Origin of the sequence: Vreelandella venusta (assembly GCF_007989605.1) — a bacterium.
In the GTDB taxonomy this organism is placed as follows: domain Bacteria; phylum Pseudomonadota; class Gammaproteobacteria; order Pseudomonadales; family Halomonadaceae; genus Vreelandella; species Vreelandella venusta.
Map to the genome: position 1 here is coordinate 1 of NZ_BJUL01000024.1, position 40,723 is coordinate 40,723.

At 51.4% G+C, this 40,723-nt stretch carries 41 protein-coding genes and 2 tRNA genes; 35 read left to right on the top strand and 8 right to left on the bottom strand.

Annotated elements, in window-relative coordinates:
* Position 1: 1 nt before the first annotated feature.
* A tRNA-Leu gene (locus HVE01_RS17755) sits at positions 2-88 on the bottom strand.
* Between the two features lie 103 nt (positions 89-191).
* Positions 192-278, bottom strand: a tRNA-Leu gene (locus tag HVE01_RS17760).
* A gap of 246 nt (positions 279-524) precedes the next feature.
* Between HVE01_RS17760 and rnr the strand changes: the two genes are divergently transcribed.
* The 9 genes from rnr (at position 525) to HVE01_RS17805 (ending at position 8,321) form a co-directional block, all read left to right on the top strand.
* Entirely contained in the window at positions 525-2,930 is a 2,406-nt protein-coding gene (gene rnr, locus HVE01_RS17765) for a ribonuclease R (protein WP_146945248.1), read from the top strand.
* 2 nt (positions 2,931-2,932) lie between these two features.
* Positions 2,933-3,745: a 23S rRNA (guanosine(2251)-2'-O)-methyltransferase RlmB gene (gene rlmB, locus HVE01_RS17770; protein WP_125750183.1), complete on the top strand. Its 813-nt coding sequence runs from the start codon at positions 2,933-2,935 to the stop codon at positions 3,743-3,745.
* A gap of 197 nt (positions 3,746-3,942) precedes the next feature.
* A complete protein-coding gene (gene rpsF, locus HVE01_RS17775; protein WP_009721681.1) occupies positions 3,943-4,326 on the top strand; it encodes a 30S ribosomal protein S6 in 384 nt (127 codons plus the stop codon).
* A 33-nt stretch (positions 4,327-4,359) separates the two neighbouring features.
* Positions 4,360-4,587, top strand: a complete 228-nt coding sequence (rpsR, locus tag HVE01_RS17780; RefSeq protein ID WP_009097135.1) for a 30S ribosomal protein S18 — start codon at positions 4,360-4,362, stop codon at positions 4,585-4,587.
* A 12-nt stretch (positions 4,588-4,599) separates the two neighbouring features.
* On the top strand, positions 4,600-5,451 hold the full coding sequence (locus HVE01_RS17785; RefSeq protein ID WP_125753704.1) for a hypothetical protein: 852 nt from the start codon (positions 4,600-4,602) through the stop codon (positions 5,449-5,451).
* A 15-nt stretch (positions 5,452-5,466) separates the two neighbouring features.
* The gene (gene rplI, locus HVE01_RS17790; RefSeq protein ID WP_038476968.1) at positions 5,467-5,913 is read left to right on the top strand and encodes a 50S ribosomal protein L9; all 447 of its coding nucleotides are present in this window, start codon (positions 5,467-5,469) and stop codon (positions 5,911-5,913) included.
* A gap of 219 nt (positions 5,914-6,132) precedes the next feature.
* A complete protein-coding gene (gene dnaB, locus HVE01_RS17795) occupies positions 6,133-7,521 on the top strand; it encodes a replicative DNA helicase (protein ID WP_009721684.1) in 1,389 nt (462 codons plus the stop codon).
* A gap of 66 nt (positions 7,522-7,587) precedes the next feature.
* Positions 7,588-7,881, top strand: a complete 294-nt coding sequence (locus HVE01_RS17800) for a hypothetical protein (RefSeq protein ID WP_125750180.1) — start codon at positions 7,588-7,590, stop codon at positions 7,879-7,881.
* A gap of 137 nt (positions 7,882-8,018) precedes the next feature.
* Complete coding sequence (locus tag HVE01_RS17805) at positions 8,019-8,321, top strand: DUF6482 family protein (protein WP_038476962.1); 303 nt, start codon at positions 8,019-8,021, stop codon at positions 8,319-8,321.
* Positions 8,322-8,353: 32 nt separating this feature from the next.
* On the opposite strand, the gene HVE01_RS17810 is transcribed toward HVE01_RS17805, so the two are convergent.
* On the bottom strand, positions 8,354-8,752 hold the full coding sequence (locus HVE01_RS17810; RefSeq protein ID WP_146945249.1) for a thiol-disulfide oxidoreductase DCC family protein: 399 nt from the start codon (positions 8,750-8,752) through the stop codon (positions 8,354-8,356).
* Positions 8,749-10,329, bottom strand: coding sequence for a cryptochrome/photolyase family protein (locus tag HVE01_RS17815; protein WP_146945250.1), 1,581 nt, complete (start codon positions 10,327-10,329; stop codon positions 8,749-8,751). The genes HVE01_RS17810 and HVE01_RS17815 overlap by 4 nt, the downstream gene beginning before the upstream one ends.
* Positions 10,330-10,441: 112 nt before the next feature.
* On the opposite strand from HVE01_RS17815, the gene hemH reads away from it, so the two are divergent.
* The 12 genes from hemH to rloA3 all read left to right on the top strand — a co-directional run bounded on the left by hemH (position 10,442) and on the right by rloA3 (position 21,417).
* The gene (hemH, locus tag HVE01_RS17820) at positions 10,442-11,524 is read left to right on the top strand and encodes a ferrochelatase (protein ID WP_146945251.1); all 1,083 of its coding nucleotides are present in this window, start codon (positions 10,442-10,444) and stop codon (positions 11,522-11,524) included.
* Between the two features lie 191 nt (positions 11,525-11,715).
* Entirely contained in the window at positions 11,716-14,073 is a 2,358-nt protein-coding gene (locus HVE01_RS17825) for a putative monovalent cation/H+ antiporter subunit A (protein ID WP_146945252.1), read from the top strand.
* Positions 14,066-14,497: a Na+/H+ antiporter subunit B gene (locus HVE01_RS17830; protein WP_125750166.1), complete on the top strand. Its 432-nt coding sequence runs from the start codon at positions 14,066-14,068 to the stop codon at positions 14,495-14,497. The genes HVE01_RS17825 and HVE01_RS17830 overlap by 8 nt, the downstream gene beginning before the upstream one ends.
* A gap of 18 nt (positions 14,498-14,515) precedes the next feature.
* Positions 14,516-14,863: a Na+/H+ antiporter subunit C gene (locus tag HVE01_RS17835; protein ID WP_009721692.1), complete on the top strand. Its 348-nt coding sequence runs from the start codon at positions 14,516-14,518 to the stop codon at positions 14,861-14,863.
* Complete coding sequence (locus HVE01_RS17840; RefSeq protein ID WP_146945253.1) at positions 14,860-16,428, top strand: Na+/H+ antiporter subunit D; 1,569 nt, start codon at positions 14,860-14,862, stop codon at positions 16,426-16,428. Before HVE01_RS17835 ends, HVE01_RS17840 begins: the two co-directional genes overlap by 4 nt.
* The gene (locus HVE01_RS17845; RefSeq protein ID WP_125750161.1) at positions 16,425-16,898 is read left to right on the top strand and encodes a Na+/H+ antiporter subunit E; all 474 of its coding nucleotides are present in this window, start codon (positions 16,425-16,427) and stop codon (positions 16,896-16,898) included. Before HVE01_RS17840 ends, HVE01_RS17845 begins: the two co-directional genes overlap by 4 nt.
* On the top strand, positions 16,898-17,167 hold the full coding sequence (locus tag HVE01_RS17850) for an MrpF/PhaF family protein (RefSeq protein WP_125750158.1): 270 nt from the start codon (positions 16,898-16,900) through the stop codon (positions 17,165-17,167). The genes HVE01_RS17845 and HVE01_RS17850 overlap by 1 nt, the downstream gene beginning before the upstream one ends.
* Positions 17,160-17,564 carry a monovalent cation/H(+) antiporter subunit G gene (gene mnhG, locus HVE01_RS17855; protein WP_125750155.1) on the top strand — a complete coding sequence of 135 codons (405 nt, stop codon included), beginning with the start codon at positions 17,160-17,162 and terminating at the stop codon, positions 17,562-17,564. The genes HVE01_RS17850 and mnhG overlap by 8 nt, the downstream gene beginning before the upstream one ends.
* A 240-nt stretch (positions 17,565-17,804) precedes the next feature.
* Positions 17,805-17,996, top strand: a complete 192-nt coding sequence (locus HVE01_RS17860; RefSeq protein WP_125750152.1) for a DUF2256 domain-containing protein — start codon at positions 17,805-17,807, stop codon at positions 17,994-17,996.
* Positions 17,980-19,401 carry a DASH family cryptochrome gene (locus HVE01_RS17865; RefSeq protein ID WP_146945254.1) on the top strand — a complete coding sequence of 474 codons (1,422 nt, stop codon included), beginning with the start codon at positions 17,980-17,982 and terminating at the stop codon, positions 19,399-19,401. The genes HVE01_RS17860 and HVE01_RS17865 overlap by 17 nt, the downstream gene beginning before the upstream one ends.
* Before the next feature lie 124 nt (positions 19,402-19,525).
* Positions 19,526-20,782 carry a lytic murein transglycosylase gene (locus tag HVE01_RS17870; protein ID WP_146945255.1) on the top strand — a complete coding sequence of 419 codons (1,257 nt, stop codon included), beginning with the start codon at positions 19,526-19,528 and terminating at the stop codon, positions 20,780-20,782.
* Positions 20,783-20,862: 80 nt separating this feature from the next.
* Positions 20,863-21,417: a retropepsin-like aspartic peptidase RloA3 gene (gene rloA3, locus HVE01_RS17875; RefSeq protein ID WP_125750143.1), complete on the top strand. Its 555-nt coding sequence runs from the start codon at positions 20,863-20,865 to the stop codon at positions 21,415-21,417.
* 56 nt (positions 21,418-21,473) lie between these two features.
* Here rloA3 and HVE01_RS17880 read toward each other — a convergent pair whose 3' ends face one another.
* Complete coding sequence (locus tag HVE01_RS17880; RefSeq protein ID WP_125750140.1) at positions 21,474-22,184, bottom strand: 16S rRNA (uracil(1498)-N(3))-methyltransferase; 711 nt, start codon at positions 22,182-22,184, stop codon at positions 21,474-21,476.
* A gap of 133 nt (positions 22,185-22,317) precedes the next feature.
* Here HVE01_RS17880 and phaR point away from each other — a divergent pair, with 133 nt between their 5' ends.
* The 5 genes from phaR to HVE01_RS17905 all read left to right on the top strand — a co-directional run bounded on the left by phaR (position 22,318) and on the right by HVE01_RS17905 (position 25,937).
* Positions 22,318-22,782, top strand: coding sequence for a polyhydroxyalkanoate synthesis repressor PhaR (phaR, locus tag HVE01_RS17885; protein WP_125750137.1), 465 nt, complete (start codon positions 22,318-22,320; stop codon positions 22,780-22,782).
* Positions 22,783-22,878: 96 nt separating this feature from the next.
* Positions 22,879-24,165, top strand: a complete 1,287-nt coding sequence (gene purD / locus HVE01_RS17890) for a phosphoribosylamine--glycine ligase (protein ID WP_146945256.1) — start codon at positions 22,879-22,881, stop codon at positions 24,163-24,165.
* A 52-nt stretch (positions 24,166-24,217) separates the two neighbouring features.
* On the top strand, positions 24,218-24,670 hold the full coding sequence (locus HVE01_RS17895; protein WP_125750130.1) for an acyl-CoA thioesterase: 453 nt from the start codon (positions 24,218-24,220) through the stop codon (positions 24,668-24,670).
* Entirely contained in the window at positions 24,670-25,542 is an 873-nt protein-coding gene (locus tag HVE01_RS17900) for a phosphoribulokinase (RefSeq protein ID WP_125750127.1), read from the top strand. Before HVE01_RS17895 ends, HVE01_RS17900 begins: the two co-directional genes overlap by 1 nt.
* Positions 25,543-25,595: 53 nt before the next feature.
* Entirely contained in the window at positions 25,596-25,937 is a 342-nt protein-coding gene (locus HVE01_RS17905) for a histidine triad nucleotide-binding protein (protein WP_125750124.1), read from the top strand.
* 102 nt (positions 25,938-26,039) lie between these two features.
* Here the strand turns inward: HVE01_RS17905 and ettA are convergent, their stop codons facing one another.
* From ettA to HVE01_RS17920, 3 genes are all read right to left on the bottom strand, one after another.
* A complete protein-coding gene (gene ettA / locus HVE01_RS17910; protein ID WP_125750121.1) occupies positions 26,040-27,701 on the bottom strand; it encodes an energy-dependent translational throttle protein EttA in 1,662 nt (553 codons plus the stop codon).
* Positions 27,702-27,921: 220 nt separating this feature from the next.
* Positions 27,922-28,134, bottom strand: coding sequence for a PA3496 family putative envelope integrity protein (locus tag HVE01_RS17915; RefSeq protein ID WP_089039365.1), 213 nt, complete (start codon positions 28,132-28,134; stop codon positions 27,922-27,924).
* A 153-nt stretch (positions 28,135-28,287) separates the two neighbouring features.
* A complete protein-coding gene (locus tag HVE01_RS17920; RefSeq protein ID WP_125750118.1) occupies positions 28,288-28,725 on the bottom strand; it encodes a PAS domain S-box protein in 438 nt (145 codons plus the stop codon).
* A gap of 318 nt (positions 28,726-29,043) precedes the next feature.
* Here HVE01_RS17920 and HVE01_RS17925 point away from each other — a divergent pair, with 318 nt between their 5' ends.
* The 9 genes from HVE01_RS17925 to HVE01_RS17965 form a co-directional block, all read left to right on the top strand.
* On the top strand, positions 29,044-29,313 hold the full coding sequence (locus tag HVE01_RS17925) for an Rdx family protein (RefSeq protein ID WP_125750115.1): 270 nt from the start codon (positions 29,044-29,046) through the stop codon (positions 29,311-29,313).
* A complete protein-coding gene (locus tag HVE01_RS17930) occupies positions 29,310-30,185 on the top strand; it encodes a DMT family transporter (RefSeq protein WP_146945257.1) in 876 nt (291 codons plus the stop codon). The genes HVE01_RS17925 and HVE01_RS17930 overlap by 4 nt, the downstream gene beginning before the upstream one ends.
* 291 nt (positions 30,186-30,476) lie before the next feature.
* Positions 30,477-31,943 carry a TolC family outer membrane protein gene (locus HVE01_RS17935; protein WP_125750109.1) on the top strand — a complete coding sequence of 489 codons (1,467 nt, stop codon included), beginning with the start codon at positions 30,477-30,479 and terminating at the stop codon, positions 31,941-31,943.
* A 106-nt stretch (positions 31,944-32,049) separates the two neighbouring features.
* Positions 32,050-34,227: a type I secretion system permease/ATPase gene (locus tag HVE01_RS17940; RefSeq protein ID WP_146945258.1), complete on the top strand. Its 2,178-nt coding sequence runs from the start codon at positions 32,050-32,052 to the stop codon at positions 34,225-34,227.
* Positions 34,227-35,657, top strand: coding sequence for an HlyD family type I secretion periplasmic adaptor subunit (locus HVE01_RS17945; protein WP_125750104.1), 1,431 nt, complete (start codon positions 34,227-34,229; stop codon positions 35,655-35,657). The genes HVE01_RS17940 and HVE01_RS17945 overlap by 1 nt, the downstream gene beginning before the upstream one ends.
* Positions 35,657-36,280 (top strand): helix-turn-helix transcriptional regulator, encoded by a 624-nt coding sequence (locus tag HVE01_RS17950; RefSeq protein WP_146945259.1) that lies wholly within the window; start codon positions 35,657-35,659, stop codon positions 36,278-36,280. The genes HVE01_RS17945 and HVE01_RS17950 overlap by 1 nt, the downstream gene beginning before the upstream one ends.
* 113 nt (positions 36,281-36,393) lie before the next feature.
* Positions 36,394-37,443, top strand: coding sequence for a hypothetical protein (locus tag HVE01_RS17955; RefSeq protein ID WP_244973740.1), 1,050 nt, complete (start codon positions 36,394-36,396; stop codon positions 37,441-37,443).
* A gap of 62 nt (positions 37,444-37,505) precedes the next feature.
* Positions 37,506-39,257, top strand: a complete 1,752-nt coding sequence (locus HVE01_RS17960) for an ABC transporter ATP-binding protein (RefSeq protein WP_244973739.1) — start codon at positions 37,506-37,508, stop codon at positions 39,255-39,257.
* Positions 39,258-39,466: 209 nt separating this feature from the next.
* The coding region (locus tag HVE01_RS17965; protein WP_186808871.1) for a retention module-containing protein at positions 39,467-40,723 on the top strand (1,257 nt) is incomplete at its 3' end.

Below are 40,723 nucleotides of genomic sequence, written 5' to 3' on the forward strand. Positions count from 1 at the left end.
TTGGTGCCCAGGAGAGGACTTGAACCTCCACGACCATACGGTCACTAGCACCTGAAGCTAGCGCGTCTACCAATTCCGCCACCTGGGCGAATACAAACGTTTTGCTAATGCTTTCTCAGTACTATTGCTAAATAGTACTGCTTGCTGCTACACCGTTTTACATCATCAAAAGGGGGTGACATGATATAAAATGGTGCCCAGAAGAGGACTTGAACCTCCACGTCCATACGGACACTAGCACCTGAAGCTAGCGCGTCTACCAATTCCGCCATCTGGGCAAGTGGCGCGTATGATACCGAGGCCACGCTTAAATGCAAGACCCGGTAACTGTTTTTTATCATTAAAATCGTACAATTGCCGTGCTAGATGGTTGGGTGATTGAGCGGGCAGCGCTATAATGCAGTTATGACCAAACCAAACATGATGTTTTTCAGTCGATCAATGACTGAATCCCCCCGCCCGCAGCGCACTGCGCCTGCGCAAATTGTCTGCCTCCCGCAAACGCAATCAAGGATGTTGATCGCATGAAGTACTGGACGTTGAGTGATGATCCGCACGCCGAGCGCGAGGCGCAAAAGTATGATAATCCTGCGCCCAGCCGCGAATATTTATTAGCTGCCCTGGAAGCGTACGGCAAGCCAATAACCCACGAAAATATGAGCCGCATGCTCGGCATTGAAGATGAAGATCATCTTGAAGCTATTCGCCGTCGTATGGCTGCCATGGAACGTGATGGTCAGGTGCTGCGCGATCGTCGTGGCGCTTATGCGCTAATTGACAAGCTTGACCTTATTAAAGGGAAGGTGATGGGCCACCGAGATGGCTTTGGCTTCCTGCTGCGTGATGATGGTAAAAAACCAGACTTAGTCTTGCCGCCACGTCAGATGCGTCGAGTTTTTCACGGCGATCACGTGCTGGCGCGCGTTAGTGGTCGCGACCGCCGCGGCCGTGATGAGGCGACTATTGCCGATGTGATTGCGCGCAATACCCAAACAATTGTGGGTGTATACCGTAGTAACTCACCTGAGTTTGGTGTGCTGATTCCTGAAAATCCACGTATTACCCAGGAAGTTATCATTCCTCATACGGCAAGCGCTGGCGCGAAAGACGGGCAGGTAATATCGGCAAAAATCGTTCAGCAGCCGGCCACGCGTGTTCAGCCGGTCGGCGAGGTTATCGAAGTGCTGGGCGAGCGCATGGATCCTGGCATGGAAATAGATATCGCGATTCGTAGCTACGATATTCCTGCTGAGTTTCCGCCAGAAGTGCTTGATCAAACTAGCGGTATTTCAGCAGAAGTATTAGAGGAAGATAAGCAACACCGCGTTGATTTGCGTGAGATTCCGTTGGTCACTATCGACGATGAGTCCGCCAAAGATTTTGATGACGCGGTGTGCGCCTGGAAAACCAAGTCGGGCAGTTGGAAGCTGCTGGTCGCTATTGCCGATGTGTCGCACTACGTGCGCCCGGGGACCGCGCTTGATGATGAAGCGCGCACGCGGGGCAACTCGGTGTACTTCCCTGGCCAAGTTGTGCCAATGCTGCCTGAGTTACTTTCAAATGGCTTGTGTTCGTTAAATCCCCATGTTGATCGTCTTGTGATGGTTTGTGAGATGAATATCTCCAAGACGGGGGCTATTAGCCGCTACTCGTTCTATGAAGCGGTAATGAACTCCCATGCCCGCCTGACTTACAACAAAGTGGCGGCCATTCTCGATAACGAGAGCGCTGAAGGGGAGGCGCTGCGCAATGAGCATAAGGCGCTAGTGAAGCCGCTGCGAAATTTACACGAGCTTTATGGCCTGCTGCGTAATGCCCGGGAAGAGCGTGGTGCGATTGATTTTGATACCACTGAAACGGCGATTATCTTCAATGATGAGCGCAAGATTGAAAAAATTGTCCCGCGCACCCGCAACGATGCTCATAAGCTAATTGAGGAGTGTATGCTGGCGGCCAATGTGGCTACCGCGCGGTTCCTGGATAAGCATGATTTGCCCGCTCTTTATCGTATTCATGAGCGCCCGACACCGGAACGCCTTGATAAATTACGCCTGTTCTTGAGCGAGCTAGGGCTTTCCGTGGGTGGCGGTGACATGCCGACGCCTCAGGACTACCAAGCGTTGCGTGAGGCGATTGCTGATCGTCCTGATGCTGACATCATCCAAACTGTCATGTTGCGCTCAATGAATCAGGCGGTTTATTCGCCCCAGAATGAGGGGCATTTTGGCTTGGCTTACCAAGCCTATGCGCACTTTACTTCACCGATTCGCCGCTATCCTGATTTGTTGGTACATCGTGCCATTCGCTCGGTTATTCGTGGACCACGACAAACCAATACCGTTGTTCGGGTAGCGGGCGCGCCTGTTGATCCGCCAAGTAAGTGGTGTCCTTATACCTTCGAGCAAATGCTTGAGTTGGGTGAACACTGCTCAATGACCGAGCGGCGGGCTGATGAAGCAACCCGTGATGTTGAAAGTTGGCTCAAGTGTGAGTTTATGTCCGACAAGTTGGGCGAAACGTTCGAAGGCACGATTGCTTCGGTGACTCAGTTTGGCTTGTTTGTGCGTCTGGACGACTTCTATGTCGAAGGGTTGGTGCATGTCACCTCGCTACCCTCTGACTACTATCACTATGAAGCAGAGAAGCACCGTCTTAAAGGTGAGCGCACAGGCACGACCTACCGCTTGGGTGACGGACTGACGGTTCAGGTCGCGCGGGTAGATATGGATGATCGTAAGATCGACTTTGGCTTAGCTGACGAGAAGCCTCGGCCACGCCGCCAGCCGCGTAAGCGCCGCGCTGGAGAAGGTGCTGCTGGGGTAGAAGGGGGAGCTGGCAAAGCAGCGGCATCAGCTGATAAGCAGCCGACGCGCCGTGGGCCAAGACGCACGCGTAATGGTACGCGTAAACCATCACCGAATAAGGGGTGAGCATGAAATCGTCGTCATCTCGACGTAGCCCGCGTCCGACTGTTCGTACTCCGGATGGGCTGGACCAAGTGTATGGCGTTCACGCCCTGGAAAGTCTGCTAGAGCGGGGCGAAACGCCCCTTGAATTGTGGGTCCAGCAGGGGGCGGGTAACCGCTTGAAAGAAGTGGTTGCGAGTGCTCAGGCGCGTGGTGCGCGGATTAAAGAGCAGTCTCGCGACTTGTTGGATCAGCTTACTCAGGGGGCAGCCCACCAAGGAGTCGTAGCGTTTTGTCCGCCGCTGGTTCCCGAGGGGGAAGAGTCGCTGTGGTTGAAGCTACGTGCATGGCAAGCGTCTGCACCGCCGCTATTGTTGGTGCTAGATGGTGTTACCGATGTGCATAACTTTGGTGCGTGCCTGCGTAGTGCGGATGCCGCTGGCGCTCATGGTGTGATTGTGGCTAAGGATAAAGCCGCGCCGCTGAACGCGACAGTGCGCAAAGTTGCTTGCGGCGCAGCCGAGGTAGTGCCTGTTTATCAAGTTACTAATCTATCTCGTACGCTGGCTAAGTTAAAAGATGCCGGTGTATGGATTACCGGTACCGCCGGTGAGGCCGAGGCTAGCCTGTTTGAGATCGATATGACTGGCCCGACCGCGTTAGTAATGGGCGCTGAGGGGAAGGGGATGCGCCGGTTAACCCGGGAGGCCTGCGATAACTTGGCAAAGCTGCCTATGGCAGGGCAGGTGTCCAGCCTGAACGTATCGGTCGCGACAGGTATTTGTTTGTTTGAAGCTGTTCGGCAGAGGCAGCTTGCAAGTTCTGCACTAGCCCACTAGAATGCTTGCGCCCGTTTAACTTTGAGCGGGCGCTCGTATTGGTTAACAGTTAATACGAAAAACAGTTCTGCTTGATGCCCCACATGACACCGCATGCGGTGAACAACGGGCATTTCAGTTAACTCCTTGCTTCCCTGTCGTCATTGATGCAGCTGTGTCAATACACACCGGAAGCTGTCAAACCGCAAGGAGATTCCATGCGTCATTATGAAATCGTGTTTATGGTCCACCCGGATCAGAGCGAGCAAGTGCCGGCTATGGTCGAGCGCTACACCAGCATTGTTACCGAAAACGGTGGCACTGTGCATCGCTTGGAAGATTGGGGCCGTCGTCACCTGGCTTACCCGATCAACAAGATCCACAAAGCCCACTACGTGCTGATGAACGTTGAGTGCACCGGCGAGACTCTCGAAGAAATCGAGAACATCTTCCGTTTCAACGATGCCATCATCCGCAGCTTGGTTGTTCGCTGTAAAGAAGCGATCACCGAAGCTTCTCCGATGATGAAGCCGGCAGAAGAAAAGCGTCCGCGTCGCGAAGACAAACCGCGCGCTGAAGAAGCTGAAGAAGAAACTGCCTAATTTCATCCACCGCACGTTTTAAGGAGCTAGTCCATGGCACGTTTTTTCCGTCGCCGTAAGTTTTGCCGCTTCACTGCTGAAGGCGTCAAGCAGATCGACTACAAAGATCTCGATACGCTGAAGGCTTACATCACCGAAACCGGCAAGATCGTTCCGAGCCGTATTACCGGCACCAAAGCACGCTATCAGCGTCAGTTGGCGACTGCTATCAAGCGTTCGCGTTACTTGGCACTGCTGCCCTACTCCGATAGCCATCAGTAAGCGTTTAACGTGATGCTGGCACTGGCGAGATGGCTTATGCGGAGCACGCCCTATGCCATTGGCGGGGCGGCGTTAGCGACGCTAGTGCCTTGGCTGTTCTGGTTAGGGGCAGCCATCGCCGCGCTAGTTACCTTACGCAAAGGTTTTGCACCTGCGCTTCCGGTAATTATCGCTGCTGCACTACCTGCGGGTTTCTGGTGGTCTCAGGGTGACGTCATTCCACTTGCTAGCGTACTGCTAGTAACGCTGATGGCAGTTATCCTGCGTGAGAGGATACGTTGGAGTGAAGCGTTAATCGTTGGCACATTGGCGGCCGCGGTTATGGTTCAACTCGGTATCTTTATACCGCCAGGTGGAACAGAGTTGATGCTGGAGCAACTGCGAACAAGCTCTACCGAGATTGATCGCATGCTGACAGAGTTTGCTAACCAAGGTATTGATGCGCCCACGCTTGCCGCTATGGTGATCGGTGGTGTAACAGGCTTGGTGGTACTGTTGGCTGCTATTGCGTGTTTAGCGTTGGCGCGAAGCTGGCAGGCTGGGCTTTATAACCCAGGCGGCTTCCGCGAAGAGTTTCACGCACTACGCCTATCGCCCAAAGAGCTGGCTATTTTAGTCGTGCTTGGTGTTGGAGGTATGGTGTTGGGAGCGCACGCTCTGGCAATGCTTGGTTGGATTCCACTGCTGGTAGCTGGCATTGCGCTAGTGCATGGGTTTATTGGAATAAAGGGGATGAACGGGCTGTGGCTGGTGGCATTTTATGTGCTGCTGATCACGACCTGGCCCACGATTCTCATTGTGCTGCTGTTGGGGCTGATTGATACATTCGCGAACGTTCGCGCACGCCTTGCCCGCAGCAACTGACAAGAGGTTTACGAGATGGAAGTCATTCTGCTCGACAACATTGGTAAGCTGGGCGGCCTGGGTGACAAAGTCACTGTAAAGCCCGGTTATGGTCGTAACTATTTGGTTCCTTACGGCTTAGCCGTGCCGGCAACCAAAGACAACGTTGAAGCATTCAAAGCCCAGCGTGCTGAGCTTGAAGCTCAAGCCGCTGAGCGTAAAGCAGAAGCTGAAGCGCGTGCTGAGCAGCTTAACGACATCGAATTGTCGTTGGTTTCTAAAGCAGGCGATGAAGGCAAACTGTTCGGTTCTATCGGTCCTCGTGACCTGGCCGACGCTATTTCCTCTGCTGGCATCGAAGTTGCCAAGAGCGAAGTGCGTATGCCGCAAGGCCCGATTCGCCAAACTGGCGAATACGACATCGCTCTACACCTGCATGCAGAAGTAGATGCTGTTGTTCGCGTGGTTGTTGTCGCAGAGTAAACACTCTCGCCAACGCTGACGCCTCAAAGGGCGCGGGTCTTCCCGCGCCCTTTGTCTTTTTAATCTATGTCGTTCTAAGCGCGGTCAAAAACGTTTGAGATGTGGGTCGAATTTTTTTGAACGTCGCTTGGCGTAGATAAGTCGCTTATGGTGAGTTTGAGATTGTCTCGCTAAGATAGTCATCGTTATTGGCTACGCTTTATGATTAAGGAGCTCACTATGCAGGACCAGCCTTCTGCTGATCAGGAAACGGCAGCGATAAAGCTGCCGCCGCACTCTCTTGAGGCGGAGCAGTCGGTGCTAGGTGGGCTAATGTTGGATAACCAGGCCTGGGACAATGTCTCGGAACGGTTGGTGGCGGATGATTTTTACCGCTACGAGCATCGCTTGGTATTCAATGTGATGATTCATTTGGCCGAATCTGGGCAGCCTTTGGACGTTATAACACTGTCAGAGGCGTTGGAAGCGCGTGATCAATTGGATACTGTGGGTGGTTTGGCATTCTTAGCTGAGCTGGCTCGCAATACGCCTTCGGCCAGTAATATTCGTGCTTATGCGGATATCGTGCGCGAGCGGGCAACGCTGCGTAAATTAATCCGTGCGGCCAATCAAATTGCTGACGGGGCATTTTCTCCCCAGGGGCGACCTGCTGATGAGCTGCTGAATGAAGCTGAGCGATTAGTCTTTCAGATTGCCGAGGAGCGGCCGAAAACGGGCGGTCCTATCGGCATGAGCGAGCTGCTAACCAAAGCCGTTGATCGTATTGATGAGCTGTTCAATCTAAAGGGTGAAATGACAGGGCTCTCCTCGGGGTTTCGTGACCTCGATGAGATGACCTCAGGCTTGCAGCCCTCCGATTTGGTGATTATCGCGGGCCGCCCGTCAATGGGTAAAACCACGTTCGCTATGAACCTGGTGGAGCACGCGGTGATTGCTAGCGATAAGCCGGTGATGGTGTTCTCCATGGAAATGCCTGCTGAATCGCTGATGCTGCGTATGCTCTCTTCGTTGGGTAGGATTGATCAAACCCGCGTGCGTTCGGGGCAGTTGGAAGATGAAGATTGGCCGCGACTGACGTCAGCGGTCAACCTGCTCAAAGACAAGCAGCTATTTATCGATGATACGGCGGCGCTTTCGCCTAATGAGATGCGCTCACGCCTGCGCAGAGTAGTGCGGGAGCACGGCAATATGGCGCTGATCATGATTGACTATCTGCAGTTAATGCAGATTCCGGGGTTTTCTGAAAACCGTACCGGTGAGATATCGGAGATATCCCGCTCTCTGAAAGGGCTAGCAAAAGAGTTTCAATGTCCTGTTGTAGCACTTTCGCAGCTTAACCGTTCGTTGGAGCAGCGCCCCAATAAGCGTCCTGTCATGTCGGATCTGCGGGAATCGGGCGCGATTGAGCAGGATGCTGACGTCATTGCGTTTGTTTACCGAGATGAGGTGTATAACCCTGACAATCCTGACAACCAAGGGATTGCCGAGCTGATTATTGGTAAACAGCGTAACGGGCCTATCGGTACGGTACATATGGCCTTTATTGGTAAATACACGCGCTTCGAAGACCTTGCGCCCGATAGCTATGGCGAAGCGTTCGGCGATTAACTTGAGCGTTAGGGGGGAGAACGTATAATGCTCCTCCCCGACCAAGCAGATAGACAGGAGTAGCAAATGGCAGGTGGTTTTAGACGTGGTAACCGTAAGCGTCTTCCTAAGTTGGAAGGCCGCGGGGAGCTGCAGTCACTAGAGCGAGAAGGGCCATTTAAAGAGTGGTTGGGAATGCCTGACCTCTACCGTTACTTCCTGGTAGTTGAAGGGGAAAAGTATAGCTACCAAACTGAAGATTCAGAGCTGCCGGTAAAGGTAGGCGATAAAGTAGTTTTCCGTTACAAGGAAACTAAAGGCGGTAACTGGATAGATCGCAACTCGTTAGGTAAAGCAATCGACCCTTCTGAGTATCAATAATTCGACGAATAAGTTGACGTTCTGGTCAGGAACTCTTTTGTGATGTTGCCGTCATAGGCAGTTAGTGCCAAGGTAATAAAATTGTCATGGGGTATCGTCATGCTGTGCCCCATGATGAACAATCACAGGAGGGAACCATGGAACTTAAAGAACTGAAGCAATTTGTTGCGGGTCACGATAACTTTGAAATACGCGTTATCACGCATTCGGGCAGCCGCTTTTATCAACTAGAGCTTGAAGATGTAGAGGGCGAGCGACATATGTTGACCCAGCGCGGCAAGCCAATGCTGTTTCGCTCACTAGATGATGTTTATCTTGAGCTAAAGCGCGCAGGGATTCACCGTGCTTACTTAGTGCAGCATGTGCCCCAGGATGAAGTGATTGGACGCGATGCCCATTACAGCTCGCCGTTAACATCACGTATGCCGCTAGTGTTTTAGCATTGCTAGCGCTTTAACACTATTTGGCGTCTTCATTTGTTAGCGTGACGTTTCTCCCACCATCGCCCTAGCCGAACACGACGACGGGCAAAAAAACGATAGCCTGCATCCATTGCTCCTCGCAGGCCTGGTAAGCAAGAAAGCCATACTAGCCACCGGTAGCCCAGTACTGCATAGAGGGCCCGGCTGGCATCCATCCCGATATACCAATTTCCTTGGCTGTCTTTGACATGCAGTAGCCCCATCATGTCGTCAAGCCTGCGTCCTATATCGGCGGCATTGAAATCATGACTCTGAATATCCACTAGTGCGACACGTTCTTGATGGCGATGCTTTGCAAGCCACGCGACTTCCACGCGACAAAAAGGGCAGTGCCCATCATGATATAGCGTGACAGGTGACGTTGCGTGCAGCGTGGAGAAACGACTCATTGGGTATCCTTTGATAGATAGCCTTGTGTGTGGCAAGTCTGGCCGTAACTTGGACTGGTGGGTAGCGAGGCAAGAAACTGTTCAGCCTGCTGACGCATCGCGTCACGCTTGTCGTCTTTCATGCGAGAGAGTGAGCCATAGATCAGCTTCATACGCGGATTGCGGTTCAGCTGTTCAGCGTTGGTTTCCAGAAAGTGCCAGTAAAGGCTATTAAACGGACACGCCTTTGGGCCTGTTACCTGTTTTGGAGAGTAGCGGCAGTGCTGGCAGTGATCAGACATTTTGTCGATATATTTGCCTGAAGCGCAGTAAGGTTTGGAGCCCATTAAACCGCCGTCAGCGTGCAGTACCATGCCTAAGGTGTTGGGCAGCTCTACCCATTCGCAGGCATCGGCATACACCGCTAGATACCAGTCACAAAGCGCTTCAGGCTTAACACCACACAGCAGGGCAAAGTTGCCGGTTACCATCAAGCGCTGAATATGATGAGCGTAGCTGTTGTCGATAGTCATTTGGATAGCGCGCTGTAAGCAGCGCATGTCGGTATTGCCATCCCAGTAAAATGCCGGTAGTTCACGCTTAAAGCCAAGCTGATTATCACGCTTATAAGCTGGCATTTGTGTCCAGTAAAGCCCCCGAACATACTCTCGCCAACCCAGTATTTGACGAATGAACCCTTCGACAGCATTGATAGGCGCATGACCTGTTAGGTAGCGCTGCTCAGCGGCGTCACAGATTTCGTGAGGTGTTAGTAGGCCGATATTGAGTGCCGCCGATAATCTGGAGTGAAAAAGGAACGGCTCTTTATCGCTAATCGCATCTTGGTAGCGCCCAAAGTCGGCCAATCCATGATTAAGGAAGTGGTTTAAATCCACCAGCGCCTGTCGGCGGGTGACGGGGAGGTTGAAGTTATCCAGAGACCCCATGTGTTCGCTAAAATGCTGCTTGGCATCATTGAGCGCTTCCTGGGTCAGCGCATCTTGGCGATGGGTGGGTAGCGATGGAAAGCTGAGCGTTGCTTGAATCGGCTCACGGTTGTCGTGGTCAAAGTTCCATTTTCCTCCAGCAGGTGTATCGCCCTCCATTAGTAGCCCAGTTCGTTTGCGCTGCTCGCGATAGAAATACTCCAGACGCAGCTGTTTACGCCCTTTAGCCCAGTTGGCAAAGTCATCGGGCGAGCTGAAAAAGCGATCATCTTCGATCACTTTCCAGGGGAGGGCGGCTGCTTGGCGCTGTTGCATAGCATTCCAAAGTCGCCATTCACCAGGTCTTGCTACACGCACTTCATGGCAACCGTACTGAGCGGCAATACGTTCAGCTTCCGTGATGAGTGACTGGGTATTGTCAGCATCATCAATGCGACTGTAGTGAACGTTATAGCCTTTATCGCGTAGCGCCTGTGCAAAGTGCCGCATGGCGGCCATGAATAAGCCGATTTTATGTATATGGTGAGGCACATAACGCGCTTCTTCAGCGACCTCGCAAAGAGCGATGACTGCATCGGTTGGCGCATTGCGCAGGGTTGCCAATGAAAGCGAAAGCTGATCACCAAGGACTAATAGTAAAGGCTTCGACATGAGTTGGCCTGTAGTTATACAAATGATGTTGATAGTATAACTTTATGCCGCAACTTTGCCGAAAAGTGTTAAGATTTTGCCAACTATTTAAAGTATCTGAGGAGTTAGCGACATGGTCGATAGCGTTGTGAAAGATCAGCCGGGTGAAGGGCGCTTGGTTCATGCACCCAGTGATCACCCTGCCGTTCCGCCTGCAAAAGTCGGCGTGGTATTGGCTAACTTGGGCACTCCGGACGCAACCGACTATTGGTCTATGCGACGCTACCTTAGCGAGTTTTTGTCCGATAAGCGTGTCGTTGATTACGCCAATTGGAAGTGGCAACCGCTTTTACAACTGATTATTTTGACCAAGCGTCCATTCTCCTCTGGTAACGCGTATAAAAGTATTTGGAACAACGAAAAGAACGAGAGCCCGTTGTTGACCACGACGCGTGCTCAAACTGAAAAAATGGCCGCACGTTTGAAAACACTCTACGGCGATCGCGTCGAAGTAGATTTCTGTATGCGCTACGGCAATCCGTCGACGGAAAGTGTCCTTAAGCGCATGCAAGAGAAGGGCTGTGAGCGGATTGTTTTTTTTCCGCTTTACCCTCAGTACGGCTCGCCTACAACTGCCACGGCAAATGATCAGGCATTTCGCGCATTGATGAAAATGAAGTGGCAGCCTTATATTCGTACGGTGCCCGCGTATTTTGAGCACCCGGCCTATATTCAGGCGCTAGCGAATTCTGTTCAGGAAGCTTATGACGGCTTTGAAACGCGCCCGACGAAACTGGTCGTCAGCTACCACGGTGTCCCCGAACGTTACCTATTAGAAGGTGACCCTTACCACTGCCAATGTCAGAAAACCACTCGCTTAATGCGTGAAAAACTAGGGTTGAGCAAAGAGGAAGTCGACACCGCCTTCCAGTCTCAGTTTGGCCCAGAAAAGTGGGTTGGCCCGCAAACCGTCGATCATGTGGCTGAGCTTGCCAAGCAAGGGCATAAACATATTGCGATTATGTCGCCTGCTTTCTCTGCTGATTGTGTTGAAACGCTGGAAGAAATTAAAGAAGAGATTCACGATAGCTTTATGGAGGCGGGAGGGGAGACGTTTAGTTATATTCCTTGCCTGAATGATCGAGACGACCATATCGATGCTTTGCTAGCGGTAGTTAATAACGAGCTGGCGGGATGGTTGTCCGCTTCTCAATAGTGTTTTTGTCACAAGCCGCCAAGGTACTTAACTAAGGCGGCTTTTTTATGGGTTCTAGATTTCTAGAAATTTTATCAACCCTGGTATAAGGTCTGTACATTAAAAATCACATTTATTCAGCGCTTAGGGCCGTTCGGTCTTGCTACTGCCTTGGGGTTAACTGACACGTTCTTATAGGGAGAAACCACCGGATGCAATTCGCTGTGTTAATGGGCTTTGTGCTGGCAGCGTCGTCGCCTTTGCTCAACCGCTGGTTTGGAGAACGGACGAGCCTGGTATTGGCGCTGTTTCCTGCCTTGATGGCTGCTTGGCTGTTCAGTCAGGCAGCCGCTGTAATGAGTGAAGGGCCACTCCTGCTGGAGTGGTCTTGGGTGCCATCACTAGGCATCAGCTTGAGCTTTCTGCTTGATGGGTTTTCACTATTATTCGGGCTGCTGATTACCGTTATCGGCACTTTGGTATTGATTTATGCCGGTGGTTATCTCAAAGGCCATGCGGATATTGCACGCTTTCATTTAGCGCTTGTTGCGTTTATGGCTTCTATGTTGGGGCTAGTGCTCGCAGATGGATTGCTTACGCTGTTCGTGTTCTGGGAATTAACCAGCATCACTTCTTATTTGCTGATTGGCTTTAACCACACCGATATTGAGGCAAGAAAATCCGCACGCCAGGGGCTGTTTGTAACGGTTGCTGGTGGTTTGGCGCTGATGGCAGGTCTGGTGCTGTTAGGGCAGGCAAGCGGAAGCTGGTCATTTTATGAAATTGGCCAAATGGAAAGCGATCTGCGTGAACATTCGCTTTATACCCCTATGCTTATTTGCTTGCTGTTGGGGGCGTTCACAAAATCAGCCCAGTTTCCTTTTCATTTTTGGCTACCCAATGCCATGGCGGCGCCAACGCCGGTGTCGGCCTACCTCCACTCGGCCACCATGGTGAAAGCGGGTATTTATTTACTGGCGCGCTTACACCCGGAACTGGGTGGCACAGCGCTATGGGTCGGAATACTGTCGGTCGTCGGCGCGATTACCATGCTGACAGGCGCTTTTTTAGCGGTTCATCACACCAATATTAAAAAGCTACTGGCTTATTCCACCATTATGGCGCTGGGCACGCTAACCATGTTGCTAGGCATTGGTTCTGAGTACGCCATGACGGCATTTGTGACGTTCTTGCTAGCCCACTCGATGTACAAAGGGGCGCTGTTTATGGTTGCCGGTATTTTGGATCATGAGACTGGCACCAAAGATGTCACTGCAATGGGCGGCTTGAAGTCAGCCATGCCAATCACTGCGATGATTGCTTTTGTCGCGGCGCTGTCGTTGGCAGGCGTGCCGCCGCTATTTGGCTTCATTGGTAAAGAGCTAATGCTAGAGGCAGCGTTGGGGGCGGAGCGTTTTGATGTGTTGTTAGCATTATTTGCTTTCCTGGCGGCTATTTTGACGATTGCAGTGGCTGCCATTATTGCCTTCCGCCCCTTTTATGGGCGGCAAATTGAAACGCCTAAAACACCCCATGAAGCGCCTTTGAGTATGCTGGTCGGACCTAGTTTACTAGCACTTGGTTCGCTGTTATTAGGACTGGCACCCGCCTTGCTGGGTGCCGATGCGCTGCTTACCTCAGCGGCGACAGCGGTGGTTGGAGAGCCGTTGCAAGTGTCATTATCGCTTTGGTACGGCGTCAATATGGCGTTGATCATGTCGATTGCCAGTCTTGGGCTAGGCTTTTTACTGTTTAAGCGCTGGGATAGCGTGCGGTGTAAGCTTGCGATGTTAGCACCGCTAATGCGGCACGGCCCCGAGGCGGGCTATGAAGGCTTTATGAATGGCATTGTGCGTTTTTCGGAATGGCAAACACGCCTGCTGCAAAACGGTTATATGCGCAATTACATTCTCGTCATGTTAGTAGTGCTGATTGCTTTGATTGGTAACTCAATACTTGTGCGCCATGCGCCTCAACTGGTGCTGGCGCTTGACGTACGCTTCCATGAGGTCATTGTCGCAGGCACTATGGTGATGGGGGCTTTGTTTGCCACTATCTCTCGTTCACGCCTTGGTGCTGTAGTGTCGGTTGGCATTATGGGGTTCTCGATTGCGCTGATTTTTATTCTCTTTAGTGCGCCGGACTTAGGCATTACCCAACTATTGGTTGAGACCATGACCGTTATCTTATTGGTTTTAGTGCTCTTCCGCTTGCCGCGTTTTTCAAACCTTTCCACAACCTTGGAGCGTATTCGAGACGGTGCAGTAGCCGCCATGATGGGAATATTGATTTTTCTACTGATTATGACTGCTTGGAGTATTAATCAGTTTGAGCCTATTTCAATGTACATGATAGAGAATAGCGCTCCCCTGGCTTATGGTCGCAACATCGTTAACGTCATTTTGGTGGACTATCGGGCACTCGATACGCTAGGTGAAATGTTTGTGCTGGCACTTGCTGCTATAGGGGTTATCGCCATGCTTAAACTGCGCCACGGCGCAAATGAAAGCAAGCCAGCAGCGGGCGTAAACGGCGAGAAAGACAGTGTTAAGGAGCCGTACGATGGTTAAATCCGGCACCATTATACTCAACACTGCGGCGCGGTTTTTGATGCCGCTACAACTGATGTTTTCAATTTTCCTATTGCTGCGTGGGCACGATGAACCTGGGGGTGGGTTTATTGCTGGGCTAGTTGCCGCGGGGGCTTTCACTCTCTATCTGTTTGCCTTTGGCGTCAGTGCCACCAAAGAGGTGCTGCGGATGGTTGATCCCCGTGACTTAATTGGGGCTGGGCTGTTGCTGGGGATGATTTCAATCGTACCTGCTTGGTTTATGGGCCAACCATTTTTAACCGCTCAGTGGTGGACTATCCCCGTGATCGACTTTAAAGCATCTACACCGCTTATTTTCGATGTGGGGGTGTACTTTGCCGTTCTCGGCTCGGTGATGGGTATGGTAATGGCGCTGATGGAGGTGGATAAGGATGAACCCTAATGCATCAGGAGGCTCCGTATGGAACCACTAATGGCACTAGCAATTGGGCTACTCTACGCTGCCGCAATCTTTATGATGTTACGTCGCTCTATTGTGAAATTGGTGATTGGTCTGCTGTTGCTGTCGAATGCTGCTAACTTGCTAATTTTCACCACTGCAGGCATGACGCGAGGCGCCCCACCATTAATACCCGAAGGGATGCTGCAACCGTTAGGCGAAGTAGCGGACCCGCTGCCTCAAGCTGTTGTGTTAACGGCGATTGTTATTGCATTTGGGGTGCTGGCATTTGCTGTCGTATTAATTCGCCGTGCCTATGAAATTGTCAAAGCAGATGATTTGGACAAAATGAAGGATACCGACACGTGAGGCCTGAAGTTGCACTGCCCGTCCTGCTGCCACTGCTTTCTGGCGCACTTTCACTGCTTTTTTGGCGTTCTCGGCCCGTTCAACGCTTCATTGCGGTAGCGGGTAATGTCGCGCTACTGCTGGTAAGTGTATGGCTGTTTGCCGCTGTGTTAGCCGATGGCTACATCACTATGCAGATGGGCAGCTGGCCCGCTCCGTTTGGGATTACCCTCATTGCCGATATGTTGAGTGCCGTTATGATTTTAATGACGGGCATCATTGGTTTGGCAATGGGGATTTATTCGCTGGCCACCACCGGAAGAGGGCACGAAAAATTTGGCTATTACCCACTAATGCATTTGTTGCTAGCAGGGGTGGCAGGAGCCTTTTTAACTGGCGATATCTTCAACCTATATGTCTGGTTTGAGGTCATGCTGGTAGCATCATTTGCGCTGTTGATTCTGGGCGGTGAAAGGGCGCAGATGGAAGGCGCAATAAAGTACGTTACGCTGAACCTATTGGCTTCGGTGATCTTTTTGACGGCTGTGGGGCTACTGTATGGCACGGTAGGTACGCTCAACATGGCCGATATTGCACTGCGTATGGATGAGGCCGAGCACAGCGGAATGGTCGAAGTGCTTGCCGTGATGTTTATGGTCGCTTTTGGTATTAAAGCGGCTGCTTTTCCGCTCTTTTTCTGGCTGCCTGCTTCTTATCATACGCCGCCAGTCGCAGTATCAGCGTTGTTTGCTGGTCTGCTGACAAAGGTGGGAGTGTATGCGTTGTTCCGCGTGTTCACTGTTATTTTTGACCAAACGATGGGATACCTGCAGGATATTATGATGTGGGGCGCCGTGTTGACGATGGTAACCGGCGTACTTGGCGCTGCAGCCCAGTATGAGTTCCGGCGAATCCTCTCATTTCACATTGTGAGTCAGATTGGCTACATGATCCTTGGTTTAGCGCTGTATACGCCGCTGGCAATTGCAGGCGGTGTGTTTGCTATCGTGCATAACATTGTTGTTAAAACGAACTTGTTCCTGATCAGCGGTATTACCCACCGTTTGCAAGGCACTTATCAACTTAAGAAGATGGGCGGGCTTTATCGAGAGCGTCCTTGGTTAGCCGTAGTGTTTTTTATCTCAGCGTTTTCACTGGCGGGCATTCCACCGCTGTCGGGATTCTTTGCCAAGTTTGTGCTGGTTCGCGCTGGCCTGGAGGCGGAGGCGTATGTTGTAACAGGTTTTGCGTTGGCAGTGGGGCTCATGACACTTTATTCCATGGTTAAAATTTGGAATGACGTGTTTTGGAAAGCGCTGCCAGAAGAAAATAAAGTGCCCGCTGCGCAAACCACCAGCGGAGATGATGGCCGATTACTAAAACCAAGCCTGTGGATGATGTACACCCCAGTTGCTGTGTTGGCCATGATGTCGTTATTAATCGGTGTTTTCGCAGAAGCCATCATGCAGGTAATGATGATTATCGGTGATCAGCTAATGTCGCCATCAGGCTACATTGAAGCTGTGCTGGGCGTCTCTGCTAGTGCTGAAGATGCGCTACTTGAGCGTGCGGAGGATGACCCATGACAGGAGCAATTTGGAACCTTCTGCTCGGGCTAGCCTGGGTGCTATTAAGTGGCGATTTTTCCGGACTTAATCTGCTAGTAGGGATGATCTTTGGCTATATCGCGTTGCTATTAATTGAGCCTCAAGTCGACGCGTTAAAAGGTTACCCCGCTCGTGTGCCACGAATTATTGGTTTTATTGGTTTTTTTATTAAGGAGCTGGTGCGGGCAAACCTGCGCGTCGCCTTCGATATATTGACCCCTCCCTGGCACATGAAACCTGGCGTTATTGCGCTACCTCTTGCTGCACGCACGGAAATGGAAATTACGATCGTCGCTAACCTGATTTCGCTGACGCCTGGCACGCTGAGCCTTGATGTCTCTGACGATCGCAAGGTGCTCTATATTCATGCGATGTTTCTGGATAATGAAGAAGAACTTCGAAATAACTTAAAAGAGATGGAGCACCGTGCATTGGAGCTATTTCGTTAATGGATACCGTTATTCTGATAAGCCAGATAATTATGGGGCTAGCGCTTGTACTGGCTTTCGTACGTGTCGTTCGTGGTCCTAGCTTACCTGATCGTGTTGTTGCGCTTGAATTGTTTTCCACTACGGTGGTGGGGCTAGTGGGTGTTTATGCGATTCAATCGGGGGTGGCGAGCTTTCTAGATGCGGCAATTGTGATCGCCCTGATGGGCTTTTTAGCCGCGATTGGGTTTGCACGCTATCTGGAACGTGGAGGGCCGCGAGATGATTGAATTTATCAAAGGTGCACTGTTGATAGCGGGGGCAAGCTTTATGCTGCTAGCGGCCATTGGCTTGTTACGGCTGCCAGACTTGCTGACCCGTATGCATGCCACCACTAAGGCTGCAGCGCTTGGGGTTATTTTAATCATGCTTGCCTCGGCCATGCACTTTGCCGAAGTTGGGGTGGTTGCGCGCTCGTTCGCGATTATTGTGTTTATTTTAATAACGGCACCGATTGCTGCCCATGTCATTGGTAGGGCAGGTTACTTTGTTGGTTCGCGCCTCTGGAGCGGTACTGTTAAGGATGAACTGAGGCCTAATTATGACCCGCTTACCCATGAGCTTAAAAGTGGCCTAGAAACCCATGAAAATGCCAAACGGCATCCCCGCGCCACAGACCCGGACTGACGGCAATTTGCCAACTTTCCCCATGCTGACACGTCTGCTCGAAAAGCCATCCTCACGGATGGCTTTTTTATTTTCAGCATCTTGAGTGAAGCATGGAGGACGAATTTGGTTAGCCCAGTCGATAGAAGTTTTATCTCAAAATATGTACGCTATATTATGTACAATAGTTATACTGTATAAGTTGTTGTGTCTATGTTTTTGGCGCGTGGCGCGTAAGTGTTTGGCAGCGAGGTGGAGTCTATGCAGCGTAAGCGTGATTTACCGCAAAAAGACTGTATTCAATGCCAGCGCCCTTTTACTTGGCGGAAAAAGTGGGCGCGCTGCTGGGATGAAGTGCGCCATTGTAGTGAACGTTGCCGTCGCGAAGCCAAGCAGTCCAACGCACTAAAGAGGCACGCACTAAAGAGGCAAATGCATGAGCAGCACGACTGATATTGTATGGCTTCAGGATAATTTGCGGATAGCTGATAATCCCTTGTTGCATTTTACTTCCCCTCCGGAGCAGTTGCTTTGTCTCTATGTGCTGGATCAGCGATGGCTTGAACGTTCGGTTACGGGCGATGCTTTCCCCAGGCTAGGACCTGCTCGACTACGCTTTTTATGGCAAAGTCTGATGGAGCTACGAGGTGAACTGCTGCAGCGCGGCAGCGATTTGCTAGTCCGCGTCGGTGACCCGGCCAGTATTGTGCTAGACACGGTTGCCATGCTCGGTGCAAGACAAGTGCGTGTGGCAGCGCATTCCGGATATGAAGAGTCCCAGCATATTGTGCGAGTCGCTGACCAGCTCCCACCGGCCTGTCAGCTATGTTGTTTTGATAGCGGTTATTTAATTGCCGAAAGCGAACTTCCTTTCGCATTGGACGAGTTGCCGCCCAGCTTTTCGGCATTTCGGCGACGTGTTGAAAAGCATTGTACGTTTTTAGCGCCTCTGTCAGCGCCAGTGACACTGCCGCCCTGGCCAGAACCTGCCCCCAGAGGGTTTCCTCCCCTTAACGTAGTATGCAGTGAGAGTGCCGGCTGGCAGCCCGATAAGCGCCAGGGCTTTGTGTTTGTTGGAGGGGCGGCGGCGGCACGCGATCGTTTTCAGCACTATCTCTGGCGGCAAAACGGCGCGGAGTCTTATAAGAAAACCCGTAATGGTTTACTAGGCGCTAATTTTTCTACACGTTTTTCGCCTTGGCTGGCGCGGGGCTGCTTATCTGCACGCCAAGTGTGCCAAGAAGTAAAAAAATGGGAAGCTATTCACGGGAGCTGCGAATCAAGCTATTGGATTATTTTCGAATTAATGTGGCGAGATTACTTCCACCGAGCGGCTCAGCTGGAAGGTGCCGCATTATTTGGTGATAAGGAGTTACCGCCCGTTAGCAGTGCATTTGATACATGGCGCAATGCGACAACCGGCGTGCCGTTTGTAGATGCTGCCATGCTAGAACTGAAGGCTACCGGGTGGTTATCTAATCGGGCGCGTCAAAATGTTGCCAGTTTCTTAGTGAAAGATCTAAACGTCGATTGGCGCCTTGGAGCATCATGGTTTGAGCACTGTCTGATTGATTACGATGTGGCGAGTAACTGGGGAAACTGGCGTTACATTGCCGGTATTGGTCGTGATCCGCGCCAAAACCGCTACTTTAATGTGCTGAAGCAAGCAGGGCATTATGACCCGTATGGGCTTTACGTAGCCTATTGGCTGCCTGAGCTAGCGTCGTTGCCGTTAGGTGTGGAGCGGCACCAACCCTGGCGGGTAGCGCCTGCTAAGTTTGACACACCTTGCGTAGAGCCAGCCGAGTGGCAGCGTTGGCTAGTGACTACAACGGAACTTCAAGAAACAGATGAGTAACGTATCTCTCAAAACATAGACGATGGTCCCGAAAGATAGGCTAGGCAGTGCCGCTAGGGCTAGCATCTAGGCTGTTTCTAAGCCATTATCGGAGCACGCCAAGGATTGCCACGAGATTATTGTTATGTCTTTGAAAGTTAAAGGTCCACTGAGTCTTCGCCCCGCCTTGTATTTATCGTTCGCACTCGCAGCAGGCAGTGGGACATTAAGTACGAATGCCGTTGCTAATCAGCAATTGATGAGCGAAGTAGATGCACAAGCGGCAGAGCAAGTGAGCTATGCCAACTTTAATCAATGGTTGGCTGATTTTCGCCGCTATGCTGCCCAGCAGGGCATCAGTGAGGCTACCCTTGCCTCTGCCTTTGATGGGCTTCGTTATCGTGAACGGGTCATTGAGCTCGATCAGTATCAGCCAGAGTTTGTGCGTCCCATTTGGCAATACTTGGACACAGCGGTTTCCAGCACACGAATTAATAATGGTCTAGAGAAGCTTGCGGCTCACCGCGGTACCGCTCAGCAAATGCAGCAACGTTATGGAGTTCCTGCGGAAATCATCGTGGCTATTTGGGGTATCGAAAGTAACTACGGTAGCAATTTTGGTGATTTCTCGACGCTTGAGTCACTGGCAACACTTGCTTACGACGGCCGTCGGCGTGATTTCGCACGCAGCGAACTGTTAGCTGCGTTACGTATTATCGATCAGGGTGATATTGCCGCCGAGCAAATGAAAGGCTCCTGGGCGGGTGCCATGGGGCATACCCAGTTTATACCCAGCAGTTTTGAAGCATATGCAGTGGATGGCGACAATGATGGTCGTCGAGACATATGGGGTAGTATTCCGGATGTCATGGCTTCTACGGCTAACTATCTTGCCAGGGCAGGTTGGCAAGCCGGCCAACCCTGGGGTGTTGAAATAAATTTGCCTGACTCTTTCGATTATTCACAAACTCAACGACGTAGCAGTGCTGAGTGGGCGGCACAAGGCGTTCGCTCATTGAAGGGTGAGCTGCCCGCGTTCGATAGCGCTGCGGTTATTGTGCCAGCAGGAGCAAACGGCCCTGCCTTTTTGGTAGGGCCTAATTTTCGGGCAATTTTGCGCTATAACAACGCAACTAGTTATGCGTTAGCCGTGTCTACCTTGGCGGATGCTATTGCTGGGCGCGACGGCATTGCCCAGTCTTGGCCCAGGGAGCAGGCGCCGTTGACGCGCGATGATGTGCGTACTCTGCAGCAACGCCTAAATAATGCTGGATATTCAGTGGGTACTGCTGACGGCATCATGGGGCCTAATACGCGCGAGGGGCTACGTGCCTTTCAGCGTGACCAAGGGCTCACACCTGATGGCTTTGCCACTCAGGCACTGTTAGAACGGCTGCGTTAATGTTGCGTTTCGATGAGTCTCTTTAGCGAGTTAAATGTCTCATGCTAGGTAAACTTCTCACTAAGGAAGGACGAAAGGTAATGAGGAAAACTTTTTTAGGTGTGCTGGCTACCGGTGTAATGGTCAGTGCGTTGTCAGTGAGCACAGCTATCCAGGCAGATGATAAGGTATTTGGCTGGGTTGAAAATGCATCCATTGAACCGTGGGGTATCGCTGTAAAAGCGAAGCTAGATAGCGGTGCGCTGACCTCTTCATTAGATGCGCGTGATATTGAGATGTTTGAGAAAGACGGTGAGGAGTGGGTTCGCTTCCGTCTGAAGCTCGAGGATCAGGAAAACGGTGAAACGTTTAGCGATCAGATTGAGCGCCCCCTCTACCGAGAGCTAGCGGTTCGTGGCGCAGGTGGTCGTGATGAGCGTCCCGTGGTGCTTATGGATGTTTGCATGGGCAATAAGGTGTACGAAGAGCAGTTTAGTCTGCGAGATCGGGAAGAGATGATTTATCCACTGCTCTTGGGGCGTCGCACAATTAGCCACTTAGGGTTATTAGATGTGCGCAGCACCTTTCTCCAAGACCCTGAATGTGGGGAAAATGCAGCTTATGTTCCCCACGATCCAGCCGATGAACAGTCCTAAGTACGCTGTTGTAAGCATAATGCTCGAGTCACCCAACTTGCTGGCTTAAGCGGTGCTTAAAAAAGCCGCGATAATAGGGCGGTAACGGCAGTTTCTACCCGTAAAATGCGAGGGCCTAGGTGCATGCCCTCGCAGCCTGCCTCAAGTAGTTTTTCAACTTCCCACGGTATAAAACCGCCTTCCGGCCCAACGAACAGCAGTACATTACCGTCAATATTGCGTGGGCAGGCATTCGGCATGCCGGGGTGTGCCACCAGCCCGCGTCGATCTTTGAGTAGTTCGGGCAGCTGTTCTTCCAAAAAGGGCCGAAAGCCTTTGCACAGCGCCACATTAGGTAGCTGTGTGTCTCGCGCTTGTTCCAGGCCAAGTACTAAGTGGTGATGGATTTTTTCTGTGCGGAGTTCGGGAGACTGCCAGTAGCTTTTTTCCACCCGTTTACTGTGAAGCAGGGTAATATTTTTTACGCCAAGAGCCGTGACATGCTCTAAGGTACGTGCCAGCATTCTGGGGCGAGGAAGCGCCAATACTAAATGTACTGGCAAGGGTGGAGGGGGGAGCTCATTAAGATTTTCCAGTGTAAAGGTTGCCTGGGTCTCGTGTAGTTCAGTTAGCTGTGCTTTTCCCATCTTGCCGCCCTGTAGGCCGACGGTGTAATAATCCCCTACACACGCGCGGTGTACCTCGCGTAAATGGGTGATACGTCGTGTGTCGGTAAGGTAAGCATAAGCTCCCTTCACTTCGCTCGGATCAAGCAGAATAAGATTCATGATTGTCGTCTATTGGTCATAAGGAAGACACGCCTAACGGTACTATCCGTTAAGCTGGCTTGCATAGGCGCATGTTGCAGGCACAATAGCAGCAACGGCGACAAAGCCTCTACCGCCTTTAAGGAGATGCGCTGTGCGCGTAATTCGCAAATATGCCAACCGTAGGTTGTACGATACTCAACAAAGTCGTTATGTGACGCTTGAGGATCTGCGGCGTTTGATTATTGAAGAAGAACCCTTCCGCGTCGAGGATGCAAAAAGCGGTGAAGACCTGACGCGGACCATTTTGCTGTCGATCATTATCGAGCAAGAGCAGGCTGATAGTGAAGCCGAAGTTTTCTCAAATGACCTGCTGGCTCAACTGATCCGTGTGTACGATATGTCATCGCCTTTACCGCTAGCACGTTATTTAGAGCAGGGCACACAACTCATGCTGGAGCAGCAAAAGCGCATGCAAAGCCAGTGGCAACAAGCGATGCGCCATTCGCCTATGGAGTTCATGCGCGAGCTGGCAGAAGAGAATATGCGCTTTTGGCAAAAAACACTTAATCAGCCTAATCAAACAGACGATGACGATACGCCGGATAAAAGCTCCTGACGCCGCTGGTTGAGTCGTTGTGGCATAATATGCCGATTAACTTAGTTACGCTTTCAGCTAATCTCGGCTAGGCACTCCCGTTTGAGAAGGATGATGATGAACGTTTTAATGATAGGTGGCGGTGGTCGCGAGCATGCATTGGCGTGGAAACTAGCGCAGTCTAGTGACGTCGAGCAGGTGTTCGTAGCGCCAGGCAATGCAGGTACTGCCACTGAGCCAAAATTAACCAATGTAGCTATTGATGCAACAGATTTAGACGCGTTGGTGGCGTTTGCCCAGCGCGAGCAGGTTGCGCTAACAGTGGTAGGGCCAGAAGCGCCGTTAGTTGAAGGGGTCGTTGATCGCTTTCAGGCGGCTGGCCTGACAATTTTTGGGCCTTCACAACGCGCCGCACAGTTGGAAGGTTCTAAGTCATTCACCAAAGACTTTCTGGCGCGTCATCAGATCCCTTCTGCCGCGTATCAAACCTTTACAGCAGTAGAGCCAGCCTTGGCTTACTTAGCTCAGATGGGTGCGCCTATTGTCATCAAAGCTGACGGTTTGGCGGCGGGCAAGGGTGTCATTGTCGCAATGAGTGAAGCTGAGGCTGAAGCGGCGATTCGCGATATGCTAGAGGCGAATGCATTTGGTGACGCGGGTGCGCGTGTCGTTATCGAAGAGTTTCTGGAAGGCGAAGAAGCCAGCTTTATTGTCATGGTTGATGGTGAGAATGTGGTGCCGATGGCCACTAGCCAAGACCACAAGCGTGCTTATGACGGCGATACTGGTCCCAATACGGGCGGTATGGGAGCTTATTCTCCGGCACCGGTGGTAACCCCAGAAATCGACGAACGCATCATGGAGCAGGTTATACTTCCCACCGTGCGGGGCATGGCGGAAGAGGGAAATGCATATACAGGCTTTTTATATGCAGGCCTAATGATTGATGCAGAAGGCAACCCAAAAGTAATCGAATATAACTGCCGTTTTGGTGACCCTGAAACTCAGCCAATCATGATGCGGTTAACGTCAGATTTGGCCGCGCTTTGCTTGGCTGGCGCTAAGGGCAAGCTTGCCGATAAGCAGTGTGAGTGGGACGCTCGCGCAGCCGTGGGTGTTGTGATAGCGGCAGGTGGCTATCCCGGCAGTTACCGCAAGGGCGATGTCATTCATGGCTTGGAGCAGGCAGGTCAGGCGCAGTGCAAAGTATTCCATGCTGGCACCGCTCAGGCTGCTGACGGCAGTATCGTAACCGCAGGCGGGCGAGTGCTATGTGTCACCGCATTAGGCAACACAGTATCGGCTGCTCAACAGCAAGCATACCAGGGGGTTAAAGCGATTCACTGGGAGGGAGCTGAGTTCCGCCGTGACATCGCATTCCGTGCTATCGCCCGAGAAAAATAGCGATCAGCGATAGTCTCGCCGGAGCTAAACCACCACTGACAAGGAGCTAGGCATGGAGCGTGTCACGCTAGATTTCCCCACGGCAGCGATTATTCATCGGCACCCTTTAACGGTGCGCGTAACGGATATGAATTACGGTCGTCACCTGGGGCATGACGCTTTAGTATCGCTGCTGCATGAGGCTCGCGTGCATGCGTTCGCTGCGTTAGGTTTTCCTGAGTGGGATATAAAAGGCTACCCGAGTGTTGTTGCTGACCTAGCGGTTCAGTACCAGAGCGAGGCTCGCTGGCCGGATGCTTTGGTAATTGAGACCGCTGTCCCCGAACCACAAGGCAAAGCGCTGACGGTCTATCAGCGCATTTGCCAGGCAACGACCAATAAGGTGGTGGCAACGGCTCGGGTTAACCAGCTTCTTTTAGACCTTTCTTCTGGGCGGCCTGTCAAAGTGCCTGATGACGTTGCGCAGGCAATTGCTCGCGTGACTGCTCAGGAGAGAGGTGCTTAATGTCCCGGGAATATCCAATCATTGCCATCACGGGGTCTTCAGGCGCGGGTACTACCACCGTGCGTCGCAGCTTTGAGCGCATGTTCCTGCGTGAAGATGTGCACGCCGCCATGGTGGACGGTGATGCCTTTCATCGCTACACCCGCGATGATCTCCAGCGGATTTTTCGTGACGAGCCCGAGCGCAAAGATGAGCTTTCTCACTTCGCAGTAGAAGCTAATCTGCTTGATCGGCTTGAAGGGCTGTTTGTTGAGTACGGTGAGCATGGAACGGGTACGTTCCGTCACTACATTCATGCAGAAGATAAGCAAAAAATTGAGGCAGGTTATCGGGTAGGGACGTTCACCGAGTGGCAGTCACTGCCTTGTGGTACTGATCTGCTCTTTTACGAAGGGCTGCATGGCGGCTTGGTGACGCAAGAGTATGATATTGCTCGCCACGTAGATTTGTTAGTTGGTGTTGCGCCGACCATGAATCTTGAATGGATTCAAAAAATTGATCGTGATACCAAGCTGCGCGGCTATTCCCAGGAAGCCGTCATCGATACCATATTAGGGCGCATGGATGATTACGTGCGCTACATTCAGCCGCAGTTTTCCCGTACCCATATTAATTTCCAACGTGTGCCCACTGTCGATACGTCGAACCCTTTTGAGGTTCAGGATATTCCGACCGATGCAGAATCGTTTGTGGTGATTCGCTTTAGAGATCCCTCAACGGTGGATTTTCCTTGGCTGTTGGCGATGATCAAAGATTCATTTATGACACGCCCGCACACATTAGTAGTGCCTGGGGCGCGAATGTCGTTAGCGATGGAGCTGATTTTAGCGCCGCTGGTCCGACATTTGCTTTCTCAGCGCCGTTTTCGTTAGGCCGTTTTTGCTGTTAGTACGTTTTCGCCACTTACAAATATGAAGGAGGCTGTATGGATTGCCTGTTTTGCAAAATAATAAACCGCGAAATTCCCGCAGATATTGTGTTTGAAGACGAGCATGTATTAGCGTTTAACGACATTAATCCTCAGGCGCCAACGCATCAGCTGATTATTCCTAAGAAGCATATTGCTACGCTAAACGATATTGCCCCTGAGGACTTAGCCCTCGTTGGGCGTTTGCAGCACACTGCCGCACAGCTGGCCAAGCAACAAGGCTTCGCGGAAGATGGATATCGTGTGGTGATGAATTGTAATGAAATGGGTGGGCAGACGGTTTACCACATCCATATGCATTTATTGGGAGGTCGGCAGTTTACTTGGCCGGCAGGCTGATAGCGGGTTCTGTTTATTTTATAGCCCAACAAAAGCAAAAGCCCCTGTGCGTTTTTAGCGTACAAGGGGCTTTTTACGTATCAGCGGTATGGCAGCAAATCGTTAGGCGTCGATGCGCTTATACTTCATTCGCTTCGGTGTGTCGTTACCCACGCGCTTCTTGTGGTCTTCTTCATATTCGGTGTAGTTACCATCGAAGAAGACGACTTCTGAATCGCCTTCAAAGGCGAGAATGTGCGTGGCGATACGGTCTAGGAACCAGCGATCGTGAGAGATCACCATCGCGCAGCCTGGGAAGGCCAGCAGCGCTTCTTCCAGGGCGCGCAGAGTCTCGATGTCTAGATCGTTTGAAGGTTCGTCTAACAGTAGTACGTTTGCGCCTTGTTTTAGCGTTTGGGCAAGTTGAAGACGACCGCGCTCACCGCCAGAAAGCTCGTCTAGACGCTTCTGCTGATCGTTGCCCTTAAAGTTAAAGCGGCCAACGTAGGCGCGTGAAGAAACTTCGTAGCCGTTAATGTTCAGAATATCTTGTCCATCAGAGACGGCTTCCCAAACCGTTTGCTTGTCGTCTAGCGCGTCGCGCAACTGCTCTACGTAGGCAATATCGACAGTCTCACCAATCACTACTTCGCCAGCGTCTGGCTGTTCTTGGCCGGTGACTAGCTTGAACAGTGTCGATTTACCGGCACCGTTACCACCTACAATCCCGACAATCGCCCCTTGTGGGATGGTAAAGGAGAGGTCTTGGTAGAGCAGTTTGTCATCAAACCGCTTGGTCACGTTATGAAACTCGATGACCTTATCACCCAGGCGCGGGCCAGGCGGAATATAGATCTCATTTGTTTCATTACGCTTTTGGAAGTCGCCAGACTGCATCTCTTCAAAGCGATTAAGGCGCGCTTTGCTCTTCGCTTGGCGTCCTTTTGTGTTGCTGCGAACCCACTCAAGCTCTTGCTTGATAGCTTTCTGGCGTGATACTTCCTGTTTGGCTTCCTGGTTTAGGCGCTGCTCTTTCTGCTCCAGCCACTGGGAGTAGTTGCCTTCAAAAGGAATGCCCTGGCCGCGGTCAAGTTCTAAAATCCATCCGGCAACGTTGTCCAGGAAGTAACGGTCGTGAGTAATGGCCACGACAGTGCCGTTATAGTCGTGCAAGAAGCGCTCTAGCCAGGCCACGGATTCAGCGTCTAAGTGGTTGGTAGGCTCGTCGAGCAAGAGCATATCAGGACTTGAAAGCAGCAGGCGGCACAGCGCTACGCGGCGACGCTCGCCCCCAGAAAGGTTGCCCACTTTGGCATCCCAAGGCGGCAGGCGCAGCGCTTCAGCAGCAACTTCCAGCTTACGCTCAAGGTTATGTGCGTCGGCAGCTTCAATAATATTTTCAAGGCGTGCCTGTTCGCTTGCTAGGGCATCAAAATCCGCATCAGGTTCGGCATAGGCAGCATACACCGCATCCAGTTTTTCCTGAGCTTCTTTAATGGCGCCTAACGCCTCTTCTACCGTTTCGCGAACATTCTTTTCGTCATCAAGCTGTGGCTCCTGAGGCAGGTAGCCCACATTAATACCAGGCATCGGACGAGCTTCACCTTCAAACTCTTTATCGACACCGGCCATAATGCGTAGCAGTGTGGATTTACCGGAACCGTTTAAACCGAGCACGCCAATTTTGGCGCCAGGGAAGAACGATAGCGAAATATCCTTGAGAATTTGCTTTTTGGGTGGCACAACTTTGCCAACCCGGTTCATGGTGAATACGTATTGCGCCATGGAGATCCGTTAGGTTGTTGGAGAAAAGAGTCGCAGCTGTGTGCTGGCATAGGGCTAAGATGATAGTGCTCAGCGCAGGTAAAGGCCAGACGCGTAGAAGATAAGTCTTGTATATGCGTTGATCAGCAGCTTAGTAAAGGCTTGGGGTGCAACTCATTACAGTGAGTAACTAGATGTCGTAACTAAGCTGCCAATCAATGAAAGCGGTTGGACGATCAGGTTATTCCTCTTCATCCCAATCATCTTCAATAGCGCGCTGCAAACGGCGCTCCTCAAGCCATGCTTCGACTTGGCGTCGGGCACGAAGCGTATCTGCTTTGCTGGGTTTGCTTTTGCCGTAGTGGTCATCGTTAACAGCGTCTAAGTTATCGAACTCATCGGCATCGATTGCATCACTGGCATAAGATTCACGATTTAAGGGGTCACGGCTCATAGTATGCCCTCCAACCCAAGCCGGCGCACCGGCATCACAACGGCTTCTTCTTTCAATCGATAGATGAAACAAGAAGCGCCTGGCGCTTTTATGCGCTTAGCCGCTATATACCGCCACTTAGGTTGAAGTTCAAGCCCCCGAGGCTATTTTATTTTACTCTGCCAGTTCTTGGCGCTTTTGAATGGCTGCCAATGCTTGCTGTGCTTCGACGCGCTCAGTCACATCTTTTTGTACGCCGATGTAGTACATCAAGTTATCAGCTTCGTCATAAACGGGAGTAATAGAGAGCTCATTCCAGAACATGGTGCCGTCTTTGCGGTAATTGCGCAGCACTTCACGAGAAGGGCGACCCTCTTTCAGCGCTTCCCGAATAGAGACCAGTGCGTCTTGGTCACGGTCTTCATTTTGTAAAAAACGGCAGTCGCGATAAAGAATTTCATCTGCACTGTAGCCAGTGAGGCGTTCGAAGCCTTGATTGACGTAGATAAGGATATTTTCGTCGCCTTCTTGTTCTGCAACGACGATGCCATCCTCGGAAGCGTCAACAAGACGTTCAAGTAACTCAGGGCTGATCAAAGGAGATCGTTTCATCAATGGGTTCCTGTTGCTGCTCTCGTTCTTGCGAAGCTATGCGCTGTCCATCAACGCGGAGCTAAGCGGCATTTCATACTGCTTAATAAAGGTAGAATAGCAAAAACCCAGCTAATCACCGCTAATTACCTATCATCATGGCGAGCGTTGCGATGCATTGCAATCGACAGTGCTATCCAGATAGAGGTCGTTACTGTTACCCGCCAGTACTGATAGCAATGAAAGCATCTAAAGCGTCGCGTTCCCTTGGCAGTTGCTAATGTAAGGTGACAGAATGAAAAACAGGGATGCCACTCTAAAACGTTTAGGAACCTTCGTATGTCACGCATTCAAATACGTTACTGCACGCAGTGTCAGTGGTTGCTGCGTAGTGCTTGGTATGCCCAAGAGCTGCTTTCAACCTTTGGCGAAAGTCTTGCAGAGGTTGCGTTGTCTCCCTCTCATGGTGGCACCTTTGAGATATGGTGTGACGAAGCGCTGCTATGGGAAAGAAAGCGCGATGGTGGCTTTCCAGATATTAAGCTTCTAAAGCAGCGCGTACGGGATAAGATCGAGCCAGCTCGGGATTTGGGGCATATCGACCGATGAACCAGGATCGTCAAGCCATACTGTATGGTCTTGGAGCAGTAGCGCTATGGTCGACCGTTGCTACGGCTTTTAAGGTCGCTCTTACCTGGATGAGCCCGTTAGAGTTGATGTGGCTCGCGGCCCTTGTATCTTGGGCATTCATGCTGGTGTTGGTCGTGAAGCAAGGGCATTTAACAGAAGCCCTCCGCCATGGCTGGCGAACCGCTGCATGGGCTGGGCTGATGAATCCTGTTGCCTACTATCTAGTGTTGTTTGCCGCATATGACAGGCTGCCTGGGCAAGAGGCCATGGCGCTCAACTATACCTGGGCGCTGGCAATGGCGCTTCTGGCGGTACCGATCCTTGGGCAGCGGCTCACGCGTGTGGACATGGTCGCGGGGCTTATTGCCTACGCAGGCGTGTGGGTGATAGCAACTCGCGGTAATGTTTTCAATGTTGATTTTGCAGACCCTCTTGGGGTTGTGCTTGCGCTTGTGTCGACGCTGTTATGGGCGTTCTACTGGTTGCTCAACGCGCGGGATGAAAGAGCGCCCTTGGTTGCGCAATGGCAGAACTTTAGTGTCGGTTTGCCTGTTTTAACGCTGCTATTAATGGTGGGTCCAGGGTTCAGTTGGCATGGCTGGCAAGCATTAGGCGCGGGTGTCTATGTGGGGCTTTTCGAAATGGGGGTCGCTTTTGTTCTTTGGCAAATGGCGGTTCGCAAGGTTTCGCGGACGGCCAAGGTATCTAATCTGATATTTCTTTCACCGCCTATTTCGTTGTTGCTGCTCTACCTGGTTGTCAATGAGCCATTATTGGCATCCACGTTAATTGGGTTGTTATTGATCCTTTCAGGACTAGCGATACAGCAGCTGCAGTCCTCAAAAACCTAGCTTTAGAATCCAGAATGTAAAATCAAGTTAAAAAAGATGCTTTGTAATGTTTTTTTAGGATTTTTATTGTAAAATTTTGTGACTCTTGGGTTCGTGGCATCGGCTTAACAGCTAATGCTATTAAATTAAGCTAAGTAAATGCGCTAATTCATGTCACTGAGTCGTATCAATACTCTTTAGTATGAGGTATTGATCAGAGGGCGAAGCAAGAGAGTCAAGGGTGCCCCAGGGTGGGTGGCGTTTAGCAGCTATTTCTTCAGCAGCGTAAATATTCATTAGGGATCTATGGCGATGAAAGACGGTATTAAAACGACACTAAAAACTTTGTTTTTACAGCGCGCTATTCGACCGTTGACGGTTACTACTCTGGCTTGTCTTCCTCTCTCTGCTTTGGCTCAGTCGTTACCAACGACGCTTTACGCGCCAGGTACTACCGACCTATCGAGCACTATCCAGCAGGCGATCGTGACCAACCCTCAGGTAAATGCATCCTGGGCCAATTTTAGCGCCTCAGGAAGCGATATCCGGGTTGCGCAAGGCGGCTATTTGCCCACGATTGATGTTAGCGCGGGTATCGGTAGGCAAGATCAGCAAAATGATGGGCGCGGTAGCTACGATAGTGATTTTGCTGAATTGACGTTAACCCAGATGGTTTTTGATGGCTTTGCAACGCGCAGCGAGGTTGAGCGCTTGGATCGTGCGCGGCTGGTCGCCTATTTCGAACTTTTGGGTGCCAGTGAAGAAGTGGCGCTTGAGGCTTTCCGTAGTTATCTCGATGTTTTGCGCTACCGTGAACTGGTGCGCTTAGCGCAGGATAACTATCGTGAACACCAGCGTGTATTTGCACAGATCGAAGAGCGAGCGCTATCAGGTGCCGGGCGAGGTGTTGACCTTGAGCAGATTAGTGGCCGTTTAGCCTTAGCCGAGTCAAATCTGATGTCGGAAGCGTCAAATCTTCATGATGTGACGGCACGCTTCCAGCGAATTGTTGGTGAGCTACCGGCACAAAATATGGCGCCCGCACCGTCGCTGGCGACAGAACTGCCCGCGGACGTAAGCCAAGCCATTGAGCTAGCATTTCAGGGTAACCCTGAATTCCACGCGGCGATTGAAAATATTGCTGTACAGCGCGCCGAGCGAGAGGGTGCCCGTGCTGCCTTTATGCCTCGTCTAGATATTCAAGGACGCACCGGCACTAACAACCAAGATGATGCCATTGATGGCCGTCGTGATGAACACAGTATTCAGCTCGTCGCGAGCATGAACCTTTATCGCGGTGGTTCTGACTATGCGGCCTTCAATGCGGCAACCACACGAATTGAAGAAGCCAATAGTTTACGCGAAACAGCATGCACCAATGTTAGACAAACGACGCAAATCGCTTATAACGACACGCAGCGTCTCAACGAACAGCTGAATTATTTGAACGAACATCGGCAGTCAATTGACCGTGTGCGTGGTGCTTATCAGCAGCAGTTTGATATTGGCCAGCGCACGCTCTTAGACGTTCTGGATAGTGAGAATGAGTATTTTGAAGCAAGTCGCGCCTATGCAAACGCGCAGTTTGACTTAACGCTGGCTCAGGCAAGAACGCTGGCGGCGATGGGGCAACTGATGCAAACCTTGCAAGTAGCCCGTGATGATATTCCTAGCCTTGATGAGCTTGGCTACGAAGACTCTGCGTCGCGTGTAGAAATGGCGTGCGCAATTGATGGGCCACGTGGATTTACGCTAGAAGATTTTACCAGTGGTATTTAATAACTGATGAGTGGCGGCCTTTGGGCCGCCGCAAATTAGGCAAGCCTGCTGGTCAAGGTTCAGCGAATGATTTTTTCGACGAATTCATTAGGATGATGAGGTTTCAGTGACACAACGTAAGCTGGAAGTATCTCGGACTGACCGCAGTAGTGATCAGGAAGAACACGATGAGTTACTGGAGTGTTTAAAGACAGTTGCTTCATATTATCAGCACGAAGTGTCATCAGAGGCCTTAAAAGCGGGCCTGCCTTTAGAGCAGGGGAAATTGATTCCTTCTGTCTTCGGGCGGGCAGCCTCACGAGCCGGGCTTACTGCGCATATTGTGAAAAGTAAACTCTCGGGGCTAAATCCTGCGCTGTTTCCAGCAATTTTACTACTCGAGCCAGGCCGTGCTTGCGTGTTACTAGGGCTGGATCTCAAACAACAAAAAGCAAAAGTGATTTTTCCTGAGCTGTCAGAAGCTGACACGGAAATATCGCTTGAGGAGCTTCACGCCGGTTACAGCGGAGAAGCCATCTATATACGGCCCAAGTTTAGAGTTGATAATACCTCCGAGCCTAGTGTTAAGAAGCGTCGTGATCAGCACTGGTTTTGGGGCGTTATTCGTGAAAACCGTCGTCTTTATCGCGACATTGTTTTAGGTTCAGTAGCGATCAACTTGTTCGCACTGGCGATGCCACTGTTTGTGTTGAACGTTTATGACCGTGTCGTACCCAATCAAGCCACTGAAACGCTTTGGGTGCTGGCAATTGGTATTTTTGTCGTCCTGTGCTTTGACTTAGCGTTACGTTTAATGCGCAGTAGCTTTGTTGATTTAGCAGCCAGCCGGGCAGACGTAAAACTTTCATCGTCTATTATGGCGAAAACGTTAGGGTTGCGTTTAGAGGAGCGGCCAGTATCAACAGGCTCTTTTACCTCAACGCTTCAATCGTTTGAGTCGATACGGGCGTTTATTGGCTCTGCAACCATTCTTGGCATCGTGGATTTGCCCTTTGTCATACTTTTTGCGGCCATCATTGCATTGATCAATCCCTGGCTGGTGTTGCCAGTGCTCGTTGGTATCGTTTTTGTGCTTTTATATGCCCTTGCTGCACAAGGGAAGCTGCATGAGCTGTCACAAACGACTTGGGAGGTGGGCGCTCAGCGTAACGCCTTATTGGTAGAGTCTGTTTCCCAACTAGAAAACGTTAAGGCATTGCGAGCGGAAAGCCGTATTCAACGCCATTGGGAAAAAGCATCTGCCTTTTTATCGAGAACTGGTGCTCAGCTCAAAATGGTGAGTTCGTCAGTCTCAAGTGTTGCTCAGTGGGCTCAGCATAGCGTAGCTGTATGCGTCATTATCATCGGTGTCTATCAAATTATTGAAGGTAACCTGACCCAAGGCGGTTTAATTGCTGCCTACATGCTTTCTTCTCGCGCAATGGCGCCCGTTAGCCAGGCAGCTGCTCTACTGGCTCAATACCACCAGTCCTCAACGGCCCTGGAGTCGTTAAATGATGTAATGGCCAAGAATGTAGAGCGCCATGAAGGTAAAGCCTACGTAGAGAAGCCCAATTTTACCGGCAGCATTCGCTTAGAGAAGGTTACCTTGCGCTACCCTGACGAAGAAAGAGAGGCACTGCGTGATGTCTCGCTTTCCATCAAAGCCGGTGAAAAGGTGGCGTTACTCGGCCGTATTGGTTGCGGAAAGTCATCGCTGAACAAGCTTGTGCTTGGTTTTTATCGGCCTACGTCTGGTGCGGTATTGGTAGATGGCGTGGATATTCGTCAGCTAGACCCTCTTCAGCTGCGTCGTCATATTGGCTATGTGCCCCAGGATGTCAGCCTGTTTGCTGGGACACTGCGGGATAATATTGTCGCGGGCGGTGGAAACGACCGTGTTGATGACGAGGCGTTGCTCCGGGCAATCGAAATTGCTGGCCTTGATTCACTGGTTAATAGCCACCCCAGAGGCGTTGACCTTGAGGTGGGGGAGCGAGGTCAGGCGCTTTCAGGCGGGCAAAAACAAGCGGTGGCTATCGCCAGAGCCGTGGTGCAAGACCCACCAATATTGCTGCTTGATGAGCCAACCAGCTCAATGGATAACGCCAGTGAGGAAGCATTTAAAGCTAATCTAACCAATGTTGCACCAGGGAAAACCATCCTGGTGGTTACTCACCGAACATCGCTGTTATCTCTCGTTGATCGCATCATTGTGATGGATGCTGGAAAAGTGGTGGCGGATGGTCCTCGCGACACCGTAGTGGAGGCATTGCGCAAAGGCCAGATCGGGAGGGCGTCATAATGGCGAAAAAAACCACCTCCACGGGGGAGCAAAAAGGCTTTGAAGCGATTGGCCGTTTCTCTGAGAAAGGGAAGAAGCCATTTCGTCCTTTTATGGATCGACTCTTTGCACGGCGTATCACTGCCGCACATCTTAATCGTGATTGGGCAAGCGACACCGACTGGGCGCGTATGCAGCAAGAGCCCATTCGTGCTCGGCTGTTTCTCTACACTGTTTTAGTGGCCATCATTGCGCTGATAGTTTGGGCATCGTTTGCCGCTATCGACGAAGTGACTCGTGGTGCAGGGCGCGTCATCCCGGCCAGCCAGTTACAGCGCATTCAGTCATTTGACGGTGGTGCGATAGAACAAATCATGGTGCGAGAAGGGCAGATGGTCAGCGCTGGCGACGTGTTAATGCAGGTTGACCCAACGCGATTCGTTTCTGACTTTCGCGAGAACCGTGCTCAGCGTTTTGCACTTGAAGCCCGTGCAGAGCGGCTGCGGGCGTTAGCTACGGGAACTACTTTTGATCCTTCTGAAGAGTTGCGTCAAGAAGTGCCCGATATCGTAATGCAGGAACGCGAAGTATACGAAAGTCGCCGCGAGGAGTTGCGTGAGCAGGAGAATGTGCTCAACGATCGCATTCGGCAGCGCCAGGAAGAGCTTAGGGAAGCGCAGGCTCGTCGTGATACTGCCCAGCGCGAAGCAAATATGGCTGGGCAAGAGCTTAACTTAACACGCCCGTTACTTGCTTCTGGTGCTGTTTCTGAAGTTGAGGTATTGCGCTTGCAGCGTGAAGTATCACGCGCTACAGGTGAGCGTAACCAAGCTGCTGCCGCTGTTTCCCGCCTGGAAGCTGGCGTGGAAGAAGCCGAGGGGCAGCTACTAGAGTTAGGTGCCGAACGCAGGAGTGAGTGGCGAAATGAACTTGCTCAGACGTTAGGTGACTTAAATGCGCTTCAGCAGTCAGGTACGGGGCTGCAGGATAGGGTACGACTTACCGAAATACGCTCACCTGTCGATGGGGTGATTCAGCGCCTTCACGTTAATACGATTGGCGGAGTGCTGCAGCCAGGTCAGGAAGTGGTGGATATCGTGCCCAGCGATGACCAGCTGTTAGTTGAAGCGCGCATTGCGCCCCAAGATATTGCGTTTCTCCATCCCGGTCAGCCTGCGACGATTAAGCTCACTGCCTATGACTATGCCATTTATGGTGGCTTGCAGGCTGAGCTTGATCACATCAGCGCAGATACAATTACCGATGATGAGGGCAATACATTCTATTTAGTCCGTGTTCGTAGCTTGCAAGATGAAAGTATTTCCGATCAGCTTCAAGTTATCCCAGGGATGACGGCACAGGTAGATATTGTGACAGGCAAAAGGACGGTTATGCAGTTCTTACTAAAACCTGTTTTGAGGGCATGGCGAGATTCCATGGGGGAGCGCTAATGAAACATTGGTTTGTAACAAAGGATGGTAACCTCAAGGCACGTTGGGAAAGTGCTTTTCCTGAGAGCGCAGCTACCACGCCAAATACAGTATTGGATCAGGTGCAGCCAGGTGACGTGGTATGGCTAACAACCATGATCGAAAACTGGGATGGGTTGATCCCGGCGCTAACCGCAAGAAAGGCAATTGTCGTGCTGCTTAGCTATGCTCCTAATGATCGCGAGGCATTAAAGGCACTTGATCTTGGTGCGCGCGGATACGTGCATACACTGGCGGCACCCGATGTACTTAATCAAGTGGCCCTGGTGGTGAGCAATCAAGGCGTGTGGGTAGGCCAAGAACTGCTTGCGAAGGTGATGGGCGGTACATTTATGGCCCTGAAGAATCGTCAGAGCGGTGAAGGCCACCAGCACAGTGAATATTTGAACCTACTCACGGAGCGCGAGCGGGGCGTGGCGCTAGCTGTTGCCAGGGGAGCAACCAACAAAGAAGTTGCCCGCCAGTTAGACATTACTGAGCGCACGGTAAAAGCTCATCTAAGCGCGATATTTAAGAAGCTATCTGTCCGTGATCGCCTGCAGTTAATATTAAAGTTAGCCCCCGTTGCTGAGCGCTTTTCATAACGGTTCTAATTGGTGTGCCTGAATGTGAGCGGCGTATCGCAAGGTATTAATGCGAAAAATGTAGAGAGAGCAGCGGTTTGCTACTTTGCACCGATAAAGCGCGGACAGCTGAAATGCAGATGGCAACTGCTGGCGATACAGTAAAAAAAGCTACCCAGCTACATTCATGGCGTGGGTGGATTGCTTTGCTGATGCTTTGTGTCATGGTCAGCAAGCTAACGCCGGTGGTTGCCCAGTCGCATCCAGAAGCAGGCGAGTGCTATTATCTGCAGCGTGACAGGCCTCTTGGTGTGCTGGAGAGTGAGTCGAGCCATGCTGAGAGTTTGGAGAGTGTTCGCTTCTTTGTTGAAGCCGCTGAACAGAGAGCGCTGCTGGGTGGCACAAGGCTTGATGACTTGAAAATGCAGCTTGAAGCTGCCGATGTGCTCTATCGTGACGTGCTTGGCCTAACGCCACCTTTACTTATGCCACGCTATCAGCGTGCTAACTTTATGATGGTGATATTACGTGCTGACCAAACGCGTGGTGGGCAAGCCTATGATGAAGTGGTTCGCAGTCCTGTTGTGACCGATTGCCATATTCGTATGGCGCTAGGTGGACAAGTCAATGCTGCCAAAAACTTAACACCTGCACATGAGTTGTTTCATCTGTATCAAAATGCACACATGATGTTTAAGCAAGGTTGGGTGCATGAAGGATTGGCTCGCTGGTCGGAATCACTATTGAGAGGTGGGGCACCGGTAGGGCACCTCTTGCCTGCTAATGCCGAAGCGCTGGACGTGGTGATGCAAGATAGTTACGGCGCAGCAACCTTTTGGCAACGACTGTTTTATTTACTTGATCCCCAAGGCGATAGTGCCATCCCAGAAGCGCTGCGAGAGATGCGTTATCACGATGGCAGCCAAGTAGTGGTAGTGAGTAAGTATCATGGCAGTGCTTTTCTACCGTTACTTTTCTCTTCGCTAAATGAGGCTGGGGCAAGACTATCCCATCAAGAGCAATGGCCAGTGTATGGTTGGGCAGAGGCAGAACAGCATAATCTGCGACACAATAGAGCCGTTTTGTCCGCCGTGCACCATGCCGTTTCCACATATATGCCGACAGCCGATCAGCCGGACGAATTACGTACATTCATGCAGCTTATTGAACCCATGGTTGATTGATGAGTAGCCAGGCCACTAATAGTAAGAGAGACAGGATTAAAGGGGATCAAGTTCTCGATCTAATGGCTGCGTTAGTTCGTGCGGTGCTGTGGCCGTTCCGTTGGCGCGTGCTGGCTATCTTACTAATCCAAATCGTAAGTCAGGTCTTGCTGTTGGCAAGCCTAGTGCTACCCTGGCAACTGCTTCAAGTGTTGATTACTGGGCATAGCCGTATTGATGGTTGGGTCCCCGGGGGGGATGACCACGCTAATAGAATAGCGATATTAATCGTATTGACCGTCCTCTGCTTTTGCACCTATGCCATCTTTCAATGGCTAGTCAAAAAAGCCATTGCTTATCTTTCAGTTCTCATTCTAGCGGAGTTGAATAAAACTCGGTTAGTTGCCAACCACCGATTACTTGGCCAGCGCGTATTAAGCATTGTGATAGGTGCTTTATCATCGACGGTGATTGCGCTGCTTTTCTGTCTTTTGATCGCTCTTCTACACCCTCTACTAGCTCTGTTAGCAGTTGCCTGCGTATTGGGGCTAGTACTGATCGTTGGCTTTTACTACCGCTTTGAACGGGTGCAGAAAATTCAGAATATATTGCAAGGCAATGTGCTGACCGTTATCAATATCAGCTTTGCGTTGGGATTTTTCATTATTGTCCTGGACTATCTCAATGGGACGATGCGTCCACTCTTGACACTGTTCATATTGCTGCTGGGAATGCGCCAACTCATGGCAGCCAGTGTTAATGGACTAGTCAACTTTTTGAGCATCATCAAATATTTTCAGCAGATTAATATGCTGCTTTTGCCTCGCTCACAGCAGATCTCTCTCTTTTCAACCACAAATTTTGTACAACGTTTTGAGCAAGCAGCCCTTCAGCAGTGGCTATTGCCATGGTTGACTGAGTCTAATTACTGCCACCGCGATCCTGAGATTTTGCAGTGTCGCCTGCTTTCTGGGCGAGCCATCGCACACGTATTAGTTGGTGATGTCGATAGCAATGACTCCCCGCGCTATAGGTTGCTGAAGTGCTATGTCTCGGCAAGAGAGAACGAAGCACTTCATGAAATTTCGCTACTGAGTGAAGTAGGTGGGTATTGTTATGGGAGCATCCCTAGCGTGCCTGTTTTGCGCGCCAGTGGGCGTTTGCCTTGGTGCTCATACTTGTTGCTGGAAGTAGGCGGTAATCCACCTCAGTGGAAGAACTCTGAAGAGCGTAAGCCTTGGATGAATGAGCTGCGTCAAAGCCTGCGGCACGTCCCTTTACCGGACAAGATCAGCACCCAATACACTGCAACGTTTGCCTCACTACCTGAGCGCATGAGAAATATTGAGGCGTCGCACTTTGCCTATCTAACGCAAGAAGACAAACAGACTTTTCAAGTTGAGCGTTTCATGAAGTTATGGCCGCTTATGATCGTTGAAATAGAAAGGCTCCCCAAATGCTTAACGGTGCAAAATGCTAGTAGCGCACGCATGGCAACCGTAGGCAATCATATGCTTCTGCTGGACTGGCATGGTTGGGTGTATGACACGCTGGGGTCTTACTGGCCGCTATCAGCAAAGCTAAATGCGGAAGTGCTTGAGTTGCTTAGTAGTGAGTGGAGAAACCTTGAGAGTCAGCAAAGTTGGTCTGGATTTACCTCACTAACTAGGGCTGCGAACTGCGTTGCGCTAGCAGCACGTGCGCACGAGTTCTGCCAACGTTGCCGCCTCAATAACGATTCAAGCGCACTCAATATGATGTCCGGGCTTATAAAAGCCTATGAGTCCATAGGGCTGGTTGATGAACAAAAAGCCAAACTGGAACGCACCATTTAGTATTGAAAACGGTATTAAAAAATCAGCGTAGTTTTCAGTATATCCGTCAGCCCCTCCTATCACTGTGCTAGTACTGTCCACCGGTACAATATGAATTCGCCGTCATCAAGGCTAGTCTTGCCGCAAAATGCCGTTAATGAATGTTTACTTTCATTGATTTTTACAAAGACGGCAAATCCTTTAATGAAACGGCGGGTGGGATACAGCACATGGCAACAGTTATCGCGATTTCAGGTCAGGCTTGGGCACGTGATGAAGATGGCAACCTGCGTGAGCTTCGTATTGGCGATGTTCTTCAGGAAGGTGAAACGATTATCACGTCTGCAGATGGTCGTGTAGATCTAGACTTTGCCGACGGAACAGGCGTTAACGTTATTGAAGGCGGCCAAGAAGTTGCTGTCACTCCAGAGCTTGATCTTGACGCGATTGTTGCCACCGATGCCAGTGCTTCAGATGATGATTTAGACGCGCTGCTAGCCGCTCTGGATGATGAAGATGGTGACCTGCTCGAACTGTTAGATGCCACTGCAGCCGGTGGTGCTGCCGGCGGTGGTGGTGGCGGTAGCAGCTTTGTACGCCTTGCCCGTATCGCCGAAGAAACCGACCCACTTAGTTTTAGCACTGAAGGAAGCGGCCTTGAAAGGGCCGAATTCGTCGAGCTTGATGATACAGACGCAGACGCAGACGCAGACGCAGACGCAGACGCAGACGCAGACGCAGACGCAGACGCAGATGCCGATGCCGACGCGGATGCAGATGCTGACGCTGATGCCGATGCCGATGCCGATGCCGATGCCGATGCAGACGCCGATGCCGATGCAGACGCCGATGCAGACGCCGATGCGGATGCGGACGCTGATGCAGATGCCGACGCCGACGCCGACGCCGACGCCGACGCCGACGCCGACGCCGACGCTGATGCAGATGCCGACGCTGATGCAGATGCCGATGCTGACGCAGATGCGGATGCCGACGCCGATGCGGACGCTGATGCTGACGCAGATGCAGATGCAGACGCAGACGCAGACGCTGATGCCGATGCCGATGCTGATGCCGATGCCGATGCCGATGCCGATGCCGATGCCGATGCCGATGCCGATGCCGATGCCGATGCCGACGCAGATGCCGATGCCGACGCAGATGCCGACGCGGATGCTGATGCCGACGCGGATGCAGACGCAGATGCCGACGCCGATGCGGATGCCGACGCAGATGCCGATGCAGACGCCGATGCAGATGCAGACGCCGATGCAGATGCAGACGCCGATGCTGATGCTGACGCAGATGCGGATGCCGATGCAGACGCAGATGCTGACGCGGATGCCGATGCAGACGCTGATGCCGATGCCGATGCCGATGCGGATGCAGACGCCGATGCGGACGCTGATGCGGACGCCGATGCTGACGCAGATGCTGACGCTGATGCAGATTTAGAGGCCCCAGAAGTTAGCGTTGTACTGGAAGAT

Bases quoted from the DNA above. Each gene is read 5' to 3' on its own strand.
- rnr (WP_146945248.1), top strand. From the start codon at position 525: ATGAAGTACTGGACGTTGAGTGATGATCCGCACGCCGAGCGCGAGGCG.
- rlmB (WP_125750183.1), top strand. From the start codon at position 2,933: ATGAAATCGTCGTCATCTCGACGTAGCCCGCGTCCGACTGTTCGTACT.
- rpsF (WP_009721681.1), top strand. From the start codon at position 3,943: ATGCGTCATTATGAAATCGTGTTTATGGTCCACCCGGATCAGAGCGAG.
- rpsR (WP_009097135.1), top strand. From the start codon at position 4,360: ATGGCACGTTTTTTCCGTCGCCGTAAGTTTTGCCGCTTCACTGCTGAA.
- HVE01_RS17785 (WP_125753704.1), top strand. From the start codon at position 4,600: ATGCTGGCACTGGCGAGATGGCTTATGCGGAGCACGCCCTATGCCATT.
- rplI (WP_038476968.1), top strand. From the start codon at position 5,467: ATGGAAGTCATTCTGCTCGACAACATTGGTAAGCTGGGCGGCCTGGGT.
- dnaB (WP_009721684.1), top strand. From the start codon at position 6,133: ATGCAGGACCAGCCTTCTGCTGATCAGGAAACGGCAGCGATAAAGCTG.
- HVE01_RS17800 (WP_125750180.1), top strand. From the start codon at position 7,588: ATGGCAGGTGGTTTTAGACGTGGTAACCGTAAGCGTCTTCCTAAGTTG.
- HVE01_RS17805 (WP_038476962.1), top strand. From the start codon at position 8,019: ATGGAACTTAAAGAACTGAAGCAATTTGTTGCGGGTCACGATAACTTT.
- HVE01_RS17810 (WP_146945249.1), bottom strand. From the start codon at position 8,752: ATGAGTCGTTTCTCCACGCTGCACGCAACGTCACCTGTCACGCTATAT.
- HVE01_RS17815 (WP_146945250.1), bottom strand. From the start codon at position 10,329: ATGTCGAAGCCTTTACTATTAGTCCTTGGTGATCAGCTTTCGCTTTCA.
- hemH (WP_146945251.1), top strand. From the start codon at position 10,442: ATGGTCGATAGCGTTGTGAAAGATCAGCCGGGTGAAGGGCGCTTGGTT.
- HVE01_RS17825 (WP_146945252.1), top strand. From the start codon at position 11,716: ATGCAATTCGCTGTGTTAATGGGCTTTGTGCTGGCAGCGTCGTCGCCT.
- HVE01_RS17830 (WP_125750166.1), top strand. From the start codon at position 14,066: ATGGTTAAATCCGGCACCATTATACTCAACACTGCGGCGCGGTTTTTG.
- HVE01_RS17835 (WP_009721692.1), top strand. From the start codon at position 14,516: ATGGAACCACTAATGGCACTAGCAATTGGGCTACTCTACGCTGCCGCA.
- HVE01_RS17845 (WP_125750161.1), top strand. From the start codon at position 16,425: ATGACAGGAGCAATTTGGAACCTTCTGCTCGGGCTAGCCTGGGTGCTA.
- HVE01_RS17850 (WP_125750158.1), top strand. From the start codon at position 16,898: ATGGATACCGTTATTCTGATAAGCCAGATAATTATGGGGCTAGCGCTT.
- mnhG (WP_125750155.1), top strand. From the start codon at position 17,160: ATGATTGAATTTATCAAAGGTGCACTGTTGATAGCGGGGGCAAGCTTT.
- HVE01_RS17860 (WP_125750152.1), top strand. From the start codon at position 17,805: ATGCAGCGTAAGCGTGATTTACCGCAAAAAGACTGTATTCAATGCCAG.
- HVE01_RS17865 (WP_146945254.1), top strand. From the start codon at position 17,980: ATGAGCAGCACGACTGATATTGTATGGCTTCAGGATAATTTGCGGATA.
- HVE01_RS17870 (WP_146945255.1), top strand. From the start codon at position 19,526: ATGTCTTTGAAAGTTAAAGGTCCACTGAGTCTTCGCCCCGCCTTGTAT.
- rloA3 (WP_125750143.1), top strand. From the start codon at position 20,863: ATGAGGAAAACTTTTTTAGGTGTGCTGGCTACCGGTGTAATGGTCAGT.
- HVE01_RS17880 (WP_125750140.1), bottom strand. From the start codon at position 22,184: ATGAATCTTATTCTGCTTGATCCGAGCGAAGTGAAGGGAGCTTATGCT.
- purD (WP_146945256.1), top strand. From the start codon at position 22,879: ATGAACGTTTTAATGATAGGTGGCGGTGGTCGCGAGCATGCATTGGCG.
- HVE01_RS17895 (WP_125750130.1), top strand. From the start codon at position 24,218: ATGGAGCGTGTCACGCTAGATTTCCCCACGGCAGCGATTATTCATCGG.
- HVE01_RS17900 (WP_125750127.1), top strand. From the start codon at position 24,670: ATGTCCCGGGAATATCCAATCATTGCCATCACGGGGTCTTCAGGCGCG.
- HVE01_RS17905 (WP_125750124.1), top strand. From the start codon at position 25,596: ATGGATTGCCTGTTTTGCAAAATAATAAACCGCGAAATTCCCGCAGAT.
- ettA (WP_125750121.1), bottom strand. From the start codon at position 27,701: ATGGCGCAATACGTATTCACCATGAACCGGGTTGGCAAAGTTGTGCCA.
- HVE01_RS17915 (WP_089039365.1), bottom strand. From the start codon at position 28,134: ATGAGCCGTGACCCCTTAAATCGTGAATCTTATGCCAGTGATGCAATC.
- HVE01_RS17920 (WP_125750118.1), bottom strand. From the start codon at position 28,725: ATGAAACGATCTCCTTTGATCAGCCCTGAGTTACTTGAACGTCTTGTT.
- HVE01_RS17925 (WP_125750115.1), top strand. From the start codon at position 29,044: ATGTCACGCATTCAAATACGTTACTGCACGCAGTGTCAGTGGTTGCTG.
- HVE01_RS17930 (WP_146945257.1), top strand. From the start codon at position 29,310: ATGAACCAGGATCGTCAAGCCATACTGTATGGTCTTGGAGCAGTAGCG.
- HVE01_RS17935 (WP_125750109.1), top strand. From the start codon at position 30,477: ATGAAAGACGGTATTAAAACGACACTAAAAACTTTGTTTTTACAGCGC.
- HVE01_RS17945 (WP_125750104.1), top strand. From the start codon at position 34,227: ATGGCGAAAAAAACCACCTCCACGGGGGAGCAAAAAGGCTTTGAAGCG.
- HVE01_RS17950 (WP_146945259.1), top strand. From the start codon at position 35,657: ATGAAACATTGGTTTGTAACAAAGGATGGTAACCTCAAGGCACGTTGG.
- HVE01_RS17955 (WP_244973740.1), top strand. From the start codon at position 36,394: ATGCAGATGGCAACTGCTGGCGATACAGTAAAAAAAGCTACCCAGCTA.
- HVE01_RS17960 (WP_244973739.1), top strand. From the start codon at position 37,506: ATGGCTGCGTTAGTTCGTGCGGTGCTGTGGCCGTTCCGTTGGCGCGTG.